A 57,671-nucleotide genomic window follows, 5' to 3' on the forward strand; every position below is an offset into this window, starting at 1 on the left:
TTACTTCTGTGCCGCGAGCCACGTCGCAATCGCGCGCAGCTCGTCGTCGGAGAAGCCTTTGGCGATGCGGTTCATCACCGTGCCGGGAAGCGAACCGTCGCGGAATCCCGTCATCGCGGTCATGATATCGCCGGCGTCACGGCCGTACAGCCGCGAAACCGGCGAGGCCGGCACAGTTCCAGCGGCATGGCAGCCGGAACAGGCCGCAGCACCAGGCGGAGGGACAGAAGCCGCCAGCACCGGCGAACTCCACGCCACGACCGTTGTAATTCCGATGGCAACGCAAAACGCTTTCATCAGCTGATATCCGAAAAGGTTAGTGGAGCGGCGGCCGGTGAAGGCCGCCGCCCGCGTTGTCAGGCGAAGCTGATGTCCTGATCCTTCAGCGGCACCGAGCGGATGCGTTTTCCCGTTGCCGCGAAATACGCATTGAGCACGGCGGGCGCCGCGACGCAGATCGTCGGTTCGCCGACGCCGCCCCAGAAGCCGCCGCTCGGCACGATGACCGACTCCACCTTCGGCATCTCCGCGATCCGCATCGAATTGTAGGTGTCGAAGTTGGATTGCTCGATGCGGCCGTCCTTGACGGTGCAATTGCCGTAGAACAAAGCCGACAGGCCATAGACGAACGAGCCTGCAATCTGGCGCTCGATCTGCGCCGGATTGACGACGTGGCCAGGATCGGTGGACGCGACGATACGGTGCACCTTGATCTTGTTGCCGTCGGTCACCGAGATTTCGGCGGCACCGGCGACGTAGCTGCCGTAGCCCATGTGCTGGCAGATGCCGCGGTACACGCCCTTTGGCGGCGGCTTGTCCCAGCCTACTTTTTCGGCCACCGCATTGAGCACCGCGAGGTGTTTGGGATGCTTCGCCATCAACTTGCGCCGGAACGCGACCGGGTCTTCGCCGACCGAATGTGCCAGCTCGTCTATGAAGCACTCAAGATAGATCGCGTTCTGATTGACGTTGACGCCGCGCCAGAAGCCCGGCGGGACGTGGGGGTTGCGCATCGAATGTTCGACCAGCAGGTTCGGAAAACTATATCCGATCGCCCAATCCCCGGTGGGCGCGAGGCCCTGGAATGCGGCCGTGTCCATGCCGTTGACCAGTGCCGCCGGGCGCACGGTGAACAGGATGGATTGGCCGGAAATCCGGACATGCAGCGCCGTCAGATTGTTGTCCTTGTCGAAGGCGCCGGTCAGCTTGCATTGGGTGACCGGATGATAGGTGCCGTGCTGCATGTCGTCTTCGCGCGACCACAACAGTTTGACCGGCGTGCCCGGCATCTGTTTGGCGATAGAGACGGCCTGCCGGACATAGTCGGTCATGCCGCGACGGCCGAAGCCGCCACCGAGGATCAGCTTGTGAACCTCGCATTTGTCGGCGGGCAGGCCGGAGGTTTCCATCACTGCGGCGAATGCCGCTTCGCCGTTCTGTGTTCCAGTCCAGACCTCGCACTTGTCGGGTGTGTAAAGCGCGGTGGCGTTGAGCGGCTCCATCGCGGCGTGGTTCTGGTAGGGATAGTTGTACACCGCCTCGATCTTTTTGGCGGCGCCGGCGATGGCGGCTTTGGCATCGCCGTTCTGGTTGCCGATAAAGGCGGGCTGCGCGTTGTCGAGGCCTTCGGCCAGCCACTTGGCGATCGATTCGCTGGACACCTTGGCGTTCTCGCCTTCATCCCAGACGATCGGCAGCGCGTCGAGCGCGGTCTTCGCGTGCCACCAGGTGTCAGCGACGACGGCGACGGTCGAGTCGTTGACCCGCACCACCTTCTTGACGCCCTTCATGCCCATGACCTTGGCTTCGTCATAGCTCTTCAGCTTGCCGCCAAAGACCGGGCAATCCTTCAGCGCGGCGTTCAGCATTCCCGGCAGCTTGACGTCGATGCCGTACATCATCTTGCCGGTGGTCTTGTCGGCGGTATCGAGCCGCAACACGCTCTTGCCGGCAATTTTCCAGTCCTTCGGATCCTTCAGCTTGACGTCGGCATCGGCGGGAGGCGACAGCTTGGCTGCGGCTTCCACAACCTTGCCGTAGGTCGTCTTCTTGCCCGACGGCGTGTGCGTGATGGTGCTGTTGGCGGCGGTGCATTCCGAAACCGGCACCTTCCACTCGTTGGCCGCGGCCTGGACCAGCATCATGCGCGCGGTGGCGCCGCCCTTGCGGACGTAGTCCTGCGAAGTGCGGATGCCGCGGCTGCCGCCGGTCGAGAAATCGCCCCAGGCCCGCTTGCGTGCGACACTTTGACCCGGTGTCGGATACTCGGTGGTGACCTTCGACCAGTCGCATTCGAGCTCTTCGGCGACGAGCTGGGCGAGGCCGGTGAGCGTACCCTGTCCCATCTCCGAACGGGCGATGCGGATCACGACGGTGTCGTCGGGACGGATCACCACCCAGACGTTGACCTCAGGCGATCCATCGGCGGCGCGGACCACGGTGGGGCCACCGAAGGGGATGTCGAGACCGACCGCGAGGCCGGCGCCGGCAGCGGCGGTGCCGATGACGAAGGCGCGGCGGCTGAGTGCAGGCGTGATGTGCTTGTTCATGACATCCCCCTCAAGCGTTCGCGGCGGCGTGGATTGCCTCGCGCACCTGTTGGAAGGTGCCGCAGCGGCAAATATTGGTGATGGTTTCGTCGATGTCCTTGTCGGTCGGCTTCGGCTTGTCCTTGAGCAACGCCGCCACCGCCATGATCATGCCGGTTTGGCAATAGCCGCATTGCGGCACGTCGTTCTTGATCCAGGCCTGCTGCACCTTGTGCAGTGCGCCATCGCTGGCGGCCAGACCTTCGATCGTGGTGATCTGCTTGCCGACGGCTTCGCTGACCGAGATGCCGCAGGAGCGCATTGCGACGCCGTCAATATGGATCGTGCAGGCCCCGCATTGTGCAATGCCGCAGCCGTATTTGGTGCCGGTCAGTCCGACATTCTCCCGGATCGCCCATAGCAGCGGGGTGTCGTCCTCGACGTCCACATTGATTGATTTGCCGTTGATAGTGAGGTTTGCCATCGCGTTTCCCCTGTTAGCTCAATTCATCAATTGAACCCGGCGGGGACACTGGACCGCAATCTGGAATAGTTCAAATCAAGAAAATGCGTTTGCAGCGCGGAAGAAAATTGACGGGCCGGGGTTTCGTGGGGGCAGGGGCGCCACATGGCCGTCATGTTCGCCATGCTCGGCTAGGGTTTGCCTGCCTGGTAGGCACATTCCCTCCAATCAATCTTGCGGCGCGCTCACCGCCAGGCGCAGGAAACTCATCACGCATCCGAGCGCGGCAAATCCGGCGCCGAGTGCCAAAGCAAGCGTCGCGCCATCGTGGCCGCCGAGCGCAAAGCACAGTGCGGCGAACGCCGCGCCGAGCGTTTGCCCGGTCAGCCGTGCGGTCGCGACGATGCTGCTGGCGCTGCCGCTGCGATGCGACGGCGCGCTCGACATCAGCGCGCGCAAATTGGGAGTTTGAAAAAAGCCGAAGCCGATCCCGCACACCACCATGCGCCAGACGATGTTGGCTACGCCTGGGTCTGCCGGCAGCGTCGCCAGCAGCACCATTCCCGCGCATAGCAAGGCGAGGCCGATGCCGCCGAGAATGCCGACGGGATAGCGGTCGGACAGCCGGCCGCCGATCGGCGCCATGATCGCGACCACCAGCGGCCACGGCGTCATGAAGAAACCGGTCTCGACCTGGGTGCGCATCAGCACGTCTTCGAAATAGAACGGCAGCGAGACGAAAGCGATGCCCTGAACCGCAAAGGTGCACACCGACGTCGCCGCCGATAGCGCAAACATCGGCCGCCGGAACAGATCGATCGGCAGCATCGGCGCCGGATGATCCGCTTGCCGCCGCATCATGATCCAGCCGAGGATGATGGCGCCGACCAGTTCGGCCACGACCAGCGCCGGTGGTGCGCTGTGTGCCGCACTTCCGATCCCGATGATGAACAGGCCGAGGCAGCCTGTGGTCAGCGCCGCGCTCGCAAAATCGAATGCGTGCGTCGCGCGTGGCGTCGGCGGCAGCGTCTTTAGTCCGATCCACACCGCGATCAGGCCGAACGGAACGTTGATCGCGAACAGCCACGGCCAGGGACCCAGTGCCAGGATGCCGGATGCGATCGTCGGTCCAAGCGTGAAGGCGGTGCCGACCACCAGCGCGTTGTGGCCAAAACCGCGGCCCAGCATATGGGTTGGGTAGACGTAGCGGACCAGCGCCGCATTCACGGCCATGATGCCGCTGGCGCCGAGCCCCTGCAGCGCCCGCGCTGCCACCAGACTGGGCAGCGACCACGCTAACGCGCAGCCGATCGAGGCAATTGTGAACAGCAACAGGCCGCCGATGTAGATGCGCTGATGGCCGACGATTTCGCCGAGCGCACCGAGCGGCAGCAGCGTCGCCACCAGTGCGATCTGATAGACGTTGACGACCCAGACCACATCGGCCGGGCTGACATGGAGGTCGGCGGCGATGGCGGGCAGCGCGATGTTGGCAATCGCCGTATCGAGCGAGGCCAGCGCCAGCGCGGTAAAGATCGCCGCGACCGCCCAGCGCCGGAGTTCCGGCGGCAAGCCGTCGATACCGGGCGTGGCAGGCGGCTTGGCGGTCGCAACTTCTGACATCGAGATCGGGCTCTCCACGGCCGGCGCGGGTAACGCCCTTCCAGGGGCGTGTACTACGGACGCGAGATGTTCCACAGGCACGCCGTTGCATGATGCGTATGCGAAGGCGGGCTTCCGCGGCATTTTGAGCCGCAGACTTTCTGCTACTTCCCGCCCGCCGCCTGATCGACTAGGCTCGCAGCGCATTGCGGGCGCAAGATCCGAAAACGGACGGTCGCAGGCCAAGGGGAAGCGCTTTGGACGGACAGGCGAACCGGCGCAGCGAGGTCATGCGTAGCGCCAGTGAGGGGATGCGTCGGCGCGTGTGGGCTAACCTGTGGGTTGTGCTCCTGCTGGTTATTCTCGGCTTTCTCGTCATCTATCCGATCCTGATGCTGCTGCTGGGGGCGCTCACCGACACCAACCCGGTGGTCGAGGGCATCAGCCTCCGCCATCTTTCGATCGCGAATTTTCTCGTGGTGCTGGCGAATCCCAATGTCGGCGAGGCGCTGGTCAACACGTTGATCGCCTGCGGCGGCGGCACCGCGATCGCGGTCGTGATCGGATTGCTGTTCTCCTGGATCGTGGTTCGCACCAACACGCCGTTCAAGGGCTTTATCGCCGCCGCCAGCATCCTGCCATTGTTTGCGCCGCCGCTGGTCGCAGGCGTGGCATGGGCGATCCTCGGCTCGCCCAAGACCGGCCTGATCAACACCATGTTCAAATGGATCGGGCTCGACTGGCGCGTCGATTTCTATTCGCTGTGGGGCCTGGTGTTCGTGTTCGGCATCTATTACGCGCCCTACGTCTACATGTTCACTTCCTCGGCGCTGCGCAACATGGACCCGAGCCTGGAAGAGGCCGCCGAAATCTCCGGCGCCAGCGCGTTCGCGACATTGTTCTCGGTGACGTTCCCGCTGATCATGCCGGCGATCATCTCGGGCATGCTGCTGTCGTTCATCGTGATGCTCGGCATCTACGGCATTCCGGCGGTGCTGGGGTCGTCGACCAATCTGGCGCTATTGACGACTTATATCTTCAAGCTCACCAATTGGTCGCCGCCGCTCTACAACACGGCTGCCGCGGTTGCGATCATCCTGATGGTGGTGACCGGCGCGCTGGTGTTCCTGCAGAACAGGGTGCTCAGCGGCCGCAGCTACACGACGGTGGCCGGCAAGGCGTTCCGCCCGCGCAGCCTCGATCTCGGACGCTGGCGCTGGTTCACGTTCGCCATCGGTATCGTCTATCTCCTGATCGTGGTGGTGCTGCCACTGCTCGCGTTGATCGTGGCGGCGTTCCGCAAGTTCATGTTCATCCGCGACGTCGCTAGCCTGTTCGACATGCGCCAATACTCGATGGTGCATTTCAACAGTATCTTCGACAATCCGCTGACGCTGCGGTCGATCTACAATGCGGTCGAGGTCGGCGTGATCACGGCGGTTGTCGGCGGCGCGCTGGCGTTTGCGATCGGCTACACAATTCACCGCACGCAGGTCACTGGGCGGCGCTGGATCGACCTGATCTCGACCGTGCCGGTCGCAATTCCCGGCCTCGTGGTCGGTGTCGCTTATTTATGGGCCTGGATCGGGATTCCCGGCGGGCTCTACGGCACGATCTGGATCCTGGCGCTGGCGTTCATCGCGCGCTTCATGCCCGACACCGTCAAGGCGTTGTCGACCTCGTTCATGCAGATCCATCGCGAGCTGGAAGAAGCCGCCTGGGTCTGCGGCAAGGGGATGTTCGCCACGATCCGGACCATCGTGCTGCCGCTGGCGCGGCCGGGCGTGATCGCATCGATGACGCTGTTGTTCGTGCTGGCGATCCGCGAACTCGGCTCGTCGCTGTTTCTCTACACCAGCAACACCATGGTGATGTCGGTGCTGCTGCTCGACTATTACGAAGGCGGAAATCTCGGCAAGACCGCCGCATTCAGCCTGGTGCAGACGGTTCTGCTCGGCGTTCTCATCGGCGGCGCCAACTGGCTGTCACGAGAGGCGACGCAGAGCGGCGTCGCCCGCACCGGATAAAAACTTTAGGGAGGATTGCTATGAACAGACGGATCTTCACCAAAATGGCGCTGGCTGGCGTCGCCGGTCTCGGCATCCTGTGGGGCGCACCATCGCAGGCGCAGGAGTTCGGCTCGCCCGAACTGATCGCTGCGGCGAAGAAGGAGGGGAAACTGGTGTTCTACACGGCGAATTTCGCCGAGGTCGAGCAGCAAGTGATCAAGGAGTTTCAGAAACGTTTTCCCGAGATCAAGGTCGAGATGGTGCGCGCGCCGGGCGGCCAGCTCATCACCCGCGTCAAGACCGAGGCCGCGGCAGGCAAGCTGATCGCCGACGTGGTCGATCATTCCGATCGCGCGCTGATGCAGCCCCTGGCCGACCTGTTCCAGGACTACGCGCCGCCGAACGCCGCGGATTACAACCCCGATTCCCTGATTTCTCCCAAACTATGGCCGCGCGTCACGCTTGTCTGGTCGATCGCCTACAACACTGAACTCGTCAAGAACCCGCCGAAGTCGTGGATGGATCTGACCAAGGCGGAATACGCCAAGCAGACCGGGCAGGTGTTCGCCCGGTCCGGCGGCACCACCTGGACCCGCGTGATGTTCGAGCGCCAGGTGCTGGGTGAGGATTATTGGGCCAAGCAGGCGTCGACCCGTCCGATCCTCTATCCGTCGGGCGCGCCGATGTCGGACTCGCTGGTGCGCGGCGAAGTCGCGATGGGTCCGCTGCTCTACAATGCGATCTATCCGAAACAGAAGGACGGCGCGCCGATCAAGATTTTCTTCCCGCCCGAAGGTGCGCCGGTCAATCCCTATGCCACGGGAATTCCCAAGACCGCCGCCAATCCCAATGCCGCAAAGCTGTTCCTGAACTGGTGCCTGTCGAAGGAGGGGCAAACCTTCATGATCAAGGAGCTCGGCAATTTGACCTCGCTCAAGGTGGCGCCGGTCTACCCCGAGGGTTTCGATCCCAAGGTGGTCAAGGTCTGGTTCCCCAAGTTCGACGAATACGTCAAGCTGCACGAGCCATGGGTGGCGGAATGGGACAAGACCTACGGTCACCGGCAGTGAGCGATCTACGCATGTCGCAGGCTTCTCCATGACGGCGACTCTCGAGGTAAGGGACCTGCGTAAGCAGTTTGCGGTCGGCCGCCCGGCGATCGACGGCGTCAGCTTCGCCGTGCCGGCCGGCGAGATCGTGGTGCTGCTCGGTCCATCGGGTTGCGGCAAGACCACGACATTGCGGTGCGTGGCGGGGCTGGAGCACCCAACCGACGGCGAGATCAGCATCGCTGGCCGGATCGTGTCGGCGCCCGCGAGCGGCATTCTCGTGCCGCCGCGCCTGCGCGAACTCGGCATGGTGTTTCAGTCCTATGCGGTGTGGCCGCATATGACGGTGCGGCAGAACGTGGTCTATCCGCTCAAGCATCGCAAGATTTCGCGCGCCGACGCCCGCCGCAAGGTCGATGAAGCGCTCGAATTGGTCGGCCTGTCGGAATATGCCGAGCGCCCGGTGGTGGCACTGTCCGGCGGCCAGATGCAGCGCGTCGCCTTGGCGCGCAGCATCGTCTACCGGCCGCAATTGCTGCTGCTCGACGAGCCGTTGTCGAATCTCGACGCCAAGCTGCGGCTACGTTTGCGCGACGATCTGCGCGTCATCCTGAAGCAGACCGGCATGACGGCGCTCTATGTCACCCACGACCAGGCCGAAGCCGTGGTGCTCGGCGACCGCATCGGCGTGATGCGCGACGGCAAATTGCTGCAGATGGATACCCCTGACGCGATCTATAACCGGCCGGCGGATCTGTTCGTCGCCAATTTCACCGGCGCCACCAACGAACTTCCGGGCACGCTGGTGTCGCGCAACGGCGAATTTGGCACGGTCGATTTCGGCGACGGACGCCGCGGCGAGGTGGCGTTGCTGCATTCGCTGGGACCGGATGAGAAGGTGCGTATCGCGCTGCGGCCGGAGAACATCACCATCGGCCAGCACAACGGCGCCAATACTTTCCCCGCCCGCGTGCTCGATCGCCGCTACCAGGGCACGCAAACCGCCTATGGCATCGAATTGTTCGGTCGCCGGCTGGAGGTGGTCGAACTCGGCACCGCCGCCCGGCATCAGGTCGGCACCGAGACCCCGGTGTCGCTGCCGCGCGAAAGCTGCTGGGCCTATCGTGACACCGGGCCGGTGTCGTATGAATAGGGATCGCCAAGCAACCGTAAAGTGCCAGCAAGGTCAGCCGGTGAGCTATCCACCGTCATTGCGAGCGAAGCAATCCATAGTGCGGCATGCTGAGAGGTGGATTGCTTCGTCGCTTCGCTCCCTTGCGCAAACGCTCCGCGTTTGTCGCAGGCAATGACGGCTAAATCTACCCGCTCGGCCCCATCCCCAAACTCCCGTAAATCCGGCGCGCATAGGCGCCAAACTCATCCGTGGTCTTGAGCGGCAGATCGCGCGGAAACGGCAGTTCGATCGGGAAGTACTCCGCCATTCGCGCGGGACCTGCTGTCAGCACCGCGCAATGCGAGGCGAGGAACACGGCTTCCTGGATGCTGTGGGTGACGAAGATGATGGTCTTGCCGCTTTCGCGCCAGATCCGCAGCATTTCCAGATTCATCTGTTCGCGCGTCAGAGCGTCCAGCGCGCCGAAAGGCTCGTCCATCAGGATCAGTTTGGGATCGTGGATGAAGGCGCGTGCGATCGCGGTGCGCTGCTGCATGCCGCCGGACAATTGCTGCGGATATTTGTCTTCGTAACCGGCAAGGCCCACGAGATTGAGCAGGTCGCGGGCCCGGGCGCGCGCGGCCTTCATCGGCAGGCCGACGATTTCGGCCGGCAGCAGCACGTTGTCGAGAATGGTCCGCCATTTCAGCAGCAAGGCCTGCTGGAACACCATGCCGATGTCGCGCGCGGGATCGAACGGGGTTTTGGTATTGCCGATCTTGATGGTACCGCCGTCGGCCTCGTGCAGCCCGGCCAGAATCTTCAGCACCGTGGTCTTGCCGCAGCCGGACGGGCCGACCAGCGAGACCAGTTCGCCCTCGCTGACGTCCATGGTGACGTCGGAGACGGCCAGAAACTCCGTACCTTTCGAGCGGTAGACCTTGCGGACGTTGCGCAGGCTGATGAAGGGCTCTTCCGCCGTCATGCCAGCCATTTCTGCAAATGGTCGGCGACGAAGGCGTCGTCGGAGAGATCGGCGTGCTCGCGGCAGACGCGGTCGATCTCCTGCATCTGGCCGGGGCTCAGCCCCTCGGCCGGATCGAGGCACCACAGCCCCTGCATCAGTCCCTGCCGCCGCAGGATTTCGTGGCAGCCGGCGATGCAGCCGTGGAAATTATTGGCGACGTCAAAGAACGCGCTGTTGCAATCGGTGACGCGGGCGTCGAGTGCCAACAGGTCCGCGGGCACGGCGTCCTCGCCGCGCGCCGCCTTGCATATTTCAAACTGCTTGATCGCGGCGGCGGTCCACACCGACCAGTGGCCGAGCAGCCCGCCCTTGAAGTAAGCGCGGGTGGTAACGCCCTTGTCGCGCAGGTCGAACGGCAGCATCAGATCGAGCAGGATATGGTCGTCATTGCCAGTATAGAGCGCGACGCGGTCGAGCGCACCGGCGGCGGCCACGCCGCGGAGCACGTCAAGGGTGCGGTAGCGGTTGAACGGCGCGATCTTGATCGCAATGACGTTGTCGATCGCTGCAAAGCGCCGCCAGAAGTTTGCGCTGAGAATGACGCCGCCGACCGCGGGCTGCAGGTAGAAGCCGACCAGCGGAATCTCGCGTGCCACCGCCTCGCAATGCGCGATGATCTCGTCCTCGGAGGCTGATTTCATCGCGGCAAGGCTGAGCAGGCCGGCGTGGTAGCCGATGCCGCGCGCAATCTGCGCCTCCGCAGTCGCCTGCTGTGTCGGGCCCGCGAGGCCGGCGACCATCGCGAGCGGCCGCCTGGTCCAGTCGGCCGCGGTATGCGCCGCCAGTTCCAGCACGGGCTTGTAGAGTCCGACATCTCGGATCGCGAACTGCGTGGTATGCACGCCGACCGCAAGGCCACCGGCGCCGGCATCGATATAGTAGCGCGACAGCGCGCGCTGGTGCCGGGTGTCGAGCGTGCGGTTGGCATCGAGCGCCAGCGGATGCGCGGGGATCACCGTGCCGTCGGCGACCAGTTTTCGTACCTCGGATTTGATTTCGCTGTGGTGCATGAAAATTCCTATCCAAATTCCGGGCCGGCAACCGCGAACGGCAATTCCGCGGCCAGCATGGTGGCGCGGCCGAACCGCATGCGCTGGAACGGCCGCTCGATGGTCCAGCCGGTTTCGGTGAGGCCACGCAGGAAATCGTCCTGCGAATGCACGGCGTCAAGCAGCCACGGGCCTTGCTCGGATCGCACGATGGTATCGACCAGCGTTAGCGCGCTGTCGTGGGCCTCGGCAAATACAGGGCCGATATGGCGGGCGGTGCGGCCTTCACGGACCAGCGCAACGGCGTTGCCTGATGATACCATGCGGGAGCCGGCGCGGCCGCCGAACTCGGTCAGCAGAGCGCCGCGGTCAAATCCCATGGCGCTGACATCGCGCGCGATGAAATCGGCGACGCTGCAATTCGATAGCGATTGTGCGGCGCTCACGCCTTTCGGAGCTTCCAGCCGCAGCCGCCGCAATTGCAGCGTCGGTGTGAAGCCGAGCGGGCCATATACGTTGGCTCCATCAGGCGTCGCGTCGAGCCAGGTGGTGAGGCCGAGCTTTGTCGCAGCGTTGAGGCAGGCGTCGACCAGCCGGGTCGCGACACCGCGGCGGCGCCAGCTCGCGGTCACCAGCACCATGCCGATCCAGGCATTGCCGGCGGAGTAGGGCAATAGCGCCGCGGTCGCGACCAGTTGCTTGCCGTCGCGCACCCCGAACACGATTCCCTTGCTCAGGAAAAACCGCCAGTCGGCCTCGTTCTGGTTCCAGTGCGCCTCCGTCGACAACAGCAATCCAGCCGGTGCATCGCCGACGCCGAGTTCGATGACCTCGACGTGCTCAGTACCGGCCATCGCGCACCTCATACTTGGTGGGCTTGCCGAGACTCGGCATCGACCGCGACACCCAGTCGGCGGTCCAGCGGATCAACTGATCGGTATCGACAACAGGCAGGTCGAACAAACTTACGGCTTGCGACGTATTGGTCAGCCACGCCGTCGGCTCTTCCTTGCCGGTGATGACGGGCGCAATTCCAAACCGTTGGCCGAATTTGGCGGCGAGGTCGCGCACGGCGAGAATTTCGTGGCCGCTGACATTGATCGGCGAGGTCGGCGTATCGCAATGCGCGAGGCAGCGCAGCGCCTGCGACGACGCATCGCCCTGCCAGATGAAATTGACATGGCCGAGGCTGACGTCGATCGGCGTGCCCCGCAAAACCTTGCTCGCGATGTCGTGCAACACGCCGTAGCGCATGTCGATCGCGTAGTTGAGCCGGAACAGCCGGCCCGGCGTCGAATGCTTGCGCGAGAAATACTCGAACATGCGCTCGCGGCCGACGCAGGATTGCGCGTATTCACCGGGCGGATTTGGCGCAAGGTCCTCGTCGGCGCCTTTGCCGCTCACAGGTACGAAGGGATAGACGCAGCCGGTCGAGAACGCCACGATCCGCGAGGCGGCAAAGGCCTGCGCCACCAGTGCCGGGACGTGCGCATTCATCGCCCAGGTCAGCGAAAGATCGCCCTCGGCGCCGAACTTGCGCCCTGCCATGAAGATGATGTTTTGAATTTTTGGCAGCGCCTTGATGGCGGCCTCATCGAGCAGGTCGCAATTAATGGTTTCGACGCCACGGGCCTGCAGCCAGTCCTTGGCGCTGCCATCGCTAAAGCGTGCGACGCCGATAACCCGCCGGTCAGGTGCGGCTGCCTTGGCAAGCCCCGCCAGCGTCGGCCCCATCTTGCCCGCAACGCCCAAAACCATGATGTCGCCATCGACCTTGCGCAGGTCGTCGATCAGCGCCTGGCTCGGACGGCACAGCAGTTCGTCGAGGGCGGCGATATCCGGAATCGTCTCCGGCAGGTGGTTGCGTGTCAGCAGCATGCCTGTTCCCTTGTCTTATTGCAGCCTGACGTCACGGACCACGAACAGGCGCTCGAGGCCGAGCACCAGGCCGTACAGCGCCACGCCGAGCAGGGTCAGAAGAATGACGGCCATCACCATCGCCGGTGTATCGAGTGAGGCCTGCACCTGGATCATGAGATAGCCGAGCCCGCGCTCCGAGGCGATGAACTCGCCGACGATGGCGCCCGCGACCGCCAGGATGGCGCCGACCTTCATGCCTGAAAATACGTAAGGCAGCGCGCCCGGCAGCTGGATCTTCCGGAATAGCGTCCAGCGCGAGCCGCGCAGCGATTTCACCAGATCCAGCAGGTCGGGCTCGACCTCGCTCAGCCCCCGCGCGGTCGTCAGCAGGATCGGGAAGAAGCAGATCGAAAACGCGATCAGGATGTTCGGAAAGATGCCGTAGGAGAACCAGACGATGAACAGCGGTCCAAGCGCCACTTTCGGAATCATGTTCAGCGTGACGAACAGCGGCAGTAGCAACAGGCTGATCAGCGGCGACCAGGTGAACATGACAGCCAGCATGACGCCGACCAGCGCGCCGAGGCAGAAGCCACCGAGGATTTCGGCGCCCGTCACCCAGAGGTTGGAGAGCCAGGCATATTTGGCCGACGTCAGGGTCGAGAGCGCGGCAAGTGGGGAGGGCAGGATGAATTTCGGCACCTGGAAGGCGTCGACCAGCACCTGCCAAAGCACGATCACGGCAAGATGCGCGATCAGGATGATCGCCACCGTCCTCGCCGATCGCCCTGCATCGCCAGACACTGCGTACTCCTTGTTGGGGCGCGTCCGGTTCCCGGGCGCGCGGTGGCAGTCTATCGCGGGGCGGTCCAGCTTTCAACCATCTGGTTGATTAGGAGGGTGTCATTCCGGGGTGATGCGAAGCATCGAACCCGGAATCTCGAGATTCCGGGTTCGCGTCTTCGACGCGCCCCGGAATGACGCCGAACGTTACGGCCGCAGCGACTGCATCACCAGGTCGACCACATGCTTGCGCCGGGCCTTCCGGGCCGTCGGGCTCGACAGGTCCTTGCCGAAGATTGCCGACAGGGTCGGCGTGTTCGAAAAGTAGAAATAGCTCAGCCCGGCGATCGAAATGTAGAGATGCACCGGATTGATCCCCTTGCGGAACACGCCGGCGCGGACACCTTCGCTCAGGATGGCCGAGACCATACTGACCAGCGGCGAATGCATTGCCGCCAGCTTGCGGGAGCCGCGCACATGGCGGGCGCCCCCACGGTTTTCGTCGTTCAGCAGCACGATGAAGTCGGGATGGGCGGCGAGGTGGTCGAAGGAGGCCTCGATCAGCCGCTTGATGGCCTGCTGCGGCGGCAGGCCTTCGAGGTTGAGCTTGCGTTCCTGGGCGCGGATTTCCTCATAGACCCACTCCAGCACCGCCAGATACAGCGCGTCCTTGTCGCCGAAGTAATGATAGACCAGCTGCTTGTTGACGCCGGCGCGCGCCGCGATCTCGTCGACCCGGGCACCGGCGAGGCCGCTATCGGCAAATTCACGGCGTGCCGCCGTCAGAAGCTTCTCCCGCGTCGCCGCCGGATCGCGCCGCTTGGGCCCGGTGCTATCAGCTCGTCTTATAGGCATTTCCAACCAAACAGTTGACAATTCGTCTCGTCCTTGTTGCATTGGTAGCGTCGCGGGCGTGCAACGACAAGGCCGGGATATTACCAGTCTGCAAACCAGGAGAGATGCCATGAAGGGCTTGAAGATTGCGTCACTGGCGCTTGCGCTTGCTGTCCAGGCGGCTCCCTCTCATGCCGGCGAGGCCGTCAACCTGATCCTGAACTGGGCGCCGACCGCGGACCATTCGCCGTTCTACTACGCCAAGGCGCAGGGCTGGTACGAGAAAGCCGGCATCGATCTCACCATCGAGACCGGCAAGGGTTCCGGCGTGTCGTCGCTGAAGGTCGGCTCCGGCGGTTCGCCGTTCGGCATCGCCGATCTCGCGACCATGCTGGTGGCGCGCAGCAAGGGCGCCGACGTCGTGGCGCTGATGAGCATCTACGCCAACACCGGGCAGACGTTCTACTGGCTGAAGAGCTATGGCGTGAACGGCGCCAAGGACTTTCCGGGCCACAAGATCGGCAATCCGCCCGGCGACGCGTCGCGGGTGATGTGGCCGGCGTTCGCCAAGGCCGCCGGCATCGCGCCCGATGCGGTCAGTTTCGTCAATGTCGGGCCGACCGCCAAGATCGCGGCGCTGAAGAGCCATACGGTCGATATCATCAGCGATTTTTACAACGAACACGATCTCAAGGTGATCGAGTTCGGTGCCGACCTCGGCTACGTCAACTGGAAGGACATCGGGCTCAACCCGTACGGCAACTCGCTGATCGTCAACGGCGCCTATCTGGAAAAGAATCCGAAAATTGCAGATGCGTTCGTCAAGGTCAGCCAGAAGGCGTTTGCCGCCTGCGTCGCCGACGTCGCGCCCTGCCTGAAGGCGCTGCTCGATGCCGCGTCGGGGCTCGACAAGGAGAACCAGGAACGCCAGTGGGAGCGCATCAAGTTCCTGATGACCGACGATTTCACCACTACCAAGGCGCTGGGCTGGATCGACGCCGAGCGGATGAAGAAGGACTATGAACTGGTGCAGACCTATCTCGGCATGGAGAAGCCGTTCGAGGTCGGCACCGCGTTCTCGACCAAGATGCTCGACACGAGTATCAAGATGGATGCGAGCAAGGTGAAGAAGTGACGGGCAGGCGCCCGGGTTTTACCAATCGTCATTGCGAGCGAAGCGAAGCAATCCATGGCGCGGCAAGCTGATGCATGGATTGCTTCGTCGCGGAGCCTGTCGTCGGGCGCGCATTCGCGCGACCCGTTGGCTTCTCGCAATGACGCGGTGGGCTTCTCAGGTATTCTCACTAGCGTCATCGTTCAGCCCTGCTTCCAGCCGCTCGCATAACTCCGCAACCACCCTCTGCGTGGTCGCAAGATCCTTCAGGCTGACGCCTTCGGCGAGCGCATTCACCCACGGCACCTGAAGTTTTGTCGCAGCCTCAAACGCTTCCTTTCCCCGCTTGGTCAGCACGACCAGATGCGCCCGCCGGTGATGCGGGTTGGGCTGTAGCTCGAGCAGGCCCTCATCCCGCATTTCGTTGACGATGCGCTGAACACCCTGACGGTTGAGTCCCATGTTGCGCGCCAGCCACGCCACGGGCTGCGGCCGCTCGGCCAGCGCAATGGCCCCCAGCACCTGCCAGCGCGCGCTGGTGAGTTCGAGGCCGGCGACGAGCCGGTCGCCGGCCAGCAACAGCCGGCCGTTGAGCCGGAATATGGCAAGGATCAGCCCGGTCAGGGCCTGTCCGGCTGGCGTATGTGGCTTGCTTCTCATTGGCAATGAGTATACGAAATGACAACATATTGTCAATATCGGAGTGCGTAATGATGCTCATCGGACAACTGGCCACCGTCGTCGCCGCGGCCTTCGCCGGCGCGGCCTTCTTCATCAATTTCGCCGAACAGCCGGCGCGTCTGCTGCTTGATGACAGGAGCCTGCTGACGCAATGGAAACCCAGCTATGCGCGCGGCTTTGCGATGCAGGCGAGCTGCGCGGTGATATCAGGAATTTTGGGCTTGACCGCGGCGTGGCAGACCGGCGATTGGCGCTGGACCGTCGGCGCGATTCTCATGCTGGCCAACTGGCCCTACACGTTGTTCGGAATCATGCCGACGAACCGCAGGCTGAATGCCATCGCCGCCACCGATGCCGGCCCGGAATCGCGCCGACTGATCGTGCATTGGGGAGGGCTGCATGCCGTGAGAACCGCGCTCGGCTTCGCGGCGACCGCAGCCTATCTCTGGGCGCAGCACTGACGCCTTACTGATCTCCTGGTTGATCTTTTCGCCGTGCGGACGCTTACTGCGTGTCGGCTACGGGGTATATCTGCAGCAGATCAGGGCAATTTCGGATGACGGTCACGGACGAACCGCAAAACCTGCGCAGCCGCGCTTTCGACAAGGAACAGCTGCGGGCGAAGTATATGGAGGAGCGCAACAAGCGGCTCCGCGCCGACGGCAACGACCAGTACATCGAGGTCAAGGGACAGCTCGCGCATTATCTGGACGATCCCTATACGCCCGTCACCCCGCGCGATCCCAAGACCGACCATGTCACCTTCGCCTTCATCGGCGGCGGATTTGCGGGCCTTGCCACCGCCGCGCGGCTGACGGAAGCCGGGATCAAGGATATCCGCATCATCGAGAAGGGCGGCGATTTCGGCGGCACCTGGTACTGGAACCGTTATCCCGGCGCGCAATGCGATACGGCCTCGATGGTCTATATGCCCTTGCTCGAAGAAACCGGGCACATGCCATCAGAGAAATACGCGCACGCGCCGGAAATCCTCGCGCATTGCCGGCGCATCGGAAAGCAATACGGCCTCTATGACAACGCGTTGTTCCATACAGAGGTCACCGATCTGAAATGGGATGAAGCGCATTCGCGCTGGATCATCACCACCAACCGCGGCGATGCCTTCACGGCGCAGTTCGTCGGCATGGGCACGGGCCCGCTGCACGTGCCGAAACTCCCGGGCATTTCGGGCATCGAGGCCTTCAAGGGACATTCGTTTCACACCAGCCGCTGGGATTACGATTACACCGGCGGCAATCCCACGGGCGCGCGCATGGACAAGCTTGCCGACAGGCGCGTCGGCATCATCGGCACCGGGGCGACGTCCGTGCAGTGCGTGCCGCATCTGGCGCGCGCGGCCAAAGAACTCTACGTTTTCCAGCGCACGCCGTCCTCCGTCGACGTCCGCGCCAACGCGGCGATCGATCCGGAATGGTTTTCGGGGATTGCCACGCCCGGCTGGCAGCAGCGCTGGCTGGAAAATTTTACGGCCAACCAGGCCGGCGGCAATGCCGAGGAAGATCTGGTTCAGGACGGCTGGACCGACCTGTCGAGGCGCATCCGGGCCAAGATCATGCAGCTGCCACGCGAGGAGCGGGTTCCGGCCAAGATGTTGGCCGCGTTTGAGGACTCCGACTTCGAGAAGATGGAGGAGATTCGATCCAGGATCGACACCACCGTTGATGACCGCGAGACCGCGGCAAAGCTCAAGGCCTGGTACCGCCAGCTCTGCAAGCGGCCATGCTTCCACGATTCCTATCTGCAGGCGTTCAACACGCCGGGCACGCACCTGGTCGATACCGACGGCAAGGGCGTCGATGGAATCACCGAGAAGGGCGTCGTCGTCGCGGGCAGGGAATACCAGCTCGACTGCATCATCTACGCCTCGGGTTTCGAGGTCGGCACCGAATACAAGCGGCGCTCCGGCTTCGATATGGCGGGCCGGGGCGGCATAAAACTGTCGGAGCATTGGGCCGAGGGCATGCGAACCAAGCACGGCATCCATGTCCACGGCTTTCCCAATGCGTTTTTCGTGCAGCCCACGCAGGGCGCCAACCTGATCTCCAACGTGCCGCACAATCTGACCGAGGCCGCAAAGACTATCGCGGTCATGGTCAGGCACGCACAGCAAAACGGCTTCAGGCAGATCGAAGTCACCAGGCAGGCCGAGGACAAATGGGTCGAACTGCTGTTGACCGGCGCCGGGCGGATGATCGGCGCGCCGGACTGCACCCCCGGCTATTACAACAATGAGGGGCGCGAACCCGGTCCGGCGGCCAAGCTGAATGTCGGCCATCCGGCAGGCCCGCTGGCCTATTTCAAATATATCGACACGTGGCGCAGCAATGGTGAGTTCGAAGGGTTGGAGTTCCGCTGAAGCTGTTTTCGGATTCTGTCACGACGCGAGGGAGTGAACGAGTATGACCCAAACAACAAGTGCGGAAGTCCGCAAGGAAACTCCCAAGCAAGCTTCCGCGCCGGTCATTGCGCAGCATGCGGCGACCCTCAAGGCGCTGCCGTTTTCGGACACGCGCGATTTCGACGATGCGGCGCGGGGCTTCCTCGGCACCATCGAAAACGCGAAGGTGACCTCGCCGCAGGGCAGGGTGGTCTGGAGCCTCGAGCCCTATGGCTTTCTTTCGGCCGAGGAAGCCCCCGCGACCGTGGATCCGAGCCTGTGGCGGCAGTCGCGCCTCAACATGCATCACGGCCTGTTCGAGGTGGTCCCCGGCGTCTATCAGGTGCGCGGGCTCGACATCGCCAACATGACGCTGATCGAGGGCGACAGCGGCGTGATCGTGGTGGACACGCTGACGTCGATCGAGGGCGCCCGCGCCGCGATGGAATTGTACTTCCAGCACCGGGGCAAGCGCCCGGTCGTGGCCGTGATCTTCACCCATACCCACACCGACCATTGGGGCGGGGCGCGCGGCGTGCTGGACGACGAAATCCTGGCAAGCGGCCGGGTGCCGATATTAGCGCCGAATTTCTTCATGGAGCACGCGGTCTCCGAAAACATCATCGCCGGGCCCGCGATGCTGCGCCGGGCGCAATATCAGTTCGGGCCGCTGCTGGCCAAGGGCGTGCAGGGGCAGGTCGATTGCGGTCTCGGCAAGTCGATGGCGGCGGGATCGGTCGCGCTGCTGCGTCCGACCGATTTGATCATTGCAACCGGCGACAAGCGCACCATCGATGGCCTCGAGTTCGAGTTCCAGATGGCGCCGAACTCCGAGGCGCCGGCGGAGATGCATTTCTTCATTCCGCGCTACAAGCTTTTGAATCTCGCGGAGAACTGCACGCATAATTTCCACAATCTGCTGCCGTTCCGTGGTGCCGATGTGCGCGATGCATTGGCGTGGTCGAAGTATCTCGGCGAGGCGCTGCAGATGTGGGGCGGCAAGGCCGATGCGATGTGCGGCCAGCACCATTGGCCGGTGTGGGGCCATGATCGGATCGACACCATGATCCGACAGCAGCGCGATCTTTATAAATTCGCGCATGACCAGACCATCCGCCTGATGAACCACGGCCTCACCGCGGCCGAAATCGCCGAAACAATCCGTCTGCCGGCGAGCCTCGACGGCGCCTGGCACGGACGCGGTTACTACGGCCATATCAGGCACAATGTGAAGGCGATCTACCAGAAATATCTCGGCTGGTATGACGCCAATCCGGTCAATCTCGATCCGCTGCCGCCGGTCGAATCCGGCCGGAAATATGTCGAGTATATGGGCGGTGCGGAGGCGATCCTCGATCGCGCCCGAAAAGACTTCGCCAAGGGCGAGTTTCGCTTTGTGGCGCAGGCCGTCGGCCATCTGGTGTTCGCCGATCCCGACAATCAGGCCGCGCGCGCGATGCTGGCCGATACGCTCGAGCAGCTTGGCTATGCTTCGGAGAGTTCGACCTGGCGCAACGCCTATCTGTTCGGTGCGCAGGAATTGCGGCTGGGCATGCCGAAGGTGCCGGCACGCGCGGCGATGCCGCGCGAAACGCTGGCCGCGTTGCGCACCGAGCAGCTATGGGACGTGCTCGGCGTGCGCCTCAACGGCCCCAAGGCCGAAGGCAAGCGTATCGTGCTGAATTGGCATTTTACGGACACCAACGAAAGCTTCGTGCTCAATCTGGAGAACAGCGCGCTGACTTACGTGGCGGGCGCACAGGCGGCGGACGCCGATGCGACGTTCACGCTGGCGCGCAGCGTGCTCGACGAAGTCATCGCCAAGCTGACGACGTTTCCAGAAGCGGTCGGCAGCGGCGCGATCAAGGTCACCGGCAATCCGATGCGGCTTGGCGAATTGATGATGCTGATGGACGAATTCCCTCGCATGTTCGAGATCGTCGAGCCGAAGCGGACAGCGGTGAGTTGAGCACCGCCCGTCGTCATCGCCCGCGAAAAGCGGGCGATCCAGTATTCCAGAGACGTTGATGATAGAGCGGAGAGGCCGCGGCGTACTGGATACCTCGCCTCCGCGGGGCATGACAGTTTTGTGTGGGCCAGCATCACGCCGCGTGCGATCCCACCGTCCTGCGGTACAACGCGCTGTAGAGTGACGCCGAAAGATCCCAGCTAAAGGACCGCGCCATGGCGCTGCGACGCATCAGGTCGAGGCGGTCTTTCGCCGTGAAGGCATCGAACGCGCGGCGCACGCCGCCGAGGAAGGACTCCGCCGAAGGCTGCGAGAACAGGAAGCCGGTCTCGCCGTCCTTGATGGTCTCCGCCAGCCCGCCGGTCTGGTGACCGATCGGCAGCGATCCGAACCGCTGCGCATACATCTGGCTCAGTCCGCACGGTTCGAACCGCGAAGGCATCAGCGTGAAATCGCTGCCGGCGAAAATTCGCCTCGCCTGTCCATCGTTGAAACCGATGACGACGCCGATCGCGTCCGGCCTGCGGCGATGCGCATCGACCAGCGCCTGTTCGATATACGGCTCACCGCTGCCGGTGACGACGATTTGTCCGCCGGCCTCGACGATCGCGTCGGCGGCGGACAGAACGAGGTCGATGCCCTTTTGATGCACGAGGCGGGCGACCAGACCGAAGATCGGACCGCGCGATACCGCAAGACCAAACTGCTTGCGGACGTAGTCGGCGTTGGCTTGCTTGCCTTGCCAATCGCCGGCGCCGAACTGCTGCGCCAGTTGCGCGCAGGCGCGCGGATCCCAGCTTTCGTCGATGCCGTTCAGGATGCCGGTCAATTCCGAAGCGTCCGAGCGTTGCCGCAGCAAGCCCTCGAGCCCGCAGCCAAGCTCGGGCGTCGTGATCTCTTTCGCGTAGGTCGCGCTGACCGTGGTCAGATGCGAGGCGTAAACGATGCCGCCCTTCAAGAACGACATCTGATCGTAGAACTCGAGACCGTCGATGTGGAAGGAGGCTTCGGGCGCCCCGATCCGCCGCAGCGACTCCCGCGGGAACAGCCCCTGATAGGCCAGGTTGTGAATGGTCAGGATCGAGGGGATCTTGACACCTTTCCAGGCGAGGTAGGCTGGTACGAGTGCGGCCTGCCAGTCATTGGCGTGGACCAGATCCGCTGCCCAATTCTTGTCCAGACTGCCTGCGGCGAGTTCGGCCGCGGCAGATGCAAATCGTCCGAAGCGGATGTCGTTATCCGGCCAGTCGCGCCCGGATTCGTCGCCGTAGGGGTTACCCGGCCGGTCGTAAAGTTGTGGGCACAACAGTACATAAACTGGCAGGCCGTCTCGCGTCGACGCCCGGCCGAGCGAGCAGGCCGGCATCTCGGCCAAAGGCGCGCATTGCCCAACGATTTCAATGTGGGTGAACTGTTCGAGGATGTCCCGGTAGCCGGGCAACATGATCCGGACGTCGCTCCACGGGCGCAGCGCCCGGGGCAGGGCGGCGGAAACGGCGGCAAGACCGCCCACCCGGACGAAGTCATCCATTTCCGTGGTTACGAATAAGACCTTCAAGGAACGCCCTCGCACCAACCCTGACTATGACTTATGCAAGAAAAGGTCCAACTTTCATCGACGGCAATGCGCCAGATAGCCGGTGGTTCCTGGAGAAACGCTTCCATGCCGTGGCCGCGCAATTTAGGGTCATGCCGCGCCAGGAAAACCAAAGGCGAACGAGAAGCCGCAAGGCCGAGGGAGCTTTGAGTATGACTATAGATAATCCAGATGAGGGGAATTTGACAGGGAGCTTCGCCGGCCTGCGCGTTATAGATTTTTCAACCACGATCGCCGGACCCCACTGCACGCGGATGCTCGCCGACATGGGCGCCGAGGTCATCAAGATCGAAACCGTCGAAGGCGAGACGATGCGGACCCGCCCGCCGGTGCGGAACAACTGCAGCACCGCGTTCGGGCAGCTCAATGTTGGCAAGAACAGCCTCGTGCTCGACCTGAAATCGCCGGCTGGCGTGGAAGCCGTTCGCCGGCTGGTCGCGGGCGCGGACGTGCTGGTCGAGAATTTTCGGCCCGGTGTGATGCGGCGATTGAAGCTCGATTACGCTTCACTGCACGCCCTCAATCCGAAACTGATTTACTGCTCGATCTCCGGCTACGGCCAGACCGGGCCCTCGGCCGAACTGCCGGCCTATGCGCCGGTGATCCATGCTGCCTCTGGATATGAAATGGCGCATCTGGCCTATCAGCCTGGGCGCACCCGGCCGGACTATTGCGGCATCTATCATGCCGACGTGCTGACAGGCGTCTACGCGTTCGGCGCGATCTCGGCGGCGCTGTATCAGCTTGCCCACAGCGAAAAGGGCCAGCACATCGACGTTTCGATGCTGGAATCGATGCTGAGTCTGACACTGAACGAATTGCAGTGGTCGCAATTCGAGGTCAAGGCGACGCAGCGGCCGATGTTCGGCCCGATCGAAACGTCGGACGGTTATGTCATGGTCGCGATCGCCAGCGAAAAAACCTTCCAGAGCCTGATGAAGGTGATCGGTCATCCCGAGTGGGTCAGCGACCCGCGCTTTGCGAAATATTCCGATCGCCGTGAAAACTGGGGCAGCCTGATGGAGGGCGTCGAGGCGTGGTCGCGCGCGGTGACGACCGAGCATTGTCTCGTCGCGCTCAATGAGCGCGGCGTGCCGTCATCGGCCTATCGCACGGTGGCCGAGGCGCTGAAGGATCCGCAGATCGCCCATCGCGGCGCGTTGGCGGAGGTCCAGGATGGCGGCGGCAGCTTCAAGGTCCTCAACCTGCCGTTCCGCATGTCGGGCGCCAGGGTTTCTGCCGCGAAACGCATGTCGACGCTTGGCGAGCACACGCGTGCCTATCTGAAAGAGACCGGGCTGTCGGAAGACGAAATCGCGGCCTTTGCCGGCAAACCGCCGAAGTCGGCGCGCGGTTGAGGGAAATCGCGCTTCGGCGACGAGGCTTGAGCCTGCGGCTTTTCATCCCGCTTTGGGAACGGTCTTGCCCGGGGCTGCGATTCCAGACAATCTTACCGTCAGCCATCGACGATCCGGAACACCGGACGGACGACACTTTGAGAGGGAGCATCCATGACAGCTGCGGTCCGTTCGAGCGCACTCGCGCGAGTATTTCTTGTGGCGGGATTTGCGGTCTCGCTCTGTGCTGTTCCCGCCAACGCCCAGAAGAAGGGCGGCAGCATCACGATGGGGCTGGAACTCGATATTGCAGGCTTCGACCCGCTGAAGGTCGGCGTGTACGATACGGCCGCCTTGACGGCGGCTGCGGCGATCTTCGACACCCTCACCTATCTCGATGACAAGGGCGTCGTGCAACCAAAGCTTGCACTGTCCTGGTCGTCCTCCGAAGATTTCAAGACCTGGACCTTCAAGCTGCGGCCCGGAGTCAAATTCCACGACGGCACACCGTTCAATGCACAAGCCTTCAAGGACAATGTCGACCGGCAGAAGGATCCCGCCAACAAGTGCCGTTGCGCGTTTTACATTTCGTTCGTCAATTCCGTGGAGGCGCTCGACGAACTGACGGTGGTCTATAATCTGAAGGACCCTTCGGTGAACATGCCGGCGCTGGTGAGCTTCGCAAGCGGGAACAATTCCGTGCATTCACCGACGGCGTGGAAAGCCAAGGGAGACGACTACAACCGCAATCCGGTCGGCACCGGACCGTTCATATTGAAATCCTGGACCGCGGGCGACCGCTTGGTGCTTGAGAAGAACCCGGACTACTGGGACAAGGACCGCGTTTATCTCGATCGCATCGTCCTGAAGCCGCTGCCGGACGCGCAGTCGCGTTTCGCCAGCCTGCAATCCGGCGAAGCCGATGTCGTCTGGGACGACGAGGCTGACGCCGACAATATCCAGAAGGCGCAGAAGGATCCGAGGCTGACGGTGCATACCTATGCCGGCTCCGGCGCGGCGGTCGCCGCCTTCAACACAAAAGTCGCACCGTTCGACGACGTGCGCGTGCGCCAGGCGCTGGTGATGGCGCTCGACCGCAAGAAGATGTCGCAGGCGCTGACCAATGGTCTCGCAAGGCCGGCGACCAACCCCTATGGCGACGGCTCCTGGGTGAAGTGCAAGGATGACGGCGCGCTTCCCGAAGACGCCGAGAAGGCGAAGGCGCTGATCAAGGAATACGGCAAGCCGGTCGAGTTCAAGATGCTCGTCACGGCGACGCCGCGCGGGCGCGCCACCGGCCAGGTGCTGCAGCAGTTCTGGAAACGGGTCGGCGCCAACATGGAAATCGAGCAGGTTGACCAGGCCACGATCCCGCCACGTGCCTTCATGCGCCAGTTCCAGGTCACGCCATGGCGGATCGTCGATCTCGCCGATCCCGACGTCCAGATGTATGCCAATTTCCGCACCGGCAGCCCGGTTGCGCTGGCCAATTACTCGAACCCGGAACTCGATCAATTGCTGGACCGCGCGCGGGTCACCGCCGACCAGGCCAAGCGCGCCGAGGATTACTGCGCCATCAGCCGGCTCATCAACAAGGAAGCGATCTGGTACTGGACTTTCCAGAACACCTATTACGCAATGTCGAGCGCGAAGGTTAAAGGCTTGCCGAAGATGTACAGCGGAATCGTCGACGTATCCCGCGTCTGGCTGGAATAACAGCGCATGCTGGGTTTCGTCGCGCGAAGGCTCCTGTATCTCGTGCCGGTGCTGATCGCGGTATCGCTGCTGACGTTTCTGATCGCGTCGCTGCTGCCGGGCGATCTCGCCTACACGATCCTCGGCGATCAGGCGACGCCGGAGAAGGTCGCAGCCCTTCGTCAGGAAATGGGATTGGACCAGCCGATCTGGGTCCGTTACTTCGGCTGGCTCGGCAACATCCTCCAAGGCGATCTGGGCCGATCGTTCCGCACCGGGCAAACCGTATTGCAGGCGGTTACCGAGCGGCTTCCGATCTCGCTGGAACTCATGGTCCTGGCCCAGGTCATCGCGCTTGCGATCGGCGTTCCCCTGGCGATCATTTGCGCGGCGCGCAGCGGCGGTTCGTTCGATCGCTTCATGACCGGCACCGCTTTCGGCATGCTGTCGGTGCCGACTTTCCTGTCGGCGATCCTGCTGATCTATCTGTTTGCGGTGGAGCTGCGCTGGCTGCCGGCAACGGGCTACGTGCCGTTCGGCGAAGATCCGGCCAAAAACCTGCGGTTCATGGTGCTGCCCGCGTTGACGCTGGCGCTCGCCGAATGGCCCGGCATCATGCGCGTGCTTCGCTCCGACATGATCGCGACGCTGCAGGAAGATTATATCGCGCTGGCCAAGGCCAAGGGCCTGAAGGCGTCGCGCATCCTGTTCGTGCACGCGCTGAAGCCTTCGTCGCTGACGCTGGTCACGATCACCGGAATCAATATCGGGCGATTGATCGGCGGCGCCGTCATCGTCGAGACGGTTTTTGCGCTGCCGGGAATTGGCCGGCTCCTGGTCGGCGCCATCACCACGCGCGACCTCATCATTCTGCAGGGCGTGGTGCTGCTGGTCGGGGCAGGGTTCGTGCTGATCAACTTCATCGTCGATATGCTCTACGCCATGCTCGATCCGAGGATCCGCCATGGCCACGCTTGAACTCGGCATCGACGCGTCAGTTGCGGAAGTCCCGGCGCGGCGTGGCCGCCGGCTCGGACCGCTGTTCTGGATGGCGATCGTCTGGATGATGTTCGTGTTTACGGTAGCGATCTTCGCCGACGTGCTGCCGCTGCCGAGCCCGACCGACATGGACATGCTGGAAAAGCGCGCGCCGTTCTCGGCAGAGCACTGGCTTGGCACCGACGGCCTCGGCCGCGACGAACTCGCCCGCGTGATCTACGGTGCGCGGATATCGCTGATTGTGGGACTGTTTGCGCCGATCATCGGGCTCACCTTCGGCGGCGCGCTCGGCATACTGGCGGGGTATTTCCGCGGCCGGTTCGAGTCGGTGGTGGTCGGCAGCATGGATGTGCTGCTGGCGTTTCCGCCGCTGATCCTTGCGCTGGCCGTGACCGCCTATCTCGGCCAGTCGATCCTGCATTTGACCTTTATTCTCGGCCTGCTCGGCGTTCCCGCGTTCATGCGGGTGGCGCGGGCGGCTACGCTGACACTGGCGCGCCGCGAATTCGTGATCGCGGCACAGGCGCTTGGCGCGACGCATACGCGCATCCTGTTGCGCGAATTGCTGCCCAACGTCATGCTGCCCTTGTTTGCGTTCTTCCTGCTCGCCGTCGCCATCACCATCGTGGCCGAAGGTTCATTGTCGTTCCTGGGCCTCGGCGTGCCGCCGCCGATATCGAGCTGGGGCAGCATGATCGGGGAGGGTCGCGAAAGTCTCGAGATGGCGCCCCGGCTGGCCTTCATTCCCGCAATCGCGATGTTCCTGACCGTATTGTCCTTTAACCTGGTCGGCGACACGCTGCGGGCGCTCACCGACCCTCGTCAGGGCGCGCTGTGACAGAGAGTACGCTGCTTTCCGTCGAGGATGTCATCGTCGATTTGCCGACGCCGCGCGGCAATCTGCGCGCGGTGGACCATGTCGACCTCACCGTCGGCGCCGGTCGGACGCTCGGCGTGGTCGGCGAGTCCGGTTGCGGCAAGACCATGCTGTCCCGCGCGATCCTGCAATTGCTGCCGAAAAAAGCAAAACTCTCCGGCCGTGTGATGTTCGACGGACAGGACCTGCTGCAGTTGTCACCGGAGAAACTGCGCAAGCTGCGTGGGCGCTCGCTGGCGGTCGTGTTCCAGGACCCGATGACCTCGCTCAATCCGGTGCTGACCATCGGCACCCAGTTGATCGAGACGCTGCAGGAGCATCTCGAGCTTGACATGGTGGCTGCGACCAAACGGAGCATCGAGCTGCTCGCCGCGGTCGGCATTCCCGCGCCGGAGCAGCGGCTGATGCAATATCCGCATCAGCTGTCGGGCGGCATGCGGCAGCGGGTGGCGATCGCGATCGCGCTGTCCTGCGAACCGAAGCTGCTGATCGCGGACGAGCCGACCACCGCGCTCGATGTCACGATCCAGGCGCAGATCCTCGATCTCTTGGCGCGCGAGCAGCGCCGCCGCCATATGGCGATGATCCTCATCACCCATGACCTCGGCGTCGTCGCCGGCCGCACCGACGAAGTCGCGGTGATGTATGCCGGCCGCGTGGTGGAGCGTGCGCCGACGCCGGCCTTGTTCAAGAAAATGCGGATGCCCTATACCGAGGCGCTGCTTGCCGCGCTTCCAAAGATTGACGCCGCGCCACATACGCCGCTGCCGGCGATCTCGGGCCGTCCACCCGATCCGACCCGGCCGCTGAAAGGCTGTTCGTTCTCGCCGCGCTGCCGCTATGCGTGGGCACAATGCCATGTCGAGAAGCCGCGGCTTGAGGAAGCCGACTCGCCCGGTCACCAATTTGCCTGCTTCCGTCCGATCGACGCAAGCGCGAGTGCCGGCGCATGATGCAGCAAGCCTTACCCGCCGTTTCAAACGACCCGCTGCTCGACGTCGATAACCTCGTCGTCGAATATCCGGTCGGCAACAAGATCGTGCACGCGGTATCCGGCGTTTCCCTGCAGATCGCCCGCGGCGAAACGCTCGGGCTGGTCGGCGAATCCGGTTGCGGCAAGTCGACGCTCGGTCGTGCGGTGCTGCAGTTGCGCCGGCCGGTATCGGGCCGCGTGCTGTTCGACGGCCAGGATCTCACGGCGATGCAGGGCGATACGCTGCGCCTGATGCGCCAGCGCGTGCAGCTGATCTTCCAGGACCCGATCGCATCGCTGAACCCGCGCCGGCGGATCGGTGATATCATCGCCGAGCCGCTGATCATTTCGGGCGTCAAGGATGCGGCCAAACGCCAACAACTCGTCGACGAAGCGCTCAGCGCCGTTGGTCTTGATCCGGCGCTGGTGGTCGGACGGCTGCCGCATGAATTCTCCGGCGGGCAATGCCAGCGCATCTGCATTGCGCGCGCGCTGGTGCTCAATCCGGAATTCATCGTCTGCGACGAGCCGGTCTCCGCGCTCGACGTTTCGATCCGGGCGCAGATCCTCAATCTGCTGGAGGAGATGAAGGCGCGCTATGGCTTGACCCTGCTGTTCATCGCGCATGATCTGGCGGTCGTGAAGGCGGTTAGCGACCGCGTCGCGGTGATGTATCTCGGGCGGTTGTGCGAGGTCGGTCCGTCCGAGCAACTTTTTGCAAAACCGGCGCACCCCTATACCGCGCTCTTGATCGAGGCGATCCCGGTGCCCGATCCCGACGTCCGCCCTGCCGAAACCGTGCCGGTCGGCGAGCCGCCATCGCCGATTTCGCCGCCGTCCGGCTGCCGTTTTCGGACCCGCTGCCCCAGATCAGATCAGCGATGCAGCGACGAGGTGCCGGAACTGCGCGCCGTGGCATCGGGGCAGTTCGTGGCTTGCCATCATCCGTTGATCTGAATATCGGAAGGTCGCGTTTGTCTCGACTGGATGGACGTGGCAATGTCATCTTGAGAAGATGTCCGTTCGAAAATGCCTGCTCAAGAACAAGAATGACGGGAGAGAACCGATGAAGAGTTTCCAGGTCGCCGAGTTCAACGCCCCCCTGAAAGAGGTCGATCATCCGACGCCGGAGCCCTCGGGATCGCAGGTGTTGGTCAAGGTGAAGGCCGCCGGCGTCTGCCACAGCGATCTCCACATCTGGGAGGGCGGCTACGATCTCGGCCACGGGCGCAAGCCACTGTCGCTGAAAGACCGCGGCGTCTCGCTGCCGCGCACGATGGGCCACGAGACCGTCGGCGAGATCCTGGCCTTCGGTCCCGACGCCAAGGCCGCGACCGGTGGCCTCAAGGTCGGCGACGTCACGCTGGTCTATCCCTGGCTCGGCTGCGGTAAATGCGAGACCTGTGTCGGCGGCGACGAGAACATGTGCGTCGTCAAGCCGAACTCGCTCGGCGTCTATTGCGACGGCGGCTACGCCGATCACATGACAGTGCCGCACCCAAAATATCTGTTGAACCTGAACGGGCTAGATCCCGTCACCGCCGCGCCCTATGCCTGCTCCGGTGTCACCACCTACAGCGCGCTGAAAAAGGTCGAGAACGTCCTGCATACGCCGATCGTGATCTTCGGCGCCGGCGGCCTCGGCCTGATGGCGCTGTCGCTGCTGAAGGCGATGGGCGGCAAGGGCGCGATCATGGTCGATATCGACGCGCGCAAACGCGAAGCCGCCGAGGCGGCAGGCGCGCTTGCGACCGTCGACGGCAAGGCCGCTGATGCTCTGGAGCAGCTGCAGAAAAAAGCGGGCGGGCCGATCCGCGCGGTGATCGACCTCGTCGGCAACGCCCAGACCACGCAGCTCGGATTCGACTGCCTGACCAAGGGCGGCAAGCTCGTGATCGTCGGCCTGTTCGGCGGCGGGGCGACCTGGGCGCTGCCGCTGATTCCGATCAAGGCCATCACGATCCAGGGCAGCTATGTCGGCAATTTGCGCGAAACCCAGGAATTGCTCGATCTGGTCCGCACCAAGAAGATCGCGCCGATCCCGGTAACGACAATGCCGCTCGCGAAAGCCAACGAGGCGCTGACCGATTTGCAAAAAGGCAAGCTGGTCGGGCGCGCGGTGCTGACGCCGTAGGCTTCCGTCATTCCAGGGTGGTGCGTAAGCACCAGACCCGGAATCTCGAGATTCTCAGATGCGCAATTGCGCATCTTAGTTCGATGCTTTGCATCGCCCCGGAACGACTCCCTCAACCATTCGGGAATTCCCATGTCCGCCAATAACGCACTCCACATCGCCGTACTCGGCGGCGATGGCATCGGCCCTGAAGTGATGGCCCCGGCGCTCGAAGTCTTGCGAAAGATCGAGGCGACAACGGATCTGAAATTTCGCTTCACCGACGCGCCGGCTGGCGCCAATAATTATCTGGCGACGGGAAAATCGATGCCGGACAGTACGGTGCGGCTGTGCGAAGAAGCCGACGCCATCCTGCTCGGCGCCTGCGGTCTGCCGTCGGTACGCTACCCCGACAATACCGAGATCGCGCCGCAGATCGAACTGCGCATGCATTTCGATCTCTATGCCGGCGTGCGCCCGGCACGGCTGATTCCAGGCGTGCCGAGCCCGATCGTCGGCGCCGATCAGAAGGGCATCGATCTTGTTCTGATCAGGGAATCCACTGAAGGCCTGTTCGCGTCGATGGGCAAGGGCGTCGTGACCGACACCGAAGCGCGCGAGACGCTCGTCATCACCCGCAAGACCTCGGAGCGGCTGTTCGAGTTTTCGTTCCGTCTCGCCGAACGCCGCAAGGCGCGCGGGCGGGCGAATGGCGGGCTAACCTGTGTCGACAAGGCAAATGTGTTCAGGGCGTTCGCGTTCTTCCGCGCGATGTTCGACGAGGCCGCCAGGCGCCACCCTGATGTCAGGGCCGAACGGGTTTACGTCGATGCCTGTTCACTCATGATGGTCAAGCGCCCCTGGGATTTCGACGTCATGGTGACGGAGAACATGTTCGGCGATATTCTTTCCGACCTCGCCGCCGGCCTGATCGGTGGCCTCGGCATGGCGCCATCGGCGGATATCGGCGACCGCCATGCGGTGTTCCAGCCCTGCCATGGCACGGCGCCCGATATCATGGGGCAGGGCAAGGCCAATCCAACGGCCATGATCCTTTCGGCGGCGATGATGCTGGACTGGCTCGCCGACAAGCACGGTCTCGAAAACGTCGCCGAAGCCGGCGAGCGCATCGAGCGCGCGGTCGACAAGGCCTATGCGGACGGAATCAAGCCGATGGAATTCGGCGGCGGCAACGGCACCGCGGATATTACCAAGGCGGTATTGGCGGCGCTGTAGGGGATTTCGTCTTTGCGAGGAGCCAATTTGTGAGGAGCCAACGGATCGCGCGAATGCGCGCCCGATGACAGGCTCCGCGACGAAGCAATCCATTCTTCTTTTTGCTGCGACATGGATTGCTTCGCTTCGCTCGCAATGATGGAACAGGGCGCTGCGCTCCCGTTACTTACCCTTGAACTTCGGCTTGCGCTTTTCCATGAACGCGGTGCGGCCCTCGCGAAAATCCTCAGAGTCCATGCAGGCGGTGCCGATTTGCTTGATCGATTCCATGTCACGACGGCTTTCGTCTTTCAGCACCTCGGCGATGGTGATCTTGGCGGCCTTGATCGCGAGCGGCGCGTTGCCGGAAATCGTGCGTGCGATCTCCATGGTCGCGTCCCACAAATCAGGCCCGGGCAAGACGCGATCGACGAGGCCGATCCGCAGCGCTTCGGTGGAGTCGATCCGCATGCCCGTATACATGATGAGCCGCGCCCAGGACGGCCCGACCAGCGAGACCAGATGCTTGAGGCCGTCATAGCCATAGGCGATGCCGAGTTTGGCGGCGGGAATGCCGAACTGGCTGTTGTCGGCCGCAAGACGGATGTCCGCCAGCATCGCGACCTGCATGCCGCCGCCGAGGCAGAAGCCCCGGATGCAGGCAATCGTCGGCTTGGGGTAGTCCGCCAGCAACGCACGCTGCGCGGCACTGCGCCTGGAATACTCTTCGGAGGCTTCGGCGTTGTGGCGGGTCTTTTCGAACTGGCTGATATCGGCGCCCGAGACAAACGCCTTGTCGCCGGCGCCGGCCATGATCACGACGCGGATGTCGGGATTGTCGCGCAATTCGATCAGCGCGCTGCCGAGCCCTTCCCACATCTCGAGCGACATGGCGTTGCGCTTCTCGGGATTGTTGAAGGTGATGACCCCGACGCCGTCGCTGACGCTCTGCAGGATCTTGCCGTCGGCGTAGGAATTTTCGGTGTTGCTGGGAACATCTAGCATCGCTCGGACTCCAGTCCGGGTTCAGGAAGCTTCCGGCTGTCGTGCCATGGTTCAGCGACCCCGGGCAAGGTCCGGAATCAAGACCAATCCTGCCATGCGTTTTCGCTGTGGCGTGCCATGGTGGCTCGCAACAGACAAGAAGAATGACTCCATCCGGCCTACACGACGAGCCTCTATACGCCATACGCCCTCGACGGTCCCGGGCTGCCGTACGCCGTATTTCCGGCGCGCCGACGGCAGTTCGATTTACGACGCCATGGGCGAGGGGTTTACGCTGTTGAGGTTCGATTCAGCCGCAGACGTCGCGGCGCTCGAAGCGGCGACGCGCTTAAGGGGTGTGCCGCTTGGGGTGCTCGATGTCGAGGGAGCGGACATTGCCACCGATGATGGCAACGGTCTGGTGCTGTCGGGTCTGGTGTTGTCGCGGCCGGACCAGCACGTGGCCAGGCGGGGCGTTCGGGTGCCGGACGATCCGCTTGGGTTGATCGATCGCGTGCGCGGCGCCGGAAGCTAGAGCCGTTCTGACAGGGTCACAACCGGGCTCTATTTGTTGCAGCGGGGTCTATTTGTCGAAGACGTCGATTTGTTCAAGGCGATTTGTTGGAGGCGTGGTTGTTCGCGGCGTATTTTTTTGACGCATACTTTTTTTTCACGCGTGTTCTTCGCGCGAACCGGCCCCCGGTCCGCGCGAAAACACCAGGCGACCGATCAGCCTTCGTTCGCTGCGATCGATTCCATCAAGGACACCAGCTGACGTTGTACGGTCTGGTCCTTGATCTTGCTGTAGGCTCGCAACAACCGCAGGCTGAAAGCGCTGTCGAGGAACAGCAGGCTCTCGACCTCACGCGCCTTGCCGTCGCCGTCGTAGAAGAAGGTGACGGGCACATCGAGCGCGGTAGCGATCTGCTGAAGACGAGCTGCGCCGACACGGTTGACGCCCTTCTCGTACTTCTGGACCTGCTGGAAGCTGACGCCGAGCTTGTCGCCAAGCTCTGCTTGCGAGATTTTCTGCTCAACACGCCGCAGGCGAATCCGCTTGCCCAATTCAATGTCGGGTTTGCCGGCACTGCGCTGCTTCATCTTCTTTGCTGCTGATGTTTTCATTCTGGTTTTACCGTCCTTCGATCGGGAAACCCTGAGCGATCAAGCCAGGGGTTCATCCGCATTTACCGCGTTAAGTTCGTCAGGATCGTGAGTTCGTCGTTAGAACCACGGGATATCGAGTGATTGCGGGATGGTAGCCAAACGCATTTGCGCATTGGAAACACCCTGATACCGGCGCCGTCGACTGCCTCCAGCCATTGGCGCCCGGGGCATAATTTAGCAAAACCCCGCACCCGTACATTTGGCAAACTATTCGACAAACTACAACCACCGCGAGTTCACTTGCCACAGATTTTGGGAGCATACTTACCGTGTAGCGCCTGTGTACCCGGTACTTCTACGGATATTTGTGGCGGGTTGTGGGCTGATGAAATACCGCTTTAGGTGTACGCGAAGACTTCCCGTGGCTTGTATCGCGCGCATGCCTCAACCGTGATATTTAGAAAAATACAGCACGGTCGATACGATTTTCAAATCGATAGCGCGCTGGACAATTGAGTAAAACTTCGGGATCATCAGGTCAGGCTCTCACACGATCCATTGCGTGACAGCGGCCGAATTATTTTGGTGCCTTTTCGTGGAGAGGCTCATGAAGCGACGATCCGGACCGCCTCCAATCTACCTTGCAAGCTCGGGAACTGACAAAATGCCGGCGGCCCATTCAGAAGAACGATTGCTGTCGCTCCTCGCAACGCTGGAGGAATGCCGGGCGTTTCTGATGGATAAGGCCAGCCCGGAGACCGCGAGATTGCTGTCACTGGCCATTCTCGAGCTTCGGATGGAACTGCATCGGGTGACGGATTCCGAACTCAAGGCATTGTGCGACCTGATGGTGACGGATGCTCAGGCTGCGCAGACCACCAAGGCCGCACCGGGCCCGCGGTTGCCGCCTTATTTGAAGCTCATCAAATAAGCGCTGCCTTCGGCCCGATAGGCCTGCGCAAAAACTCCTCGACCGGTCGACCTGCACGGCGCCTTTGCCGGTGCGACTCGTTGTCGCTCTTTGGTTGCGGGCAACCCCATCCCGGCTCCACCTGCGGTGACATCCACCGGTTCCGCCCTTCGAACACGCGCCGCGGCTCGTCGCGGTCGAAATCGCCGTCCGCTCAAGTCTCCTGCTCGAGCGCTGCAGTCACCGTGCAGACGACGCCGCGCGGCAGAAAGTCGACGGTGGCTTCGCCGCCGAGCTGGTCGCGCGCGCTGCGCTCGATCAGGCGCGAGCCGAAACCGCGCTGCACCGGCGCAGAAACGTGCGGCCCGCCGGATTCGGTCCAGATCATCCGAAGTTTGCGGCCATCGCTTTGCGCGATGATCTCCCAATCCAGCGCAACGGTTCCACTGTCGTTCGACAGCGCACCGTATTTTGCGGCATTGGTCGCTATCTCGTGCACGATCATCGACAGCACCACGGCGAGCCGCGGCGATAGCGGCACCATCGGTCCGAACATCCGCACCCGATCCGGATTGTTGAGCAGATAGGGCTTGAGAACCCGTGCGATGACGTCCTGCAACTCGGAGCCCTGCCATTTCTCCTGGCTCAACAGATTATGCGCTTCGGCGAGCGCACCCAGCCGGCCCTCGAATTTCTCGCGCTCTGCCCGGCTGGCGCTGCGGAAGGTCTGGGTGGTGATCGACTGCAGGATCGCGAGCGTATTCTTGACGCGGTGGTTGAGCTCGTCGATCAGGAGATCGTGCAGCATCTCGCCGCGGGCAATCGCCGTCGCCATCCGCACCGCAAAGGCAAGGCCGACCAGCAGCAGCACGCCCCCGATCACGCTGGTGATCGCGAGACTGCGCCACAGGGGCGCGACCAGCGAGCTTTCCGCAATCCCGCCGGCGACCGTCCAGCCGGTGAGCGAGGAGCGCGCAACGCCGGTGATCAGCGGCACGCCTTCGAGCGACACGGTCGCAAAGGTCCCCTCGGGTTTGCGGAACAGCTCCGCATAGAGCGACGGCGATGCCCGCTGGCCGATGGTGTTCTGCGGGTTCGGTACACGCGCGAAATTGGTGCCTTCGCCGTCGAAGATCGAAATCGTCCAGTCCTTGCCCGGAAGCTGCTTTTCGATCATCTCTTGGAAAATCTCGATCGGCGGGCTGAACGAGATGTCGTAGATCACCTCGCCGTCGCGAATGACCGGCACTTCGACCGTCACGATCAGCCCCTTCTTGACCACGCCGGTGAACAGGTTCGAGTAGTATGGACGCTTGGTCGCGAACACCTTCTCGACAAGGTCAAGGTTGTTGCGCAGCGGAAGGGTGGCGGTGTCAGGCGTGACCGAGGAGAACAGCTGGCGACCTTCGCGGTCCGCCACCAGCACCACGCCGTCCCTGCCGTATTGTTCGAGGAAACCGGTAGCGATGCGACGGAAACCGTCGAAGTCGCGGTCCCGCAGCGCGTTGGTCAGCGACAGCACCTGGAGCCCGCCGGTCATGCGCTGCATTTCGGCATCGAGCACGAGGCGGATGCCGCGTACGGTTTCGAGCACGCGCTGCGTGGCGTCCTTGCGGTCCTGGCCGTAATTATTGAAAACGATGCCGGCCGCGAAAATGATCAGCGGCAGCGTGGTTCCCGCCACCAGAAGGACGAGACGCATCGGCAGTGAAAGCTTTGGCAATGCTCGTCCCGGATCGGCCCCCAACCGCCGCGAGCATAGGAGAAGCAGCCGGCATCCGCCAAGGATTTTAGTCCGATTTCGCGTTCGTGACCGGCGGAGCGGTGGCCTGCTTGGTGCGCCGCATCATTCCGTACGCTGCAGCATTATGCTGTTCAATCCGCGCATTGGAATTAGCTTCCATCGCAGCGTTCTTTTGAATACGCTCCGAAAATTGCAAGCCGCAACGTCGGCAAAGCCCACGACCCGGTACAAGGGCGGGGCTCAGGGAGGGGACAACATGAATCGCAGAACAGTATTGGCTGGGCTCGGTGCGACAGCGGCCGCGGGCGTTCTTGGAATGCCATCCATCCTGAAGGCGCAGGCGCCTGTCACGCTGAACGGCGCCGTGCAGTTCAACGACGACCACGCGTTTACCAAGGCGCTGGTTCGGTTCGAAGAGCTGGTGAAGAAGTATTACGGCAAGCCCGTCAATTTCACGCTGCACAAGAACTCGTCCCTCGGTCTCGAGAAGCAGTATTTCGAGTACATGTCGCAGGGCAAAGCGGTCGATTACGGCATCGTCTCGCCGGCCCACATGTCGACCTTCGCCAAGGCGGCGCCGTTCATCGATGCGCCCTTTGTGTTCAAGGGCATCGACCACATGAACAAGGTCGTTGAAGCGAATATCCTGGCGCCGATCGCCGACGAAGTCGCCGCGAAGGCCGAGGTGGTGCTGGTCGGCTATTCCGGCGGCGGCATCCGCAACATCTTCGCCAACAAGCCGTGCAAGAATCTGGCCGACCTCAAGGGCCTCAAGGTGCGCGTGCAGGGTGCGCCGATCTGGTCGAAGACGTTCGCAGCCGTCGGCATGAGCCCGACGGTGATCGCCTATAACGAAGTCTACAACGCCATCCAGAATGGCGTGATCGCCGCGGGCGAGAACGAAGCCGCCGGCGTCGAGGCGATGAAGTTCTACGAAGTGGCGCCGCACCTCAATCTGACCGAGCACGCGGTCTCGATCCGGCCGATCTGCTTCTCGGTGAAGACGCTCAAGACCCTGCCCAAGGATCTGCAGGACGCCATCATGAAAGCGGGCAAGGAGGCCGGTGATTTCGGCCGCAAGCTCGAGTCCAGCGAGGAAGTCATCAAGCTCGACGCGCTGGAGAAGGCGGGCAAGCTCAAGCGCGTTCCGTTCCAGGAGCGCGACGCCATGAAGAAGCTCGCCGATCCTGTGATGGCCACCTACGCCAAGGAAATCGGCGCCGAGGGCATCTTCGAAAAAATCAACATCGCCTAGGGCATGATCCGGAAAAGTGGGTACCGGTTTTCCGAAAAGATCATGCCCAAATAAGACGGCTGCGCGTCGCAGACCGGAGTTTCGGGGCAAGCTTCACCGCTTGCCCCGTTCGATGAGTATTACCGCGCGGGGGCGCCAATGACCGAACTGCCGATCGATTTCAACCCGTCTCTGTGGCGGCGACTGACGCGCGCCTATGGCAAATTGCTGGAAATCCTGCTGGCGGCTTGCGTCGGCATCCTGGTCATTCCCGTCACGCTGCAGATCATCTCGCGCTATACGCCCTTCATCCCGTCCTACATCTGGACCGAGGAAATGGCGCGTTTCCTGTTCATATGGACCATCATGATCGGGGCCATGGTCGGCGTCAGGGAGGCGCAGCATTTCGAAGTCGATGTGTGGCCCGATTTGTCGCGGCGCTCCGAGGCCGCGGTGCGGATATTGGCGCGCCTCGGCATCCTGGCGTTGGCGCTGGTGTTCGTGTGGGCGGGCATCGAGTTCACGCGCTTTGCCTGGAACAGGACTTCGGAGCTGGCCGATCTGCCGCTCTGGCTGATTCACGTCGCATGGCCGGTGGCAGGCTTCACATGGATCGCGTTCGCGGGCGAACAGATCGTCGATGAAATGCGAATCCTGATGGGGGCTCAGCGATGAGCGGCAGTGTTCTCTCCTCCGGCGAGGCCGCGCTGGTATTGTTTGGCACCTTCATCGGGCTGCTGATCATCCGCGTACCGGTCGCCTTCGCGCTCGGGCTCGCCTGCCTGCCGATCCTGCTGATCGAGCCGCGGCTGTCGATGATGATGCTCGCGCAGGAAACCTTCAACGCCTACAATTCTTTCATCCTGCTGTCGGTGCCGTTCTTCCTGCTGACGGCGAACCTGATGAGCATCGGCGGCATTACCGACCGGCTGGTGGCGCTGTCGCGCGCGATGGTCGGGCACTGGCCGGGCTCGCTGGCGCAGATCAACGTGGTGCTGTCGGTGTTCTTCGCTGGCATCTCCGGCTCCTCGACCGCGGATGCGGCGAGCCAGTCGAAGATCTTCATCGATGCCCAGACCAAGGAGGGTTACGACCTCTCGTTCTCGATCGCCATCACCGCGGTGTCGGCGGTGCTCGCGGTCATCATCCCGCCGTCGATCCTGATGATCGTGTGGGGCGGGCTGATCTCGACATCGATCGCGGCGATGTACCTGGCCGGCATCGTGCCGGGATTGCTGATCGCGGGCGCGCAGATGGCAACCGTGCATATTTATGCAGTCCGGCGTGGTTATCCGACCTATCCAAAGTCCAGCTGGGTGGAGATGCGCTGCTCGCTCTGGCGTTCGATTCCAGCGCTGGTGACGCCGTTCATCATCGTCGGCGGTATTCTCCTCGGCTGGTTCACGGCGACCGAATCCGCCTGCGTCGCGGTGCTGTATTCGGTGGCGCTGTCGACCTTCTTTTACCGGGAAACCGGCGCCAAGGAGCTCTACAAGGCTTTGCTCGACACCGGACGGCTGGCCGGGGTCGCGCTGTTCTGCATTGGCACGGCGAGCGCATTCGGCTGGCTGCTGGCCTATTACAAGATTCCGGAGGGGTTGCTCGCCAACGTCTCGACCTGGGGTATGGGACCGATCGCGGCGGGCTTCTTCATCGCCTTCTGCTTCCTGGTCGTCGGCTGCTTCCTCGACGCCATTCCGGCGATCGTGATCGTCGGTACCGTGCTGGAGCCGCTGGCGCGATCGGTCGATCTGCACCCGGTGCAGTTCGCGATCATTTCGATCGTCTCGCTGGCGTTCGGGCTGGTGACACCGCCTTACGGCCTGTGCCTCATGATCGCGTGCTCGATTGCGGGGGTGCGGCTGCGCTATGCGCTCAAGGACACGGTCATCATGCTGATACCGATGCTGCTGGTGCTGGCGGCGCTGATCATCTGGCCCAGCGTATCGCTGTTCTTGCCGCGCCTGATCGTGCCGGAGATGCTGAAGTAATCGGAAATCCCCGCGGCGATCGTGCGCGCCGCGGGACGGAACGCTGTGCTTCAAAGATTGCTGTCGGTGATCGCCGAATACACCAGGGTGCGCAGCTCGCGACGCAGCGGATAGGCGCTCGACGGCAGCACCTGCGTCATGAAGATCGTGATCAGTTCTTCCGCAGGATCGATGAAGAACGACGTCGTTGCCGCACCGCCCCAGTTGTATTCGCCGGGGCTGCCGGGAATCAGCGTCTGCGCCGGGTGCATGGTGACGGCAAAGCCGAGACCGAACCCGATTCCGTTATAGGCGGCTTCGCTGAACAGCGAACGCGACATGCCGGGTAGATCCAACCCGCCGGGCAGATGGTTCGACGTCATCAAGTGGAGCGTCTTAGGCCCGATGAGCCTGACGCCGCCAAGCTCGCCGCCATTGAGGAGCGCCCGGCAGAAGGTGAGATAGTCGGCCGCCGTCGAGCACAGGCCGCCTCCGCCGGAGACGAGGGAGGGGGGGGTAAGGAACGAACTCGTAGCCGGGTCATCCTGCAGCTTCAATGTGGCCTCGCCGGCCGTCATGCCGATCTGTACGCCGGCGGAATAGCACGCTGCGAACCGGTGCGCCTTGTCCGCCGGCACGAAGAAGTCGGTGTCGTTCATGCCGAGCGGATTGAAGATGCGTTCCTTCAGGAACTGCTCGAACGGCATGCCGCTGATTTTGCCGATCAGATAGCCGACCACGTCGGTGGCAACCGAATAGTTCCAGCCTTCGCCCGGCGAAAATTCCAGCGGGATCTTGGCGAGGTCCTCGATCATGCTTTGCAGCGTGCCGGCCTTGATGACCTCGCCGATCTTGTTTTCGCGATAGGCGGCGTCGACATTGGAGCGCTGCTGGAAGCCATAAGTAAGACCCGAGGTGTGGCGCAACAGGTCCACGATCAGCATCGGCCGCGACGGCGGCCGGGTCAGGAAGGCCGGGAAGGTGCCGGCCTGGAACACGCCGAGGTTCTTCCATTCCGGAATGTATTTATGGACGGGCTCGTCGAGCGCGACGCGGCCCTCTTCGAGCAGCATCATGAACGCCACGCTCGTGATCGGCTTGGTCATCGAATAGATGCGGAAGATGGTGTCGTCCTTGACCGGGACCTTGCGCTCGATATCGGCAAAGCCCTGCACGGTCGAGTGCACGACCTTGCCGCGGCGGTAGATCAGGACCTGCGTTCCCGGGAAGCGGCCGGCGTCGATGTAGCGCTGCTTCAGATGGTTCTCGAGACGGTCAAGCGCCGGCTTCGACATTCCGGCAGACTCGGGCGTGGCGGGGGTAGGGGCTAACATCAGGGCTGATCTCCGGCTGGCGAGGGAGCCTTGATAGCCGAAAAGTGTGCCCCGTTCCAACCGCCTGCGCTTACCCCGTGCGGTACGGTGGTGTAGGCTTGGCCCAGCCACCATGCACCCCGCAGGACAGCCAAATGCCCCAATTCAACGAGACCGAACTGACCGCCGCCGTGATCCGCAGCTTCGAAGACACGCCGGATCCGCGGGCGAAATTCCTGCTGCAGGAACTGGTGAAATCGCTGCACGATTATGTCAGCCGGACCGATCTCACCTTCGAGGAATGGGAATACGCGATCGATTTCCTGACCCGGACCGGTCAGAAGTGCACCCCGATCCGCCAGGAGTTCATCCTGCTCTCCGACGTGCTCGGGGTCTCGATGCTGGTCGACGCCGTCAATCATCGCGAACGCGAAGGCGCCACCGAGACCACCGTGCTCGGGCCGTTCTATGTCGGCGAACACAAGGTGATGCCGCACGGCACCGATGTCTCGGCCAATTTGCCGGGCGAGCGGATGTTCGTGCAAAGCCGTGTCACCGACCTCGCCGGCAAGCCGCTGGCGAATGTTCCCGTCGATATCTGGCACGCCGACGACGAGGGCTATTACGATTCACAGAAGGCGTCTTATGCGACGGAGGGCCCCTCGTCGCGGGCGCGCTTCGTCACCGATGCCGATGGCCGGTTCTTCTTCCGCACCATTTTGCCGTGCAGCTATCCGATCCCGACCGACGGTCCGGTCGGCGAAATGATCATCCAGACCCGGCGGCACGCGATGCGGCCGGCGCATGTGCACTTCCTGGTCGATGCGCCCGGCTATCAGCCGCTGATCACCCATGTGTTCATGGAAGGCGACAAATATCTCGATTCCGACGTGGTGTTCGGCGTCAAGGACGAGCTGGTCGCGAAGATCGAAAAGCGCACCGACGCGGTCATGCCGGACGGCAAGCCCGCGGCCGCACCGTGGCACCTGATGACCTACGAGTTCAGGATGAAAGCGGGCGATGGCGCCGCCCCAAAACCGATGATGGCGAAGACGACTGACAAGACAACTGACAAGGCCACCGAGCACGCCTGAAACCACTGTTTTTGCATCTGCTCAATTCTTGTGCGCCGCACAAGAATTGAGCGAATCGCAAATTTAGAATGCGACTAGCTATCCTTCGGCGTCACCTCGCCAAATCATCAATTAATTGAAATAATTAGGCTTTTTTCGCTGAAAAGGGCTTGGCACGAAGCTTGAATAGTTAGTGCTGACGCCATTGATGCCGTCCCTTGAGACCACTCATCCGAATTGTATCGCCGCCATTCCGGGGCCTCCCCGGAACGCGCCTTTTTGCGCCTCGCGCGGCGGCACCAATCGGACGGCCCGTTCAGACGCAAAGGAGCGCTATACCCATGACGAAGCCCACCCATCCGACCTCACGCGGCCTCAGCCGCCGCCGGCTTCTGAAAGCGACCGCCGGCACGGCGGCGTTGCTGGCCGCGGCCAAGCTGAACTTCCCGGCCGGCGCCTTTGCGCAAGGGGCGGGGCCCGAAGTGAAGGGAGCCAAGCTCGGCTTCATCGCGCTCAGCGATGCCGGCGCGCTGTTCGTGGCCAAGGACAAGGGCCTGTTCGCCAAACACGGCATGCCCGATGTCGACGTGCAGAAGCAGGCCTCCTGGGGCACCACGCGCGACAACCTCGTACTGGGATCGGAAGGCAACGGCATCGATGGCGCACACATCCTGACGCCGATGCCGTACCTGATCTCGGCCGGCAAGGTGACGCAGAACAACCAGCCGACGCCGATGTACATCCTGGCGCGGCTCAATCTCGACGCGCAGTGCATCTCGGTCGCCGCCGAATATGCCGATCTCAAGGTCGGGATCGACGTTAAGTCGTTCAAGGAAGCGTTGGAAAAGAAGAAGGCTGCCGGCAAGCCGATCAAGGCGGCGATGACGTTCCCGGGCGGCACCCACGATCTGTGGCTTCGTTATTGGCTCGCCGCCGGCGGCATCGACCCCGACAAGGACATCGAAACCATTACGGTGCCGCCGCCGCAAATGGTCGCCAACATGAAGGTCGGCACCATGGACTGCTTCTGCGTCGGCGAGCCCTGGCCCGGCCAGCTCGTGCATCAGAAGATCGGCTACACCGCGGTCAACACCGGCGAGATCTGGAACAAGCACCCCGAGAAGTCGTTCGCGATGCGCTCGGCCTGGGTCGACAAGAACCCGAACGCCGCGAAAGCCATCACCATGGCGGTGCTGGAGGCGCAGCAATGGTGCGACAAGATGGAGAACAAGGAAGAACTCGCCACCATCATGGGCAAGCGGCAGTGGATCAACTGCCCGGTCGAGGACATTCTCGATCGCGCCAAGGGCAAGTTCGACTACGGCACCGGCAAGGTGGTCGAGAACTCACCGCACATCATGAAGTACTGGCGCGACCACGCCTCCTATCCGTTCCAGAGCCACGATCTGTGGTTCATGACCGAGGACATCCGCTGGGGCAAGTTCGAGCCCGGGTACGATTCCAAGGCGCTGATCGCCAAGGTCAACCGCGAAGACATCTGGCGCGATGCCGCGAAGGCGCTCGGCGTGGCGGCTGCGGATATTCCGACCTCGAAGTCGCGCGGCAAGGAGACCTTCTTCGACGGCAAAGTGTTCGATCCGGAAGATCCGGCTGCGTACCTGAAGTCCCTGTCCATCAAGCGTGCTGATGTCTGATCCAGGTGAGGCCGCACGCCTTGGCGTGCGGCCGGCCATTTAAATACGGAGACGCATTTCCCATGAATATGCCAGCGATCAAGACCGAGCCCGCCACCGCGATTGTTGCGCCTGCGGCTGCCTCGGCTGTCACCCCGGTCGTGTCGATGACGCCGAAGCGTCCGCCGCGCGCCGAAAAATACGCCAAGATGGCAAAGGACACTGCGGTACGCGTCGTGCCGCCGCTGATCGTGATCGCGCTCCTGATGCTGTTCTGGGAGCTGGTCTGCCGCCGCACCGGTTCGACCCTGCCGCCGCCCTCGCGCGTGTTCAAGGACACCAAGGAGCTGATCTTCGATCCGTTCTTCGATCGTGGCGGCATCGACAAGGGCCTGTTCTGGCATCTTTCCGCAAGTCTGCAGCGCGTCGCGCTCGGCTATTCGATCGCTGCGATCGTCGGCGTCGCGCTCGGCACGCTGGTCGGCCAATCGGTCTGGGCGATGCGCGGGCTCGATCCCTTGTTCCAGGTGCTGCGCACCATCCCGCCGCTGGCGTGGCTGCCGCTGTCGCTCGCCGCGTTCCGCGACGGCCAGCCCTCGGCGATCTTCGTCATCTTCATCACCTCGGTGTGGCCGATCATCATCAACACCGCGGTCGGCATCCGCAACATCCCGCAGGACTACCGCAACGTCGCCGCCGTGGTGCAGCTCAATCCGCTGGAGTTCTTCGGCAAGATCATGATCCCGGCCGCGGCGCCCTACATCTTCACGGGCCTGCGCATCGGCATCGGCCTGTCCTGGCTCGCGATCGTCGCGGCCGAGATGCTGATCGGCGGCGTCGGCATCGGCTTCTTCATCTGGGACGCCTGGAACTCCTCGCACATCAGCGAAATCATCCTGGCGCTGTTCTATGTCGGCATCATCGGCTTCGTGCTCGATCGCTTGATCGCAGGACTGGGCAAGATCGTGACCCGCGGCACTTCCGCAGGCTGAAGGAAACATAATCATGCACGCTTATCTGAAGCTCGACCACATCGACAAGACCTTCACCCGCGGCAATGCCACGACCGAGGTGCTGAAGGAAATCAACCTGACGATCGACAAGGGCGAATACGTCTCGATCATCGGCCATTCCGGATGCGGCAAGTCCACGCTGCTCAATATCGTGGCCGGCCTTACCGACTGCACCAATGGCTGCGTGCTGCTGGAAAACCGCGAAGTCAATTCGCCGGGACCGGATCGCGCAGTGGTGTTCCAGAACCACAGCCTGCTGCCCTGGCTGACCGTCTATGAAAACGTCCGCCTCGGCGTCGACAAGGTGTTCGCTTCGAGCAAGACCCGCAGCGAGCGCGATGCCTGGGTAATGCACAATCTCAACCTCGTGCAGATGGCCCATGCCAAGGACAAGCGCCCGTCGGAAATCTCCGGCGGCATGAAGCAACGCGTCGGTATCGCGCGGGCGCTGGCGATGGAGCCGAAGGTTTTGCTGCTCGACGAGCCCTTTGGCGCGCTCGACGCGTTGACCCGCGCGCATCTGCAGGACTCGGTGATGGCGCTGCATCAGAAGCTCGGCAACACCATCCTGATGATCACCCATGACGTCGACGAGGCCGTGCTGCTGTCGGACCGCATCGTGATGATGACCAACGGGCCGAGCGCGCGGATCGGCGAAGTGCTGGAAGTGCCGCTGGCGCGTCCGCGCAAGCGGCTCGAGCTCGCAACCAACCCCGGTTACCTCAAGTGCCGGCAGCGCGTGCTCGAATTCCTTTACGAGCGGCATCGCTTCGTCGAAGCGGCGTAGTTCTTGCTTTGCTCCCCGGAGCGAAGGATTTCGCTCCCGCCGGGGCGAAGGATTTCGCTCCCGAACGGGGCAAGGCTTTGGAAGCGGCAGGAGAACGACATGACGCCAGAGCAAGTCAAACTCGTGCAACAAAGTTTCGCCAAGGTCGCGCCGATTTCCGAGCAGGCGGCGGTTTTGTTCTACGGCCGCCTGTTTGAAGTGGCCCCCGGCGTCCGGGCGATGTTTCCGGACGACATGACCGAACAGCGCAAGAAATTGATGGCGACGCTCGCCGTCGTCGTGGGCGGACTGACCAACCTCGAAGCCGTGCTCCCCGCCGCGAGCGCGCTCGCCAAGCGCCATGTCAATTACGGCGCAAAGGCCGAGCACTATCCCGTCGTTGGCGGCGCCCTGCTGTGGACCCTGGAAAAGGGGCTCGGCGACGCCTGGACGCCGGAAACGGCATCCGCCTGGACCGCCGCCTACGGCACGCTATCCGGTTACATGATTTCGGAAGCCTACGGCAGCGCTCAAGCCGCCGAGTGAGGATACGCCATGAGCGAGCCGCTGGTCATTGTGGGCAACGGAATGGCTGCCGCGCGTCTGGTCGATGAACTGGCCAAGGTCGCGCTCGGTCGCTACGCCATTGCCGTCATCGGAGACGAGCCGAGGCTAGCGTATAATCGCGTGCTGCTGTCGTCGGTTCTTGCCGGCGAGACCGCCTCGCATGACATCGAACTCCGGCCCGCTTCATGGTGGCGCGATCGCGGCGTCACGCTGAAATACGGCTGCCGGGCCACCGAGGTCGATGTCGGTCGGCGCGAAGTCAAGATCGCGAACGAGGAAAGCATCCCGTTTTCAAAACTGATCCTGACCACGGGCTCGTCGCCGTTGCGGCTCAACGTGCCCGGCGCCGATCTTGCCGGCGTGCATACGTTTCGCGACAGCCGCGACGTCGATCTCCTGCTGACGCTGGCCGGGCAGAAGAAGCGCGTCGTGGTGGTCGGTGGCGGTTTGCTCGGACTGGAAGCGGCTTACGGGCTCGCCAAGGCCGGCGCGCCGGTGACGCTGGTTCATTTGATGGACCGGCTGATGGAGCGCCAGCTCGATGCGCCCGCCGCGGAACTGTTGAAATCGCTGGTCGAGCGCAAGGGCATCGAGATCCTGCTCAACGCCAATACTGCGCGCATCCATGGCGAAACCCGGGTCGAGGGCGTCGAACTGACGGACGGCCGCCGTATCGATGCCGATGCCGTGATCTTCGCGGCGGGCATCAGGCCGAACATCGCGTTGGCAAAAGAAGCCGGCATCGCCGTCAACCGGGGCGTCGTCGTCGATGACCGTCTGCAAACCGCCTCGCCTGACATCTTTGCGATCGGCGAATGCGCCGAACACCGCGGCATCTGCTACGGCCTGGTCGAGCCGGCCTATGAGCAGGCGCGCGTGCTGGCGCGGCATCTCGCCGGCATCGACGCCTCTTATAGCGGCAGTATCGTGGCGACCAATCTGAAGGTCTCCGGCGTCAGCGTGTTCTCTGCGGGCGATTTCGTGGGCACTGAGGGCTCCGAGACCATCGTGCTCAGCGATCTCAACTGCGGCACCTACAAGAAGCTCGTGGTCGCGGACGGACGGCTGACCGGCGCGGTGCTGATCGGCGATGTCAGCGACGCGCTCTGGTATCTCGAACTGATCCGCACCCGTCAGCCCACCGCGCACATTCGCGCCGACATGATGTTCGGCCGTTCGCTCGCGATGCGTTCAGAGGCAGCATGAGTCGGTTGCTCGCATGACCGCCGTCGATCCCCATCTGCGCGCCACCAAGACCACCTGCGCCTATTGCGGCGTCGGTTGCGGTGTTCTGGCGACGCCCGACGGCCGGGGTGGGGCGGCGATCTCGGGTGACCCCGAGCACCCGGCGAATTTCGGCCGGCTGTGCTCGAAGGGCTCGGCGCTCGGCGAGACGCTGGGCCTGGAAAATCGCCTGCTGCATCCGATGATCCGCTGCGACAATGGGACCATGGAGCGCGTGGCGTGGAGCGACGCGCTCGACCATGTCGCGCACCGGTTCCAGCACATCATCGCGCGCGACGGTCCCGGCGCCGTCGCGTTCTATCTCTCGGGGCAGCTGCTGACCGAAGACTATTACGTCGCCAACAAGCTGATGAAGGGATTCGTCGGCAGCGCCAATGTCGACACCAATTCACGGCTGTGCATGGCGTCATCGGTCGCCGGCCATCGCCGCGCGTTCGGGGCGGACACGGTGCCGGGCTGTTACGAGGATCTCGACGAGGCCGATTTGCTGGTGCTGGTCGGCTCCAATGCGGCCTGGTGCCATCCGGTGCTGTACCAGCGCATGCTTGTCAACAAGCAGAGCCGCGGCGCCCGCATCGTGGTGATCGATCCGCGCCGGACCGATACGGTCGGCGATGACGATCTGTTTCTGGGGTTGAAGCCGGGCACCGACACCGCGCTGTTCAGCGGCTTGCTGGTGCACCTCGCCGACAATGGCGCGCTCGACCGCGATTACATCGAACGCCACACGTCAGGCTTCGACGACGCGATGGCGCGGGCGCGCAGCATGGCCGGCAGCGTCGCCGCCACCGCGCTGGCAACCGGCCTGTCCGAGCCTGATGTCGCGGCGTTCTTCCAGATGTTTGCCAGCACGCCGCGCGTGGTCACGATGTATTCGCAAGGCGTCAACCAGTCTGCGCAGGGCACCGACAAGGTCAATGCGATCCTCAACTGCCATCTTGCGACGGGTCGGATCGGCAAGCCGGGCGCGTCGCCGTTCTCGCTGACCGGACAGCCCAATGCGATGGGCGGCCGCGAGGTCGGCGGGCTCGCCAACCAGCTGGCGGCCCATATGGGTTTTACGCCGCCGGACATCGACCGCGTGCGCCGGTTCTGGAAGGCGCCGCGGATCGCCACCCATGAAGGGCTGAAAGCAGTCCAGATGTTCGAGGCCATCGCACGCGGCGAGATCAAGGCGCTGTGGGTGATCGGCACCAATCCGGCGGTGTCGCTGCCCAACGCGGATGCCATCAGCGCGGCGCTGAAGAAGCTCGAATTGTTCGTCGTCTCCGAAAACGTGATCTCCAACGACACCGTCGATGCGGGGGCGCAGGTGCTGTTTCCGGCGCAGGCGTGGGGCGAGAAATCCGGCACCGTGACCAATTCGGAACGGCGCATCTCGCGGCAGCGCGCATTCCTGTCCGCGCCGGGCGAGGCGCGACCGGATTGGTGGATCATCGGCGAGATCGCAAAACGGCTCGGCTTTGGCGCGGCATTCAATTTTGCATCAGCCGCCGACATTTTTCGCGAGCACGCCGCACTGTCGGCGTTCGAGAACGATGGTGGCCGCGATTTCGACATCGGCGGCTTGCAGGCGCTGTCGGACGAAGCGTTCGACGCGATGGCGCCGGTGCAATGGCCGATCCGGCTCGATGCGCAACCGCAGGCGCGGTTCTTTGCCGAAGGCGGATTCTTTGCCAACGAACAGAAGGCCCGTTTCATCGCACCCGAGACTCCCGCGCTGCGGACCGAGACCACGGCCGCGCGCCCGCTGCGGCTGAACACCGGCCGTGTCCGCGACCAATGGCACACCATGACCCGCACCGGGATGAGCCCGCGGCTCGGCCAGCATCTGCCGGAGCCGTTCGTCGAGGTGCACCCGGACGACGCCGCACGGCACGGTGTCGCCGATGGTGACTTTGCGCGGGTCACGACCGATTACGGACAATGCACGCTGCGGGTTGTCGTCAGCGAGCGCCAGCAGCGCGGCATGCTGTTCGCGCCGATCCACTGGAGCGCGGTCACGGCGACCGGCGCACGCGTGGGATCGCTTGTCGCACCGCTCACCGATCCGTTTTCCGGCCAGCCCGAGAACAAGGCGACGCCGGCCTCGATCACCCCTTACGAATATGTGTTCCGCGGCTTTGCATTGTCGCGCACGCCGCTCGAACTGCCCGATCATGCCTGGTGGGCGCGCGTCGCCGTCAATGGCGGCTATGGCTATCTGCTCGCCGACAATGCCGATCTCAGGGGCTGGCAGTCCTGGCTCGGCGCCATCGCCGGCGATGACCTCGCCGAATACAAGGACTTTGGCGGCGGCGTCTATCGCGCGGCGTCCTTTGCCGCCGACCGTATCGAGACCTGCCTGTTCATCGGGCCGGCACGGGACGCCGGCGACTGGAATGTGGTCAAGGGCCTGTTTGCCGCCGACACGCTCAGCAACGACCAGCGCCGCATGCTGCTGTCGGGCAAATCGATCGATGGCCTGGCCAATACCGGCCCGATCGTCTGCGCCTGTTTTGGCGTCGGCCGCACCACCATCTGCGAGACAATCGCAGCCGGCGCGCGTTCCGCTGCCGACATCGGCGCCAAGCTGAAGGCCGGCACCAATTGCGGCTCCTGCATTCCGGAGTTGAAGCGGCTGATCGCGCAGACCGCGCCGAACGCCGTGCCGCAGCAATTGGCCGTGGCGAACTAAAACCAGTCCCTCAACGTCATTGCGAGCGTAGCGAAGCAATCCATTCTTTCTTCTTTTTTTCCGCCCGATGGATTGCTTCGCTTCGCTCGCAATGACGGAGGAGGCGACGCGAACGGTCCAAGCACACACGTAGGTCATCCTACTCCGACGGGAGCCGCGAGAATCGGAAATCGCAGTGGTTCGCGCCGCCAGCCAACGTTTGTGTCCTTTCCAAATGGATGCCGCGTGTTGCATAGGCGTCGAAATCAAGCCCGCAAATGTTCGGCAAGATTTCCTTATCTCCATGGCGAGCCGCGAATTTGCAGAAGCCGCAAGCCTTGTAGTTGATGCCGAATTCAAACTTGTCACCCGGGCCCGGCTCGACGAAATCGTAGACGAAATCTTCCGTAAATTCTTGTCGATGGCTTTTTGCAGCCTGCTCGCGCAGTAAAGTCTGATTCTCTGACGACATGAATTGACGCCCCGAGGCGAGACGTTCCGCTTCGGGCACGGTCAGCAATTGCGCCTTGTAGGTTTCGCGCTCGATTTCGCCGATCACGGACAGCGACACGCCGTGTCGCCGGAGCACGCGGCTGATGGCCATAAAGCCCATGAGACGCATGAAGAAGTCGCTCATACGACTTGCCGCGCCTCCGACATAGGGCATTTGGGTGAGCACGATTTCGAATTCGTCCATCACCTCCTGCCTGATCCCATCAATATTGGATAGATGCGCGCTCTCGCACAACATCGCTTCGGCAAGGTCGAGGCGATGGCGCATGGCGGCCTCCATTGCACCGCGATGCTGTTCGTAAAAGGGATGGATGATCTCAGCCATTGGACATCCTCTCTGGTTCCAGCCCCATGCAGGAGCCGCTGGATCTAGTCGGCGGGGCATGGGATCTCCGGATGTTGCGGCGACCGTAACCGGGGAGATCAAGTCAGCGCAAAGCATAGTTCCTTCGCTCAAGCCCTAGAAAATCTATTGCAAGGCTGTCACCTATCGGTGTCAAACTACGACGCGATGACCTACACCCTTCCGCCACTCAACGCGCTCCGCGCGTTCGAAGCCGCCGCGCGACATCTCAGCTTCAAACTGGCTGCGCACGAGCTGCATGTGACACCTGCCGCCGTCGGGCAGCAGGTGAAAGCGCTGGAGGCGCGCCTCGGCGTACGCCTGTTCGAGCGGCTGCATAAGCAGCTCATCCTGACCGTGGCCGGCCAGGCCTATCTGCCCGAGATATCCGACGGCTTTCGTCGCATTGCGGACGCGACCTCGCAATTGAAACCGGCGGGCGCGGTGCTGCTGCAGTTGGGGGTCCACGGCAGCTTCGACCTGCGCCGGCTGGAGTTGGCGGCGTTTCGCAGCGCGTATGCGGAAATCGGCTTGCGGGTGCTGCAGCCCGCTGGCCTGCACGAACTGGTCGAGGGCAAAGTCGACCTGCTGATAGCCCGCGGTCTTGGCCACCATCCGGGCTATCGCTGCGACCGCGTCAATGAGGGATCCGGTTTGGGCGATTGGCTGATTGCGCCTGAAGGCACCGCGGATTGTCCCGAAATCGTCAGCTTCCGCGATTGGCTGCGCGCTCTGCCGGTCGAGAACCCGCTCGAAGTCCATCGCCGCCCTCGTCTGGTCGGCAACATCAGAAGTTGAGGCGATCGTGAAGCAGAAAAAATTCGGCGTCAAAGGCCCGGAAGTGTCCGTCATCGGGCAGGGCACCTGGTACATCGATCGCGGCGACCGCAAGAGCGCGGTCGCAGCACTATGCCGCGGCATCGAGCTCGGCATGACCCATGTCGACACCGCCGAAATGTACGGTGACGCGGAGCTGGTGATCGCCGAGGCGATTACGGCAGGCAAGCGCGAGGATCTCTATCTCGTCTCCAAGGTGCTGCCGAGCAACGCGTCGCGTCGCGGCACCATTGCCGCCTGCGAGCGATCGCTGAAGCGGCTGAAGACCGATCACCTCGATTGCTATCTGCTGCACTGGCGCGGATCCCATGAGCTTGAAGATACCGTGGCTGCGTTCGATCAGTTGATATCAGCCGGAAAAATCCGCTCATGGGGTGTCAGCAATTTCGACACCGACGATCTCCACGAACTGCTGGCGGTCGCCGGTGAGGGCAGGATCGCCTGCAACCAGGTGCTCTATCATTTGCAGGAGCGCGCGATCGAGCATGCTGTCATCCCGTGGTGCGAACGGCACGGCGTTGCCGTCGTCGCCTATTCACCGTTCGGTCACAACGATTTTCCCTCGCCGCACAGCAGGGAAGGCGAGGTGTTGCAGGCGATTGCCGATGCGCGCCGCGTCACCGCGCGGCAGATCGCGCTTGCATTTCTGACGCGCATTCCAGCGGTGTTTGCAATTCCGAAAGCCGCGAGCGCGGAGCATGCCGCGGATAATGCGGCGGCGGGAAAGTTGACGCTGAGCGCCAGCGAGATCGAAGCCCTCGACAACGCTTTTCCGCGTGGCCCGAAGCCGCGCGGTCTGCCTATGCTGTAGTGAACACATTTCACCTTGCGTCATGCCCGGCCATGACAGGCATCTTGTAGCGGGGCACGGTTCTTAACAAAGTGTTGCAATCGCGCCCTCAGCGCATATCCGCATCCCGTTATCGGACCTTGTTGTTCCTCCTCAAATGGCGTTTTTTAGAGCCTCGCCCGATTCGATCATTATTGCTTTCGAGATTGCCGTGACACCGCCCCCCGCCGCAGCCGCCAGGCTGGACAGCGCGCCATTGCCGTTGCCCGAGAAGAAGTACTCGACCCCCAAAGCGCCCGCTCGTGCTGATCGTCCGTTCAAGGGCATCGCGCTGATCCTGGCGTCGACGGTCTTCCTCGGCATCTCGGACGTGACGGCGAAATATCTGTCCGCGACGCTGCCTTCGATCGAGATCGCGTGGATCCGGTTCGTGGTGTTCGCCATGATCATGACGCCGGCGATGCTGCCGGGCTCGCCGCTGTTCGCGCTGCAAACCAAACGGCCCGGCCTGCAGTTGATGCGTGGCCTGACCGTGCTGGCCTCTTCGCTGTTCTTCATCTCCGGCCTTCGGTTTCTCCCCATCGCGGAAGCCTCCGCCACCGGCTTCGTCGCGCCGCTGCTCGTTACCGCGCTGTCGATCGTGTTTCTGAACGAGAAGGTCGGCATGCGGCGCTGGATCGCGACCGGCGTCGGCCTGATCGGCGTCATCATTATCCTGCGGCCGGGCACCGGTGCGTTTCACCCCGCCGCGTTCTTTCCGCTGGTCTCGGCGCTGGCCTGGGCCTGCACGCTGATCATGACGCGGATGATGAGCGGCACCGAGCGCGCCATCACCGTGATGACCTATTCGTCGATCGCGGGCGTCTGCATCCTCTCTGCATTGGTGCCGTTCGTCTGGGTGACGCCGAGCTGGCACGACATCGCTTCCGGCGTCTTCATCGGCGTCGCCTCGACCGCGGGACAGTGGATCGTGGTGCTGGCGTTCCGTTACGCCGACGCCTCGGTGCTGGCGCCGTTCTCCTACACGCAATTGCTCTGGGTCAGCATCCTCGGCTTCCTGATCTTCGGCGAGGTGCCTGACGTCTACACCGTGACCGGCGCCTGCTTCATCGTCGCCAGCGGCCTCTACACCGCCCATCGCGAACGGGTGCGCCGCTCGCAGCTTCTGACGGTAGCGGCCGAGTCGTCTCCGAACGCCTGAGCGGTCCCGGCCGGCGACCTTGCGCTGGATGAGAAGGATCGCGCTCTAAGCGTTGCCCGGGTACCACAGTGTGTCCGGAAAACATCCATTTTCCGATGCCAGAACAAGGGATTCCCGCCAAACCGTCATTGTACGGGGGAACCCCATGCTAGGTTGTGCCCGGACAGCGCCAGAGAGCGCTGGGGGTAATGGGGTTTGGGCGTGCTTTTTCGATCGGCATCGGGCGTGGAAAAGCGGCTGCGGCAACGCGCGGCTGGGCTGTTGTTTGGCTGTGGCCTGGCGGTCGCGGCGGTGCCGGCGGCTCACGCCCAATCCATCTGGGGCGGCACCACGACCACGTCCGACTATAACCTCGGCACCAACTGGACTCCGGCTACCGCGCCGGTCGCTGCGGGGCAGCCGGCTGTTTTCGAGGCGACGGGGTCGGACGCCATTATCGTGACAGGAGCCATTGCGCCCGATTCCTGGACGTTCAATGCCAACTCGCAATCATTCTCGATCAGCGGCGGAGACGTCAACTTCAGCTCGGCGGGACCAGGCGGCGGCATCATGAACAACGCCAATGCCGGCCAGTTCATCGGCATTTCCAACAATATCGGGGAATCGGTTGCGGGCGTCGGGGTGTGGCAACTGGGAGCGAGCACGCTGATCCTCTCCGGTGTCAACACCTATACCGGCGGCACGATGATCTTCGGCGGCACGGTGCAGGTCACCAACGCCAATTCGGTCGGCACTGGCCCTGTGTTTATGAACGGTGGCACGTTCCAGAGCAACGGTGCCGGCAACCTGACCTTCACCAACGACTTTTCCGTCGCCAGCGGCGGTGGCACCGTCGACGTCAACAGCACGGTCCTGACGCTCTCGGGTGTCATCAACGACATTGGCGCGGGCGCTGTGTTGAACATCACCGATTCCAGCTTCAGTTTCGGCACCGCAGTGCTTTCCGGCAACAATACCTTTGCCGGCGCCCTGAATGTGATCGGCGCCAGGGTGCAGGCGACCAACGCCAATTCGATCGGCAATGCGACGGTGACGCTCGACAATGGTGCGTTCCAGGCCGGTGCCGCCGCCCTGACCTTCTTCAACGACGTCAAGATCAACACCGGCGGCGGCATCATCGATGCCAACGGCAACACGCTGTTCATGGCGGGCACCATCAGCAACGGCAACGGCGCGGGCGCGCTGCAGATCGTCGACACCACCGGCGGCAGCTCCGGCGTCGTCAGTCTGGCCGGCACCAATACCTATACCGGTGGTACCACCGTGATCGGCACCACGCTGCAGGTCACCAACAGCAGCTCGGTCGGCACCGGAACGGTGACGCTCGATGGCGGCCAGTTCCAGGCCGATGGTTTCGGCGACATCACCTTCACCAATAATTTCAGGATCAACAACTCCGCCGGCGGCGGTGCGATCGACGCCAACAACGTCACGCTGACCATCGCCGGCAACATCTCCGACGGTGTCGGCGCCGGCCAGCTGACGGTGCTGGACAGTGCGGGCCTCGGCAACGGCACCGTCGTTCTGCTCGGTACCAACACCTACACCGGCGGCACGACCATCTGCGATTGCGCGACGCTGCAACTCGGCGACGCCACCCACACGGCGTCGATCGTCGGAACCGTCTTCAACGAGGGCCGGCTGTTCATCGTCAACGCCAACATGGCGGGCGTTACGTCGATCACCAACGACGCCTCGTTCGGGTTCGGCGTCACGACGTTCATGGGCAGCAATACCGCCGGCACCGTTGCGATCACCAACCAGGCCTTTGGCTCCACGGTGTTCCTCGAGACCAGCAGCGCCGGCAGCGCCACCATCATCAATACCACGGCTGGCACCACGGTGTTCGGTCAGGCCGGCGGCATCGAAACCAGCACAGCCGGCAAAGCAACGATCCAGAACAATCTCGGTGGCGAGACCACTTTCTTTGCCAGCACCAGTGCCGGCAACGCGAGCATCGTCAACGAACTCGGCGGCAGGACGTCGTTTGGTCTGGCCGTAGGAACGGATACTTCGACCGCCGGCAGCGCCACGATCACCAACAATAATTTCGGGTTTACGGAGTTCAACGCATTCTCCACCGCCGGCAATGCGACCATCACGACCAACAACGGCGGCGTCACCAATTTCTGGGACAACAGCACCGCCGGCAACGCCAAAATCGTGACCAACGACGGCGGCATAACCAGATTCCTGGACAATGCCAACGGCGGAACCGCGCAGTTCATCACCAATGGCACCGGCGAGGTCAACTTCGGCGGCAGCATTGGTCCGGGTAGTGATGGACGCATCACGGTAGGCTCGCTTGCCGGTTCCGGCACTTACTATATCGGTGGCGGCAATACCCTGCTCGTCGGTGGAAACAACCTCTCCACCGAGGTGACCGGCGTGATTGCCGATGATTGCGGTTGCTTCCCGGGTCCCGGTTCGCTGGAGAAGGTCGGCACCGGAAATCTGATCCTGTCCGGCATCAACGCCTACACCGGCAGCACGACGGTGAACGGCGGCATACTCACCGTCAACGGTTCGATCGCCTCGTCGAGCGGTGTGACCGTCAACGCCGGCGGCACGCTCGGCGGCAACGGCATCGTCAGCAGCACCACCATCAACGGTGGCACGCTGGCGCCGGGCAACTCGGTCGGCCTGCTCACGGTGCAGGGCAGTCTGGCATTCACCGCCGCGGCCAGTTATCTGGTCGAGGTCTCGGGAGCCACCGCCGACCGCACCAATGTGACGGGAGCCGCGACGCTCGGCGGCGCGACCGTCAATGCGAGCTTCGGACCCGGCAACGTGGTCAAGCAATACACCATCCTCAACGCTGCAGGCGGCGTTGGCGGCACGTTCAATCCGGTGGTCGGCATCAACGCGCCGAACTTCAAACCCACCCTGAGCTACGACCTCAACAATGTTTATCTCAATCTCGCACTGAGCTTTGGCCCTGGCCTCACCCCCAACCAGCAGAACGTCGGCAACGCGCTGACGAATGCTTTCAATGCGGGTAGCGGTGTTCCGGTCGCGGTCGGCTCCCTGACATCCGCCGGCCTGACGCAGATATCGGGCGAGCTGGCGACCGGATCGCAGCAGTCGACCTTCGACGCGATGAACATCTTCCTCGGCCTGTTGACCGATCCCTTCATCGCCGGCCGCAGTGGCGGCGCGAGCGTGGGCGGCAGCGGCGCGACGCCCTTCACGGAAGAGAGCGGTTCATACGCCTATGCGGCGAAGCGGCAGGGCACTGCGCGCGACGCCTTCGCCAAATTCCCGACCAAGGCCGATGTCGCGCGAAACGATCTGTTCGATCAGCGCTGGAGCGTGTGGGGTTCGGCCTTTGGCGGCGGCAGCAACAGCGATGGCAACGCCAATCTCGGATCGAACAACGCCGCGGTGCGCGCGTTCGGTCTCGCCGCCGGCGCGGACTACCGGATCTCGCCATCGACGCTGGTCGGCTTCGCCCTGGCCGGCGGCGGCACCAATTTCAACGTCAATGGCTCGGGCTACGGGCGGTCGGACCTGTTCCAGGCCGGCGCCTTCGTGCGCCACAATGTCGGTGCGGCCTATGTCACCGCCGCGGCGGTTTATGGCTGGCAGGATGTGACGACGGATCGCACCGTCACCGTGGCCGGCGTCGACCGCTTGCGCGCCGAGTTCAACGCCAATGCCTGGTCCGGACGCGTCGAAGGCGGCTACCGCTACGTCACGCCCTGGATGGGCATCACGCCCTATGCCGCCGGCCAGTTCACCACCTATCAATTGCCGGCCTATGCCGAACAGGTGCTGTCGGGTTCGAATGCCTTTGCGCTGAACTATGCGGCCAAGGATGTCACGACAGGGCGCAGCGAACTCGGCGTCCGGCTCGACCGCTCCTTTGCGATGCAGAGCGCGGTCCTCACGCTGCGCGGCCGCGCTGCCTGGGCGCATAATTTCAACACCGATCGCAGCATCACGGCGCTGTTCCAGTCGGTGCCCGGCGCCACCTTCCTCGTGAGCGGCGCGGCGCAGGCTCCGAACACCGCGCTGACTACGGCCTCCGCCGAAATGAAATGGCTGAACGGCTGGTCCGCCGCCGCTACCTTCGAAGGCGAGTTCTCCGACATCACCCGCTCCTATGCCGGCAAGGGCGTCATCCGCTACACTTGGTAACGCCGTCTTCCGGGGTAAACCGCCGCCTGTTTTCGTTCTTTCCTTCTGCAACCAGCTGTGGGAAAGGAAAAGACAACGAATAACAGGAGAGAACGCCGATGCGGGCTGCAATCTTCCGGAACGGTGAGATCGTCGTCGACCAGATGCCGGAGCCCAAGCCGGGCGCCGGCATGGTGCTCGTCAAATCATTGGCCTGCGGCATTTGCGGCTCCGATCTGCACGCGCGCAAGCACGCCCACCGCATGGTCGAACTTGCAAAACATTTTCCCGGCCGAAAGCCGATGGACCTTTCGCGTGACGTCGTGTTCGGCCACGAATTCTGCTGCGAAATTCTCGACTATGGTCCGGGCACCACGCGAAAACTCAAGGCCGGCACCAGGGTATGCTCGCTGCCGGCGCTGCTGA

The 57,671-nt window shown here is 63.1% G+C and carries 49 protein-coding genes (1 of these 49 only partly in view); 32 read left to right on the plus strand and 17 right to left on the minus strand.

The annotated features are described in order from the left end of the window. The 4 genes from JQ600_RS03185 to JQ600_RS03200 all read right to left on the minus strand — a co-directional run bounded on the left by JQ600_RS03185 (window position 1) and on the right by JQ600_RS03200 (window position 4,614). On the minus strand, window positions 1–297 hold the full coding sequence (locus JQ600_RS03185; RefSeq protein WP_249135653.1) for a c-type cytochrome: 297 nt from the start codon (window positions 295–297) through the stop codon (window positions 1–3). A gap of 59 nt (window positions 298–356) precedes the next feature. Further along, a complete protein-coding gene (locus tag JQ600_RS03190; protein WP_212389090.1) occupies window positions 357–2,549 on the minus strand; it encodes a molybdopterin cofactor-binding domain-containing protein in 2,193 nt (730 codons plus the stop codon). 10 nt (window positions 2,550–2,559) lie between these two features. Then, window positions 2,560–3,012: a (2Fe-2S)-binding protein gene (locus JQ600_RS03195; RefSeq protein WP_192734853.1), complete on the minus strand. Its 453-nt coding sequence runs from the start codon at window positions 3,010–3,012 to the stop codon at window positions 2,560–2,562. Window positions 3,013–3,219: 207 nt separating this feature from the next. After that, window positions 3,220–4,614: an MFS transporter gene (locus JQ600_RS03200; protein ID WP_212389091.1), complete on the minus strand. Its 1,395-nt coding sequence runs from the start codon at window positions 4,612–4,614 to the stop codon at window positions 3,220–3,222. A 269-nt stretch (window positions 4,615–4,883) separates the two neighbouring features. Here JQ600_RS03200 and JQ600_RS03205 point away from each other — a divergent pair, with 269 nt between their 5' ends. From JQ600_RS03205 to JQ600_RS03215, 3 genes are read left to right on the plus strand one after another with little or no spacing between them, the layout of a single operon-like run. Further along, window positions 4,884–6,620: an iron ABC transporter permease gene (locus JQ600_RS03205; RefSeq protein WP_192734851.1), complete on the plus strand. Its 1,737-nt coding sequence runs from the start codon at window positions 4,884–4,886 to the stop codon at window positions 6,618–6,620. A gap of 20 nt (window positions 6,621–6,640) precedes the next feature. Then, a complete protein-coding gene (locus JQ600_RS03210) occupies window positions 6,641–7,672 on the plus strand; it encodes an ABC transporter substrate-binding protein (protein ID WP_249135654.1) in 1,032 nt (343 codons plus the stop codon). 28 nt (window positions 7,673–7,700) lie between these two features. After that, window positions 7,701–8,804 (plus strand): ABC transporter ATP-binding protein, encoded by a 1,104-nt coding sequence (locus JQ600_RS03215; RefSeq protein WP_212389092.1) that lies wholly within the window; start codon window positions 7,701–7,703, stop codon window positions 8,802–8,804. A gap of 166 nt (window positions 8,805–8,970) precedes the next feature. Here JQ600_RS03215 and JQ600_RS03220 read toward each other — a convergent pair whose 3' ends face one another. From JQ600_RS03220 to JQ600_RS03245, 6 genes are all read right to left on the minus strand, one after another. Further along, window positions 8,971–9,759 carry an ABC transporter ATP-binding protein gene (locus tag JQ600_RS03220; protein WP_212389093.1) on the minus strand — a complete coding sequence of 263 codons (789 nt, stop codon included), beginning with the start codon at window positions 9,757–9,759 and terminating at the stop codon, window positions 8,971–8,973. Next, window positions 9,747–10,802: a dihydrodipicolinate synthase family protein gene (locus JQ600_RS03225; RefSeq protein ID WP_212389094.1), complete on the minus strand. Its 1,056-nt coding sequence runs from the start codon at window positions 10,800–10,802 to the stop codon at window positions 9,747–9,749. The genes JQ600_RS03220 and JQ600_RS03225 overlap by 13 nt, the downstream gene beginning before the upstream one ends. 8 nt (window positions 10,803–10,810) lie before the next feature. Next, complete coding sequence (locus tag JQ600_RS03230) at window positions 10,811–11,635, minus strand: GNAT family N-acetyltransferase (protein WP_212489676.1); 825 nt, start codon at window positions 11,633–11,635, stop codon at window positions 10,811–10,813. Then, the gene (locus JQ600_RS03235; RefSeq protein ID WP_212389096.1) at window positions 11,622–12,659 is read right to left on the minus strand and encodes an NAD(P)-dependent oxidoreductase; all 1,038 of its coding nucleotides are present in this window, start codon (window positions 12,657–12,659) and stop codon (window positions 11,622–11,624) included. The genes JQ600_RS03230 and JQ600_RS03235 overlap by 14 nt, the downstream gene beginning before the upstream one ends. A gap of 15 nt (window positions 12,660–12,674) precedes the next feature. Continuing rightward, on the minus strand, window positions 12,675–13,445 hold the full coding sequence (locus tag JQ600_RS03240; protein WP_212208475.1) for an ABC transporter permease: 771 nt from the start codon (window positions 13,443–13,445) through the stop codon (window positions 12,675–12,677). A 186-nt stretch (window positions 13,446–13,631) separates the two neighbouring features. Continuing rightward, window positions 13,632–14,279, minus strand: coding sequence for a TetR/AcrR family transcriptional regulator (locus JQ600_RS03245; RefSeq protein ID WP_212389097.1), 648 nt, complete (start codon window positions 14,277–14,279; stop codon window positions 13,632–13,634). Window positions 14,280–14,388: 109 nt separating this feature from the next. Between JQ600_RS03245 and JQ600_RS03250 the strand changes: the two genes are divergently transcribed. Continuing rightward, the gene (locus JQ600_RS03250) at window positions 14,389–15,393 is read left to right on the plus strand and encodes an ABC transporter substrate-binding protein (RefSeq protein WP_212389098.1); all 1,005 of its coding nucleotides are present in this window, start codon (window positions 14,389–14,391) and stop codon (window positions 15,391–15,393) included. A gap of 156 nt (window positions 15,394–15,549) precedes the next feature. Here the strand turns inward: JQ600_RS03250 and JQ600_RS03255 are convergent, their stop codons facing one another. Further along, window positions 15,550–16,032, minus strand: a complete 483-nt coding sequence (locus JQ600_RS03255) for a MarR family winged helix-turn-helix transcriptional regulator (protein ID WP_212265072.1) — start codon at window positions 16,030–16,032, stop codon at window positions 15,550–15,552. A 53-nt stretch (window positions 16,033–16,085) separates the two neighbouring features. Here JQ600_RS03255 and JQ600_RS03260 point away from each other — a divergent pair, with 53 nt between their 5' ends. The 3 genes from JQ600_RS03260 (at window position 16,086) to JQ600_RS03270 (ending at window position 20,420) form a co-directional block, all read left to right on the plus strand. Further along, entirely contained in the window at window positions 16,086–16,514 is a 429-nt protein-coding gene (locus JQ600_RS03260) for a DUF1772 domain-containing protein (RefSeq protein WP_212389183.1), read from the plus strand. A gap of 95 nt (window positions 16,515–16,609) precedes the next feature. After that, window positions 16,610–18,430, plus strand: coding sequence for an NAD(P)/FAD-dependent oxidoreductase (locus JQ600_RS03265; protein WP_212389099.1), 1,821 nt, complete (start codon window positions 16,610–16,612; stop codon window positions 18,428–18,430). A gap of 43 nt (window positions 18,431–18,473) precedes the next feature. After that, on the plus strand, window positions 18,474–20,420 hold the full coding sequence (locus tag JQ600_RS03270) for an alkyl/aryl-sulfatase (protein WP_212489677.1): 1,947 nt from the start codon (window positions 18,474–18,476) through the stop codon (window positions 20,418–20,420). A 133-nt stretch (window positions 20,421–20,553) separates the two neighbouring features. On the opposite strand, the gene glgA is transcribed toward JQ600_RS03270, so the two are convergent. Next, window positions 20,554–21,978 (minus strand): glycogen synthase GlgA, encoded by a 1,425-nt coding sequence (gene glgA, locus JQ600_RS03275; RefSeq protein WP_212265069.1) that lies wholly within the window; start codon window positions 21,976–21,978, stop codon window positions 20,554–20,556. Between the two features lie 191 nt (window positions 21,979–22,169). On the opposite strand from glgA, the gene JQ600_RS03280 reads away from it, so the two are divergent. From JQ600_RS03280 to JQ600_RS03315, 8 genes are all read left to right on the plus strand, one after another. Beyond that, entirely contained in the window at window positions 22,170–23,375 is a 1,206-nt protein-coding gene (locus JQ600_RS03280) for a CaiB/BaiF CoA-transferase family protein (protein ID WP_212489678.1), read from the plus strand. Between the two features lie 153 nt (window positions 23,376–23,528). Next, on the plus strand, window positions 23,529–25,070 hold the full coding sequence (locus tag JQ600_RS03285; protein WP_212389101.1) for an ABC transporter substrate-binding protein: 1,542 nt from the start codon (window positions 23,529–23,531) through the stop codon (window positions 25,068–25,070). A 6-nt stretch (window positions 25,071–25,076) separates the two neighbouring features. Beyond that, complete coding sequence (locus JQ600_RS03290) at window positions 25,077–26,027, plus strand: ABC transporter permease (protein ID WP_212265066.1); 951 nt, start codon at window positions 25,077–25,079, stop codon at window positions 26,025–26,027. Further along, entirely contained in the window at window positions 26,014–26,886 is an 873-nt protein-coding gene (locus JQ600_RS03295; protein WP_192734835.1) for an ABC transporter permease, read from the plus strand. Before JQ600_RS03290 ends, JQ600_RS03295 begins: the two co-directional genes overlap by 14 nt. Beyond that, window positions 26,883–27,878, plus strand: coding sequence for an ABC transporter ATP-binding protein (locus tag JQ600_RS03300; RefSeq protein ID WP_212389102.1), 996 nt, complete (start codon window positions 26,883–26,885; stop codon window positions 27,876–27,878). Before JQ600_RS03295 ends, JQ600_RS03300 begins: the two co-directional genes overlap by 4 nt. Continuing rightward, window positions 27,875–28,855: an ABC transporter ATP-binding protein gene (locus JQ600_RS03305; RefSeq protein ID WP_212389103.1), complete on the plus strand. Its 981-nt coding sequence runs from the start codon at window positions 27,875–27,877 to the stop codon at window positions 28,853–28,855. Before JQ600_RS03300 ends, JQ600_RS03305 begins: the two co-directional genes overlap by 4 nt. Before the next feature lie 109 nt (window positions 28,856–28,964). Then, window positions 28,965–30,032 (plus strand): alcohol dehydrogenase, encoded by a 1,068-nt coding sequence (locus tag JQ600_RS03310; protein ID WP_212389104.1) that lies wholly within the window; start codon window positions 28,965–28,967, stop codon window positions 30,030–30,032. A gap of 132 nt (window positions 30,033–30,164) precedes the next feature. Next, complete coding sequence (locus tag JQ600_RS03315) at window positions 30,165–31,247, plus strand: isocitrate/isopropylmalate dehydrogenase family protein (protein ID WP_212389105.1); 1,083 nt, start codon at window positions 30,165–30,167, stop codon at window positions 31,245–31,247. Between the two features lie 162 nt (window positions 31,248–31,409). Here JQ600_RS03315 and JQ600_RS03320 read toward each other — a convergent pair whose 3' ends face one another. Next, on the minus strand, window positions 31,410–32,231 hold the full coding sequence (locus JQ600_RS03320; RefSeq protein WP_212389106.1) for an enoyl-CoA hydratase: 822 nt from the start codon (window positions 32,229–32,231) through the stop codon (window positions 31,410–31,412). Window positions 32,232–32,325: 94 nt separating this feature from the next. On the opposite strand from JQ600_RS03320, the gene JQ600_RS03325 reads away from it, so the two are divergent. Next, entirely contained in the window at window positions 32,326–32,745 is a 420-nt protein-coding gene (locus JQ600_RS03325; protein WP_212265059.1) for a hypothetical protein, read from the plus strand. A 194-nt stretch (window positions 32,746–32,939) separates the two neighbouring features. On the opposite strand, the gene JQ600_RS03330 is transcribed toward JQ600_RS03325, so the two are convergent. Then, complete coding sequence (locus tag JQ600_RS03330; RefSeq protein ID WP_212265058.1) at window positions 32,940–33,335, minus strand: helix-turn-helix domain-containing protein; 396 nt, start codon at window positions 33,333–33,335, stop codon at window positions 32,940–32,942. Window positions 33,336–33,981: 646 nt separating this feature from the next. Between JQ600_RS03330 and JQ600_RS03335 the strand changes: the two genes are divergently transcribed. Beyond that, on the plus strand, window positions 33,982–34,248 hold the full coding sequence (locus JQ600_RS03335) for a hypothetical protein (protein WP_212265057.1): 267 nt from the start codon (window positions 33,982–33,984) through the stop codon (window positions 34,246–34,248). 193 nt (window positions 34,249–34,441) lie between these two features. On the opposite strand, the gene JQ600_RS03340 is transcribed toward JQ600_RS03335, so the two are convergent. Next, window positions 34,442–35,950 carry a sensor histidine kinase gene (locus tag JQ600_RS03340; protein ID WP_212265056.1) on the minus strand — a complete coding sequence of 503 codons (1,509 nt, stop codon included), beginning with the start codon at window positions 35,948–35,950 and terminating at the stop codon, window positions 34,442–34,444. A gap of 277 nt (window positions 35,951–36,227) precedes the next feature. Here JQ600_RS03340 and JQ600_RS03345 point away from each other — a divergent pair, with 277 nt between their 5' ends. The 3 genes from JQ600_RS03345 to JQ600_RS03355 all read left to right on the plus strand — a co-directional run bounded on the left by JQ600_RS03345 (window position 36,228) and on the right by JQ600_RS03355 (window position 39,196). Next, window positions 36,228–37,226, plus strand: a complete 999-nt coding sequence (locus tag JQ600_RS03345; protein ID WP_212265055.1) for a TRAP transporter substrate-binding protein — start codon at window positions 36,228–36,230, stop codon at window positions 37,224–37,226. Window positions 37,227–37,364: 138 nt separating this feature from the next. Continuing rightward, the gene (locus JQ600_RS03350; RefSeq protein WP_212265054.1) at window positions 37,365–37,880 is read left to right on the plus strand and encodes a TRAP transporter small permease; all 516 of its coding nucleotides are present in this window, start codon (window positions 37,365–37,367) and stop codon (window positions 37,878–37,880) included. Beyond that, window positions 37,877–39,196 (plus strand): TRAP transporter large permease, encoded by a 1,320-nt coding sequence (locus JQ600_RS03355; RefSeq protein WP_212265053.1) that lies wholly within the window; start codon window positions 37,877–37,879, stop codon window positions 39,194–39,196. Before JQ600_RS03350 ends, JQ600_RS03355 begins: the two co-directional genes overlap by 4 nt. A gap of 50 nt (window positions 39,197–39,246) precedes the next feature. Here the strand turns inward: JQ600_RS03355 and JQ600_RS03360 are convergent, their stop codons facing one another. Then, complete coding sequence (locus tag JQ600_RS03360) at window positions 39,247–40,509, minus strand: serine hydrolase (RefSeq protein WP_212265052.1); 1,263 nt, start codon at window positions 40,507–40,509, stop codon at window positions 39,247–39,249. A gap of 134 nt (window positions 40,510–40,643) precedes the next feature. Between JQ600_RS03360 and JQ600_RS03365 the strand changes: the two genes are divergently transcribed. The 7 genes from JQ600_RS03365 to JQ600_RS03395 all read left to right on the plus strand — a co-directional run bounded on the left by JQ600_RS03365 (window position 40,644) and on the right by JQ600_RS03395 (window position 49,463). Beyond that, entirely contained in the window at window positions 40,644–41,582 is a 939-nt protein-coding gene (locus JQ600_RS03365) for a dioxygenase (protein ID WP_212265051.1), read from the plus strand. A gap of 320 nt (window positions 41,583–41,902) precedes the next feature. After that, window positions 41,903–43,216 carry a CmpA/NrtA family ABC transporter substrate-binding protein gene (locus JQ600_RS03370; RefSeq protein ID WP_212265050.1) on the plus strand — a complete coding sequence of 438 codons (1,314 nt, stop codon included), beginning with the start codon at window positions 41,903–41,905 and terminating at the stop codon, window positions 43,214–43,216. A gap of 62 nt (window positions 43,217–43,278) precedes the next feature. Beyond that, on the plus strand, window positions 43,279–44,187 hold the full coding sequence (gene ntrB, locus JQ600_RS03375; RefSeq protein WP_212265049.1) for a nitrate ABC transporter permease: 909 nt from the start codon (window positions 43,279–43,281) through the stop codon (window positions 44,185–44,187). A 13-nt stretch (window positions 44,188–44,200) separates the two neighbouring features. Next, window positions 44,201–44,995, plus strand: a complete 795-nt coding sequence (locus JQ600_RS03380) for an ABC transporter ATP-binding protein (protein ID WP_212265048.1) — start codon at window positions 44,201–44,203, stop codon at window positions 44,993–44,995. A 99-nt stretch (window positions 44,996–45,094) separates the two neighbouring features. Further along, complete coding sequence (locus JQ600_RS03385) at window positions 45,095–45,520, plus strand: globin family protein (RefSeq protein WP_212265047.1); 426 nt, start codon at window positions 45,095–45,097, stop codon at window positions 45,518–45,520. Window positions 45,521–45,529: 9 nt separating this feature from the next. Continuing rightward, entirely contained in the window at window positions 45,530–46,747 is a 1,218-nt protein-coding gene (locus JQ600_RS03390; RefSeq protein WP_212389107.1) for an NAD(P)/FAD-dependent oxidoreductase, read from the plus strand. A 13-nt stretch (window positions 46,748–46,760) separates the two neighbouring features. Beyond that, on the plus strand, window positions 46,761–49,463 hold the full coding sequence (locus tag JQ600_RS03395) for a nitrate reductase (RefSeq protein ID WP_212389108.1): 2,703 nt from the start codon (window positions 46,761–46,763) through the stop codon (window positions 49,461–49,463). A gap of 139 nt (window positions 49,464–49,602) precedes the next feature. On the opposite strand, the gene JQ600_RS03400 is transcribed toward JQ600_RS03395, so the two are convergent. Beyond that, a complete protein-coding gene (locus JQ600_RS03400) occupies window positions 49,603–50,280 on the minus strand; it encodes an L-2-amino-thiazoline-4-carboxylic acid hydrolase (RefSeq protein ID WP_212389109.1) in 678 nt (225 codons plus the stop codon). A gap of 186 nt (window positions 50,281–50,466) precedes the next feature. Between JQ600_RS03400 and JQ600_RS03405 the strand changes: the two genes are divergently transcribed. The 5 genes from JQ600_RS03405 to JQ600_RS03425 form a co-directional block, all read left to right on the plus strand. Continuing rightward, entirely contained in the window at window positions 50,467–51,096 is a 630-nt protein-coding gene (locus tag JQ600_RS03405; protein WP_212389184.1) for a LysR family transcriptional regulator, read from the plus strand. A gap of 7 nt (window positions 51,097–51,103) precedes the next feature. Next, window positions 51,104–51,946 (plus strand): aldo/keto reductase, encoded by an 843-nt coding sequence (locus JQ600_RS03410; RefSeq protein WP_212489679.1) that lies wholly within the window; start codon window positions 51,104–51,106, stop codon window positions 51,944–51,946. 190 nt (window positions 51,947–52,136) lie between these two features. Then, window positions 52,137–53,126 (plus strand): DMT family transporter, encoded by a 990-nt coding sequence (locus tag JQ600_RS03415; RefSeq protein ID WP_312017239.1) that lies wholly within the window; start codon window positions 52,137–52,139, stop codon window positions 53,124–53,126. Window positions 53,127–53,327: 201 nt separating this feature from the next. After that, the gene (locus JQ600_RS03420) at window positions 53,328–57,266 is read left to right on the plus strand and encodes an autotransporter domain-containing protein (protein ID WP_312017240.1); all 3,939 of its coding nucleotides are present in this window, start codon (window positions 53,328–53,330) and stop codon (window positions 57,264–57,266) included. A 98-nt stretch (window positions 57,267–57,364) separates the two neighbouring features. After that, window positions 57,365–57,671, plus strand: the beginning of a protein-coding gene (locus JQ600_RS03425; RefSeq protein ID WP_212389112.1) for a zinc-binding dehydrogenase. 776 nt of this gene lie beyond the right edge of the window; only the first 307 of its 1,083 coding nucleotides appear in the window; it begins with the start codon at window positions 57,365–57,367; its stop codon lies off the right edge, out of view.

Source organism: Bradyrhizobium sp. AUGA SZCCT0176, from assembly GCF_018130145.1.
In the GTDB taxonomy this organism is placed as follows: Bacteria; Pseudomonadota; Alphaproteobacteria; order Rhizobiales; family Xanthobacteraceae; genus Bradyrhizobium.

Bases quoted from the DNA above. Each gene is read 5' to 3' on its own strand.
- JQ600_RS03405 (WP_212389184.1), top strand. From the start codon at position 50,467: ATGACCTACACCCTTCCGCCACTCAACGCGCTCCGCGCGTTCGAAGCC.
- JQ600_RS03255 (WP_212265072.1), bottom strand. From the start codon at position 16,032: ATGAGAAGCAAGCCACATACGCCAGCCGGACAGGCCCTGACCGGGCTG.
- JQ600_RS03320 (WP_212389106.1), bottom strand. From the start codon at position 32,231: ATGCTAGATGTTCCCAGCAACACCGAAAATTCCTACGCCGACGGCAAG.
- JQ600_RS03385 (WP_212265047.1), top strand. From the start codon at position 45,095: ATGACGCCAGAGCAAGTCAAACTCGTGCAACAAAGTTTCGCCAAGGTC.
- JQ600_RS03245 (WP_212389097.1), bottom strand. From the start codon at position 14,279: ATGCCTATAAGACGAGCTGATAGCACCGGGCCCAAGCGGCGCGATCCG.
- JQ600_RS03195 (WP_192734853.1), bottom strand. From the start codon at position 3,012: ATGGCAAACCTCACTATCAACGGCAAATCAATCAATGTGGACGTCGAG.
- JQ600_RS03250 (WP_212389098.1), top strand. From the start codon at position 14,389: ATGAAGGGCTTGAAGATTGCGTCACTGGCGCTTGCGCTTGCTGTCCAG.
- JQ600_RS03310 (WP_212389104.1), top strand. From the start codon at position 28,965: ATGAAGAGTTTCCAGGTCGCCGAGTTCAACGCCCCCCTGAAAGAGGTC.
- ntrB (WP_212265049.1), top strand. From the start codon at position 43,279: ATGAATATGCCAGCGATCAAGACCGAGCCCGCCACCGCGATTGTTGCG.
- JQ600_RS03355 (WP_212265053.1), top strand. From the start codon at position 37,877: ATGAGCGGCAGTGTTCTCTCCTCCGGCGAGGCCGCGCTGGTATTGTTT.
- JQ600_RS03380 (WP_212265048.1), top strand. From the start codon at position 44,201: ATGCACGCTTATCTGAAGCTCGACCACATCGACAAGACCTTCACCCGC.
- JQ600_RS03370 (WP_212265050.1), top strand. From the start codon at position 41,903: ATGACGAAGCCCACCCATCCGACCTCACGCGGCCTCAGCCGCCGCCGG.
- JQ600_RS03220 (WP_212389093.1), bottom strand. From the start codon at position 9,759: ATGGCTGGCATGACGGCGGAAGAGCCCTTCATCAGCCTGCGCAACGTC.
- JQ600_RS03360 (WP_212265052.1), bottom strand. From the start codon at position 40,509: ATGTTAGCCCCTACCCCCGCCACGCCCGAGTCTGCCGGAATGTCGAAG.
- JQ600_RS03185 (WP_249135653.1), bottom strand. From the start codon at position 297: ATGAAAGCGTTTTGCGTTGCCATCGGAATTACAACGGTCGTGGCGTGG.
- JQ600_RS03260 (WP_212389183.1), top strand. From the start codon at position 16,086: ATGCTCATCGGACAACTGGCCACCGTCGTCGCCGCGGCCTTCGCCGGC.
- JQ600_RS03200 (WP_212389091.1), bottom strand. From the start codon at position 4,614: ATGTCAGAAGTTGCGACCGCCAAGCCGCCTGCCACGCCCGGTATCGAC.
- JQ600_RS03225 (WP_212389094.1), bottom strand. From the start codon at position 10,802: ATGCACCACAGCGAAATCAAATCCGAGGTACGAAAACTGGTCGCCGAC.
- JQ600_RS03280 (WP_212489678.1), top strand. From the start codon at position 22,170: ATGACTATAGATAATCCAGATGAGGGGAATTTGACAGGGAGCTTCGCC.
- JQ600_RS03210 (WP_249135654.1), top strand. From the start codon at position 6,641: ATGAACAGACGGATCTTCACCAAAATGGCGCTGGCTGGCGTCGCCGGT.
- JQ600_RS03335 (WP_212265057.1), top strand. From the start codon at position 33,982: ATGCCGGCGGCCCATTCAGAAGAACGATTGCTGTCGCTCCTCGCAACG.
- JQ600_RS03215 (WP_212389092.1), top strand. From the start codon at position 7,701: ATGACGGCGACTCTCGAGGTAAGGGACCTGCGTAAGCAGTTTGCGGTC.
- JQ600_RS03325 (WP_212265059.1), top strand. From the start codon at position 32,326: ATGCGTTTTCGCTGTGGCGTGCCATGGTGGCTCGCAACAGACAAGAAG.
- JQ600_RS03400 (WP_212389109.1), bottom strand. From the start codon at position 50,280: ATGGCTGAGATCATCCATCCCTTTTACGAACAGCATCGCGGTGCAATG.
- JQ600_RS03230 (WP_212489676.1), bottom strand. From the start codon at position 11,635: ATGGCCGGTACTGAGCACGTCGAGGTCATCGAACTCGGCGTCGGCGAT.
- JQ600_RS03305 (WP_212389103.1), top strand. From the start codon at position 27,875: ATGATGCAGCAAGCCTTACCCGCCGTTTCAAACGACCCGCTGCTCGAC.
- JQ600_RS03295 (WP_192734835.1), top strand. From the start codon at position 26,014: ATGGCCACGCTTGAACTCGGCATCGACGCGTCAGTTGCGGAAGTCCCG.
- JQ600_RS03350 (WP_212265054.1), top strand. From the start codon at position 37,365: ATGACCGAACTGCCGATCGATTTCAACCCGTCTCTGTGGCGGCGACTG.
- JQ600_RS03205 (WP_192734851.1), top strand. From the start codon at position 4,884: ATGCGTAGCGCCAGTGAGGGGATGCGTCGGCGCGTGTGGGCTAACCTG.
- JQ600_RS03265 (WP_212389099.1), top strand. From the start codon at position 16,610: ATGACGGTCACGGACGAACCGCAAAACCTGCGCAGCCGCGCTTTCGAC.
- JQ600_RS03345 (WP_212265055.1), top strand. From the start codon at position 36,228: ATGAATCGCAGAACAGTATTGGCTGGGCTCGGTGCGACAGCGGCCGCG.
- JQ600_RS03190 (WP_212389090.1), bottom strand. From the start codon at position 2,549: ATGAACAAGCACATCACGCCTGCACTCAGCCGCCGCGCCTTCGTCATC.
- JQ600_RS03395 (WP_212389108.1), top strand. From the start codon at position 46,761: ATGACCGCCGTCGATCCCCATCTGCGCGCCACCAAGACCACCTGCGCC.
- JQ600_RS03315 (WP_212389105.1), top strand. From the start codon at position 30,165: ATGTCCGCCAATAACGCACTCCACATCGCCGTACTCGGCGGCGATGGC.
- JQ600_RS03390 (WP_212389107.1), top strand. From the start codon at position 45,530: ATGAGCGAGCCGCTGGTCATTGTGGGCAACGGAATGGCTGCCGCGCGT.
- JQ600_RS03365 (WP_212265051.1), top strand. From the start codon at position 40,644: ATGCCCCAATTCAACGAGACCGAACTGACCGCCGCCGTGATCCGCAGC.
- JQ600_RS03235 (WP_212389096.1), bottom strand. From the start codon at position 12,659: ATGCTGCTGACACGCAACCACCTGCCGGAGACGATTCCGGATATCGCC.
- JQ600_RS03270 (WP_212489677.1), top strand. From the start codon at position 18,474: ATGACCCAAACAACAAGTGCGGAAGTCCGCAAGGAAACTCCCAAGCAA.
- JQ600_RS03285 (WP_212389101.1), top strand. From the start codon at position 23,529: ATGACAGCTGCGGTCCGTTCGAGCGCACTCGCGCGAGTATTTCTTGTG.
- JQ600_RS03290 (WP_212265066.1), top strand. From the start codon at position 25,077: ATGCTGGGTTTCGTCGCGCGAAGGCTCCTGTATCTCGTGCCGGTGCTG.
- JQ600_RS03330 (WP_212265058.1), bottom strand. From the start codon at position 33,335: ATGAAAACATCAGCAGCAAAGAAGATGAAGCAGCGCAGTGCCGGCAAA.